Source organism: Candidatus Thiodiazotropha sp. AKIB8 (assembly GCF_058244675.1).
On sequence record NZ_JBSYOO010000015.1, the window covers coordinates 1 to 57,671 of the forward strand.

The window sequence follows — 57,671 nt, forward strand, 5'->3', positions numbered from 1 at the left end:
AAGCCGTTTTGGTGCACCCTACCGTTCAATTCAGGGCGTAGGGTGGGGCCCTGCCCCACCAAAATAGCTTGGTTACCTCAGAAAATTCTCGTTCTACGTAACAAATCCCCTTAAGTAAGTGCCATTCGGGTACGGCCTTGCCGCACCATTAAGGCTGAAAAGTGTAAGAATTTAGGTTGTTCTGTTCTCAAAATCTATTGCGAAAAACCACGGCTTGCTTTTACAACACCCTACTTAAGGAGGAGAGCAAGGGTGAGGTGGTACAAAACATAGCTCAGCTTTAGTAATTCGACCCTCCAGAGGACGTAGGCGTTTCTGGGATAGCATGAAAATTGATGTTAGGGTTAACACTAACATAATCACTAAGCTGCTTGTACTATATGAACATTTGATCAAGCTGGTTTAACCCTCTGCGTAAAGTTATGTTGTCGAATCTACCGATCTCAGGATTGCTGTGAAATTGCCTCAAACTGACAATCCCTCAATTTTGATTGTGCGGCTCAGTGCCATTGGAGATATCGTCTTCGCCTCTCCCTTGATTCACGCCCTGCGTCGACGCTATCCGAAAGCACGTATCAGTTGGCTGGTGCAACCGGAATCCAAAGCCCTGCTGGAACAGCATCCTGAACTGGATGAGGTTGTGGTCTGGCCGAGAGCCGAATGGGAGAAGCTGTGGAAAGCTCGAAGCTGGCTGGCACTTTGGTATGAGATAGCAGCCTTTAAAAAAGTCTTGAGAAGGCAACAATACGATCTGGCGCTGGATGTTCAGGGGTTGCTGAAGAGTGGCATACTCACCTGGCTTTCAGGTGCACAGCAACGGATCGGCCTGGGCTCACGAGAGGGCAGCCAATATTTAATGAATGATCGGGTGGAGAAGGGTGGAGAGCCTCGACGTATCGGATCTGAATATCTCTATCTCGCTGAGCAACTTGAACTACCGGTGGATGAGTTCGAGATGCAGGTTGGCCTCTCCAGGGAGGATCAGCGCTATGGGGATCAGACTATCGAAAATCATGAGCTGAGTCGGGGGTTCGTGGTAATCTCTCCCTTTACCACACGGCCGCAGAAACATTGGTTTAATGACTCCTGGTGCGAGTTGATTGCGGCAGCTGAGGGTGAATGGCAACTGCCGATTGTGATGCTCGGTGGCCCAGCTGACCAAAAAGCGGCCAAGACGATAACAGCCACAGCCCCGGCAAGATTGATCAACCTGGTCGGTAAGACCAGTTTACGTCAGGCTGCGGCGCTTATCGCCAAAGCAGAATTGGTGGTTGGTGTTGATACGGGATTGACCCATATCGGTATCGCCATGAACCGACCGGCCCTCTGTCTGTTTGGTTCAACCAGGCCCTATCTGGATACGACCCATGAGAATGCGCAAGTGATCTATCATCCTCGCAGCTGCTCCCCCTGTAAACGCAAGCCAACCTGTCATGGTGCTTTTGATTGCATGGCGGATATCAAGGTGGCAGAGATCATTGAGCGGGCCGCAAAGTTACCTGGCTTTATGGGGATATCGTGAAAGTCCTGCATGTCGAGACCGGTCAGCATCTCTATGGGGGAGCCAAACAGGTCAACTATCTACTCTCAGGTCTACAGCAGCATGGTGTAGAGTCGAGGCTGGTCTGCCCGATTGGCAGCGCCATAGGTCGTGCAGTCAGAGAGTCGGTTGCGGAAGTCTACGAGATTCCGATGCGTGGTGATCTCGATCTGGGTTTTATCCTCCGGCTGCGTAAAATAATCCGCCAGGTAGAACCTGACCTGATACATCTCCACAGTCGAAGAGGTGCGGATGTGCTTGGCGGCATAGCTGGCCGACTGTGCGGTATCAAGAGCGTACTCTCACGCAGGGTCGATAATCCCGAGTCACCCCTTGTGGTGAAGTGGAAGTATCGTCTCTACGATCGGGTTATCGCCATCTCACAAGGTATAGCCGATGTGTTGCTGGAAGAGGGCGTCCCCAAAGAGAAGCTGGCCTGCGTGCGCAGTGCTGTGGATGTTGAGGCCTACCAGAAAAGTTGTGACCGGGCCTGGTTCAGAGATCAGTTTAAGCTGCCGGATGATGCTTTAGTGATGGCAACGGTTGCCCAGTTGATTTCACGTAAAGGCCATCGCTATCTTCTGCAGTCGATGCCAAGACTGATCAATCGCTTCCCGAATATCCGCTGGCTGATTTTTGGTAAAGGTCCCCTGCAACAGGCGCTGGAAACAGAGATTGCCGAACTGGGGCTGCAATCCCACATACAGATGGCTGGCTTTCGTGACGACCTCTCCTCAATCTACCCTTGCCTGGATCTGCTTGTCCATCCCGCCTTGATGGAAGGACTGGGGATAGCGCTGCTGCAGTCTGCCAGTGCCGGTCTGCCTATCGTTGCGGTCGATGCCGGAGGCATGCCGGAAGTGGTTGAAGATGGTGTGAATGGGCGCCTGGTGCCCGGTGGTAGTGTCGAAGTGCTGGGCGATGCGGTGGAGCAACTCCTCGCCGACGAATCACTTCGACGTCAGATGGGCGAATCGGGCCGAGAGAAGATGCGCCGCAGTTTCTCCGTAGAACAGATGGTCGAAGGCAATCTGAATGTCTATCGGACATTGTTGAATACAGACTAGTAGTTGATGAACGAAATAAAAAGTTTACAGATCATCGGTAGTAAAACCTTTGGCGGTGCTGAGCGCTGGTTCCAGCGCTATGCACTGGCATTGGCAGAGATGGGGCACCCGACCGAGATCGGTGTGCGCAGCGGTAGCGAGCTGGATGGGGATCACTGGTCAAATCTATCAAGACACCCCTTGGGCATGCGAACAGTCTGGGATCCGATCTCAAAAAACGAAGTGAGTCGTCTGGTCAAACAACAACAACCACAGATCGTCCAGACCTATATGGGACGGGCGACCCGCCTCACCCATCTGCCCAAAAACAGCGCAGCAATGCACATTTCACGACTCGGGGGCTACTACAAAGTAGACGGCTACCGACACGCTGACGCCTGGATCGGTAACACCAAAGGCATCTGCGACTACCTGATTGAAGCAGGATTCCCCAGCAAGCAGGTTTATCACATCTACAACTTTGCCGAATTGCCGCAAGCAGGCCCAGCACCAGAGGGATTAAAAGCGCAACTGGGCATACCACAAGAGGCCTGGGTGCTGATGTCTCCTGGCCGATTTGTGCCATTCAAGGGGCACCGCTATCTGCTGGATGCCCTCTCAAAACTACCCACAGAGATAGCCGGTCGACCTGTCTGGCAAGTGATCCTGGGTGATGGGCCGTTGCAAGAGGATCTCCACCAACAGGCACAACAGCTCGGCATCGATCAGCGAATCATCTGGACAGGTTGGCAGCTCAACCCAGACCCCTATTATCGATTGGCCGATCTGATTGTCTTCCCCTCCACCAATGCTGAACCCTTCGGCAATGTCATCATCGAGGCCTGGGGTTACGCTAAGCCACTGGTCACCTCGGCATCGATGGGAGCTAGAGAGGTGGTACAGCACGGTGAGGATGGGCTGATGTTCGAGTGCGAAAACCCTCGATCCCTGGCGCAGAACATTGAGCGGGCACTGAAGGAGGATAGTTTAAGAACAGGGATGGCAAATAGAGGTCATCAGCGTGCCCAACAAGAGTTTGCCAGGGAGCCGATAATGCAGACATATTTGGAATTGTATCGGGAGCTTATTACCCAGCGATAGTGGGTGGTCTATTGATGCGCCAGCTGTGTAAAAGAGCGTGGCGGTATGATGAGAAACCTGTCCGTCTATCGGGGTGAAGAGTGCCCTATGGTGACTACACCCCGGTCACAACATTGAGACTTGGTTCACTATAACTAAGTATCATTCAGTCATTCGTTGATCCGAATTCTTATCCTTTAATTCTAAGTAAATCAATGGGTTGTATATCCCTGTGGTGGGTTTTGTATTAATGAATCATTAATATATATCACCTTGAATATTTCTAGATTGGTCATATACTTGATTTGTGGTTGGGAAATAATTCCCAAAATAAACATTATTAACCCAGGAAGACCACATACAACATCTCTATCGAGCTGTGTATGTGGCAGAGGATGAGGATATGACTCAATCTAAATTGGTTTTATTTGTTTCTACCCTGCTGATGGTTGTACTTGGTGCCTGTGGAGGCGGCGGTGGAGGTGGTGATAGCGCCACAACCAGTAGCGGGGATTCTGTCACCGTAGGTAGGGTAGATGGTTTTGGCAGTGTCTATGTCAATGGCATCAAATTCGAAACTTCAACTACCGAATATGAGATCGACGATGAGCAGGGCTTTGATGACTCATCATTGGCTGTGGGTATGATTGTCCGGATTGAAGGTTCAGTGAATGAAGATGGTATGACGGGTGTTGCCGACGTCATTACCTATGATGATGATGTTGAAGGCCCTATCGATAATGGATCTCTTGTAATGAGTGGTGAGGTCGCAACATTCACTATCTTGAGTATGGCAGTCTCGGCAGATGCAAATAGCACTGTGTTTGATGATGGTGCATCGTTTAATGGCCTGGCCGAAGGTCAGGAGTTAGAGGTCAGTGGCTTTTTCGATGGCACGCAGATTGTTGCCTCACGGATCGAATTGCAGAACGATAGTGAGAGTGATTACGAGATAAAGGGCACGGTTACCGCATATGACGGTAGTGAGATCACCCTGGAACTTAAAAATGGTGCTGTGGCTGGCCCCTACCTGCTCAGTTCCAGTGTCGAATTGGATATACCTTCAGATCCGATTGGATTGTTTGTCGAATTGAAGCTGGTAAGCGTCGGTGGTTCGATGGAGGTTGTCCGGATCGAAAGCGATGACAGTGATCTGATCGATGACGATGATGAAGAAGTCTCTCTGCACGGAATTTTAGCTGGTGATGGTAGTGGTGGTTACTCTGTGAATGGCGTTATGTTCGAGGTCACCTCCCAAACACGATATGAGCCCAATACCCTTGAAGGGAATCTGAGCGCAGGTATGGAACTGGAGGTCGAGGGCTATATGCAGGGCGATATCCTTATTGCAGAAAAGATAGAAGCAGAGGATAGCGAGATTGAGATTGAAGCAGCGGTCAGTGGTGTTGAAAGCAGCGATGCTAAGAACGGTGTAGTTACCCTTGATCTGGGTAGTGGCCAAAGTCTGGCTGTTGTGACTGATAACTCAACGCGTTTTGAAGATAGTTCCGATTTTGACCTGGATGAAGATGGTAGTTTCAATCTGGATGAATTGAGGGATGGAGATTTTGTCGAGATGGAACTTAAACGCATGGGTGAGCAGTATGTCGCCATCAGTATCGAGCGTGAGGACGAGTCTTCAGCAACCAAAATAGAGGCGCCTGTCGAAGCGTTTACCGATAGTGTTTCGGTTACCCTGGTAGGCGCAGTTTTTACCGTCTATGCAGCTACCGAATACAAGCTGGATGATGACCGGATCGATGCAGAAACATTTTTCAGTCAATTGAATGTTGGTGAAAGAGCCAAGATAGAAGATGAAGATGGAGATGCATCGATAGAAGAGATCGAGTTGGATAGATAAGGACTACTACGCCATAGTTTGCCAAAGTTTGGCGGCAGGTACTTCTTTACGAAGTATTCGCCGCCATTTTTTTTGTGAAAATTCAGTGCTTGTCTCTACTCGCACTGAGATCCGGTTCATGGGCTGCTTGCTTCAGTCACTGCAGTAAGATTATAAGATTGGCTTGAGGAGATACTAGTTAAAATGGTAGCTATAACTGCTGATTTATAGTGCAGTCACTCCTGATTAATGCTACTTTTGTTATCGTTATTTTATTCATTAGCAGCCCATATGGACCATTCGGTAAAACTTTGAGCTTACCTTCCTTAGGTAGTGGTGCTTATGTTTCGGCTGAGTGTTATTGGTGTGTTTGTTATAACCTGTTTACTCATTGTCGGTCTATGTGGTCTGGAAGGTAAAAATGATTTCATGGTTGGTCATTGTTGTGGGGTTATACCTATCCTGGAATTTCACTGAGCTGGAATCAGCTTCTTCTCTTCAAAACACGCTCTGTCCAATATTGGTGTTTCTGTTTTTAATCGCACTACTTGTGAAAATTGTTTTTCTCATGGGGCCATCAAGCGGTCGTGATGTGGGTTCTGGTGGTGGTGGGTTTTTTGGTGGAGATGGCGGAGGCGGTGACTACGGTGGGGGTGGTGAATAGGGGTGCTTTGAAAAAGTGATATGCGTGTTCTACTAGCTCAATTAATGTTTTGTGTTTTTGTTGCTGGCTGTGGTGGTGGCTCTTCCAATGGTGAGTCAGAAACTGCGGTAGACTCTGATCAACCTCCAGTAGTGTCAGGTAGTTGGTATCAGCCTGCTCTATTTGCAACCTGGCAATGGCAGTTATCAGGCCCCGTCAATAGTTCTTACGAAGTCGATCTCTATGATATTGACCTGTTTGATTCTTCAGAATCATTAATTCAACAACTTCAATTAAATTCGATAAAGGTTATCTGTTACTTTTCAGCGGGTTCCTATGAAGCCTGGCGCTCTGACGCGAGCAGTTTCTCTGAAGCAGAGTTGGGTAATACCCTTGATGGCTGGGCTGATGAGCGCTGGCTTGATATTCGTTCAGAGAATGTTCGTACCATTATGAAGCGCCGACTTGATCTGGCTGTGGAGAAAGGTTGTGATGGGGTTGAAGCTGATAACGTGGATGGTTACAGCAACAATAGTGGCTTTAATCTGAGTGCGAGCGATCAGCTTGATTTTAACCGTATGCTTGCAAATGAGGCCCATACTAGAGGGCTTTCAGTTGGTTTGAAAAACGACCTCGATCAAGTCGATGAACTTGTCGACTATTTCGATTTCGCGATAAATGAGCAATGCTTTGAATATTCAGAGTGTGATGTACTTTCAGCTTTTGTTGAGCGTGGAAAGGCAGTGCTTAATGCGGAATATCGACAAGAATATATCGATGACGAGATTGTAAGGAATACCCTGTGTAATGAATCATTGAATCTCCAATTCAGTACATTGATACTGCCTCTGGACTTAGATGATGAGTTTCGATTTGGTTGCTTGTGAGTCTTAACATACTCATCAGGTGGTTCTCGTTAAGTTGGAGATGGTGCGGCAGGGCCGCACCCTACGCTGGATTTCTTTATACAACTCATCTGCGGGCTTTAAGTGGCCACGTCCCGCTCTGTTAGAAGGAGGTTTCCCTACTCCTGTTCATTTCAAATACTACTTTCAAACGACCTGTTAAATCGCCAGGTCAATTGAATTGAGATAAGTAGGGTGCGGCCCTGCCGCACCATAACTGTGTTGGTTCAAGCGCACTTCCAGTAACTCTCTTTGTGCCTGTTGGTGTCTGTAACAGGAGCATTCTCTTAATATACACATCTGGTGGTTCTCGTTTGAGTTGGAGATGGTGCGGCAGGGCCGCACCCTACGCCGGATTTCTTTATACAACTCATCTGCGGTCTTTAAGTGGCCACGTCCCGCTCAGTTTGAAGGAGGTTTCTCTACTCCTGTTCATTTCAAATACTACTTTCAAACGACCTGTTAAATCGCCAGGTTAATTGTATTGAGATAAGTAGGGTGCGGCCCTGCCGCACCATAACTATGTTGGCTCAAGCGCACTTCCAGCAACTCTCTTTGTGCCTGTTGGTGTCTGTAACAGGAGCATTCTCTTAATATACACATCTGGTGGTTCTCGTTTAAGTTGGACATGGTGCGGCAGGGCCGCACCCTACGCTGGAGGTTGACTGATAATCAGGACAATAGTGTAACGATTGGATGGTCACTTCAAAGCTGCAGGCCAACGCTATGAATTTTGGGTCAACCCTGCCTATTATCTAAAAGCTCAGGTATTATAGGGCGCTTCAAACAGATAATTGTAATATTGAGGAATCCTGGCCGTGATCATAAAACCAAAAACTCGCGGATTTATTTGTACCACAGCACACCCTGCTGGATGCGCTGCCAATGTTGCTGAACAGATCGACAAGGTCAAAGCTGGCGGTGAAATTCCTGCTGGTCCTAAGAGAGTCCTGGTCATTGGCGCATCTACGGGATATGGCCTTGCCTCCCGAATCACCGCCGCTTTTGGTTCCGGCGCTGCCACGATCGGTGTGTTTCTGGAGAAACCGGCTACGGAGAAGAAGCCGGGATCCGCTGGTTGGTATAATTCTGCCGCTTTTGAGACTGCCGCTCACGAAGCAGGACTCTATGCCAAGAGTGTTAATGGCGACGCTTTCTCCAATGAGATGCGCGACAAGGTGATCGCTCTCATTAAGGAAGATCTGGGTGAAGTGGATCTGGTGGTCTACTCATTGGCCTCACCAGTACGTAAGTTACCCGAAACCGGTGAGACTATCCGCTCCGTGCTTAAACCAATCGGTGAGACCTACCGGGCTACCGCTGTCGATACCAGTAAAGATCAGTTAATCGAGGCTGCCATCGAGCCGGCTACCGAGGAAGAGGTCGCAAATACCATAACGGTCATGGGTGGTGAAGATTGGGAGCTGTGGATGGCTGCGCTGCAATCGGCTGGTGTACTGGCTGATGGTGCCAAGACAGTCACTTATGGCTACATCGGAACCGATATCACCTGGCCTATCTATTGGCATGGTGCCTTGGGTAAAGCCAAGGAGGACATGGATCGGGCTGCTACGGTAATCGACGATAAGTTGCAGAGCATCAATGGCAGTGCAAATGTGGCTGTTCTGAAAAGTGTGGTGACCCAGGCCTCTGCGGCTATTCCTGTGATGCCGCTCTATATCGCTATTGGATTCAAGGTGATGAAAGAGTTGGGGCTTCACGAGGGTTGCCTGGATCAGATCAATCGCATGTTCCGTACCCAGTTGTATAAAGATGGCGGCGCTGATCTGGACGAAGAGCGGCGGATACGCATGGATGATTGGGAGCTGCGCGATGAGGTTCAGTTGGCAGTCAAGGATATCTGGCCAAAGGTAACCAATGAGAATATTTTCGAGGTAACCGATTATCAGGGTTATAAGGATGAGTTTCTGAAGTTGTTCGGCTTTGGGGTAAGTGGTGTAGATTATGAGGTGGATGTCGATACCATTGTACCCTTCGAACCTGAGACAGTTTGATTTTCAGATCGCCTGTTAACGGCTATATATCACTGCGCATTTCCCCACTCTTTCCCGAGCTGTAGGGTGGGGCCATGCCCCACCATATAAGGTGGGAAATAGTGATAAGTTGCAGAGATATTCATTCAGGATCCAGAGTGATCATCGACTATTTGTCTACTTCTCAGCCCTTTTGGTGGGGCATGGCCCCACCCTACCGGGGAAATTACTTTCATCCGCTTTATACGAAATTGTATCAACCTGAATGGCCGGTTGGCCTTCTGGATTGTAGTATTTGGCATTTTATAAACACTCATACATCGAAATAGATCATCCGTCGGTTTTTTCCACTTCTTCCCAACCCGTAGGGTGGGGCCATGCCCCACCATATAAGGTGGGAAATAGTGATAAGTTGCAGAGATATTCGTTCAGGATCCAGAGTGATCATCGACTATTTGTCTACTTCTCAGCCCTTTTGGTGGGGCATGGCCCCACCCTGCTGGGGGAAGATAATTTCAATCCGCTTTATAAGAAACTGGCATCAACCTGAATGGTGAATGGCCCGGTTGGCCTTAAGTTGATCTGGCATCTGGGGATGCCAAGCACCACGCTCTCCACATCACATTGTCCTGCTCCCCATCCTCCGAAGCTATTACCGGCGCCCGGTGCCGCTTCAAGAAAGAGAGGTAGTGCCTCCAGATTATTCAATACGGTATCTGGTGCTGTATACGATCCTGAGCATAGACCTGAAGCGCATGCAATTGGACTACCAGCTATTGGTTCAGCAAATGTAGAGGTGACAACACCTGCAGCACCTGAGACGTTTACATTGATATTAAATGTGGTTAGAGCTGAATAGTTGGCGACACAGACTTTTCCGCCATCCATAAGAATAGAGGTCTGATTTGGATCAACAGCATCTGGTGTACCACAATCAGTGCCCCCTGCAGGCCATCCGGCAAAGTAGTCTCCACTGGCAGTATGATGTGTCAGTACTACAGTGGTACTGTCTGCAACATTAGCATTGCAGGTACCGGGACAGTTGATGATCTGATTCATTCCGGCATCGACACCAGTGACATAGCTGCCATTGATATTGTTGTTCATAATCACTGTGAGTGAATGGGGGCCTGCAATGTTAGGAATAAAGACAGCTCTGCAACTGATATCTGCTGAAGGAATGGTAACTTGACCATTGGTACATCCGTTACCTTCCCAAGTATAAAACTGATAGCCTGGGTCAGCATTTGGAGTGAGTGTGATGAGGCTGCCTGAGGTGTAGTCTTCGGTACAGTCTCCAGGGCAGGCGATGCCTGCTGGCGCGCTGTTTACCGTGCCGCCTACATCAGCTGTACGCACGCCATTCTCTTCTCTGACTACAGAGAGATTGAGGCGATAGGTGTTAGTATTTACCGGTGGAGGTGAGTAGCTGATGACACAGGTTTTTGGCCCATCCATGATCACTGTCGATTCATTCCGATTGTTCTGGGTCGGTATGCCGCACTCTCTCCCTCCACTAGCCCAACCACTGAAGTAGTCGCCAGCAGCGGTGTGATGTGTCAGTACCACTGAACTGTTATCTGCGATATCTGCGTTACAGGTTCCCGGGCAGTTGATAACCTCATTCATTGCTTCATCGACACCAGTGACATAACTGCCATTGTTGTTGGAGATGATGATCCTGAGTTGTTGGGTCTGTTGCGCATCGGGTATAAATATAGCGCGACAGGCGACATCAGCGGTGGGGATGGTAACCGCGCCATCAAAACAGGCGCTGCCTTCCCAAGCGTAGAATCGGTATCCCGGATCGGGGTTTGGTGTCAGTGTGACCAGGGCGCCAACTTCATAGGTTTGAGTGCAATCCCCTGGACATACGATACCTGCTGGACTACTGGTCACCGATCCACCTGTGTTCGGTGTGCGTACACCACTATCGTCGAGCTCTACATAGACCATCAGGTCTTGTGAATCTGTAGGCGGCGTTGGCGGGTCTTTGGTAAATTCTGCAATACAATATTCATCAACTGAGGATAGGATGACAATGCCATTTTCACAGTTGCCTATACCAACCTGAGAGTCGTTGAATCTAAACCAACCGGAGAAACTATACCCTTCGTCAGGTATTGCAGTCAGGCGAATCTCTGTCTCACCGTTGAGTTTGTCATGGGGTTCGCTAAAGCAGCTATCCGGACAATCGATACCTGCGGGTTGACTGGTGACACGTCCACCTACACCGGAGGTTCGCTCACCATCTTCGACACCGACAACTTCCACCTGTAGATAGTTGAGTTCATTTGAACCTGTCCGTTCAAATACCACTTTACAATGTTTTGTGTTGTCCATGTTGATCAGAGTGTCCGGGGTTTGCGCAGAGCAATCCCAGCGCCACTCCAATAGAGATGAGCCTGGTTTTGGCGTGGCAGTAAGGGTGACATTGGAGCCAACCGGCAGGCTTTGCCAGCAGATTTGTCCTGTGCATCGCAAGCCTGGCACGCTGCTTTCCACAACACCATTGCCAGTGCCCGATTTGTATATGATCAAGCGGTGACCTGCTGTCCCGGAACAGGTAGTGTCATCCCCCAGGTTGAGCACAGGGGTTGGCCAGGCCCAGTTAGCGCCGGTTCCATCGCCTCTGCTGCCACCCGTGTTATTTCCCCAGGCAAGCATACGACCAACTGATGGATAGTCAGCAACACCACAGCTATCGTCGGCCTCTACCGCCATGGCTGTGTTACCGCCAGCGCGAATGGCGATTACGTTATTGGTGGCGTTAACCGGGCGAGGGACTGCAGTTTGGCCTCCAGGCAGTCCGGTCATCTGGCCGAAACTGTTATCTCCCCAGACCCAGGCTGTCCCGTCGCCTTTGCGGGCAACGACGAAATGTTTCCCGGTTGCTACCTCAACCACACTATCGATCTGTTGATTCAGTACGACCGGACAATCTCTATAGATTGGGCAGGAGTATGGATTCAAATCCTGCTCAATATAACCAAGCTCACCATATTGGCTATTACCGAAACCATAGATTTGACCCTCTTCGCTCAGGGCAATCACAAAGTCACCACCTCTGTAGAGGCTGGCTATTGGCGGTAGCCCACCAATCTCTTCAAGTAGTCGATAACTCAGTACGTCCTGATCCAGAGTGTCGAAAGGCACTTCATTGAACCCACCAGTGATATGGGTCTGGGCTTTATAAAAGCCAACAGTGCCATCCTGGTGTAATCCAAACAGGTATTTTTCATCTTCCCAATGAGTAACCAATCCTCCAATCCTGACTCGCTCCATGCCGACGATTTGACGGTTATGGTGTACTTCCCACAGTTCGCCATTGGCCAACCATGCCCAGGGCCAGGTATAGGGGCTGTCGTTGAAACGGCAGAATAGCGAAACAATGTTGCTGAGTTGGTTTTTCTGTTCCAGTTGTCGAAAATCGAAAGCGTTATAGTTTTCTGTAACAATGGGAGAACTGAAAACCCAGACACTGCCATCCCGATCCAGGGCATATCCCAGTGTTCCCGAGCAGAGACCAAAATCTTCAATACTGTCCAGGCCAGGTAGTGGGCTGGGAAACATATGGGCAGGCCCTTTGTTGAGGTCTTTATTGCTGTTTTCAGCCAGTTCTGTTGGATCATAGTCAAAGTACTCTTCACCCCACGACCAGAGCTGGCCAGTGGTATCCAGAGCAAGCGACCAGGGGGTATCGGAATGTGGGGCAGGTGCTACCTCGAAATCAACGACTGGGGGTGCGTTAATTGGTGCGGCATCAAAAAGCGTTACAGGCAGGTGACCTTGCAGATGCCTTTCTAAAACCGGTTCGCTGCTACCCGCTTGATCCTCGTCGTCGATGAGCAGTGCAGCACGTACTCTTCCTGTCCTGCCTATTAGTTCATTAGTGGCTGTGGCTGGAGCAGTGACTGTTCTAAGTTCACACAGAGGATCATTGTCGACGCAGGGGAGTGCTCCGCTTAGGGTAAAGCCCGCTTCACTGAGTTGGGCGTAGCGCAATGCAAATGACTGATTACTCTCTTTACTCCAACGAAACTCGACCTGTTCACTCTCTCCTGGTCTGAGCACCAGTGATGCAGGCACCGTGCCCAATGTGGGTAGAGTCCACGGAGTTGAATCTTCACCACCACAACCTGTGAGTAGTATTGACAGACAGAAGAGTGTTGCCAAAAAGCGTTCTATATTCATAGGCCATAGTCCTTGAGAGCTGGTCGTATCCGGGCAGGATTGATCCGGCAGCTTAGGGAGCTGATTGGTGGCTGAACTCCCCATCAGGCTGAATCACAAGCCCTTCTCTGATATTGTTTCTTATGGCTGGCAGTGTACGAAGAGTGACCTCACAGGTAGCTCACATCCGGGGTCCGTTAACCCTGTGAATATTACCGTTGGTCGGTTGAGGTATCTGTGATATGGGGAGAGAGGAAGAGAGTTACACCAGAATGATTAAGCCGTCATCTCTTTAACCAGTGTCAGGATGGCATTACCAGGTGCAATACCCAGTTCCTGATCAAAGATACGACTGCAGCGCTGATAGATCCGCATGGCTTCGCCTGAACGTCCCTGGTCGAGGTGGTAACGAATGAGCTGTTCATATATTGGCTCGGACATAGGGTCGATTTGTAAAGTGTGCTCCCAGAGTTCGACTGCCAATTTGGTTTGTTCATGAGATAGCAGTGCATCAGAAATTTTTAGGGCGAGATGTAGAAAACTGCTATGCAAAGACTCTCTCGGTGCCAGGAGCCAGCCACTCTCATCACCAGCAAATAACCGACCTCTATACCAGCGCATCAGATGGTTCATGGCTGTGATGGGATCACTGTCGGTGAGTTTGACTGTTTTCAATGCTTGCGTGGCCCAGGTATCCAGCCAGACATATTGAGGATTGAGGGAGACTCGGCCAGCGTTGACTTCAATGGCTTCAGCCCCTAATAGTTTACGCAAGCGATGCAGCAGGTTATCCAGAGCGTGACTGGATTTGTCTGCATCCCTGTCGGGCCAGAGATGATCGATAAGCAGCCACTTTGCAACATCTCTACCCCCTTCGGCGATGAGGGCGCTGAGCAGTTCGACGGGTCTTTTGTGTTTACCAAGACTCAAATCCAGCACGGTACCATTTTGTATTACCTCAAAGTGGCCTAGGGCGCGAATGCGTAATGGCCAGGGCCAGTTGTCGTCCAGAGGGGAGAGTTTTTCAGGGTGTAATTGCCAGCGACTGACCAGTTTCTGTATATAGCTCGACCACATATCTTTTTTTGCCGCGAACAGAGCGAGATCAGCCACCACAAAGTGGATAAATCCCTGGTAGGCGTAAATGCCCTCTTGTTTTGCCAGGGTAAATGCGGTTTGCAGATATGTAGTGCAAGAATCAATGTCGCTCTCGGTTAAAGAGAGCCAGGCACGACTGATGTCATGCATGACCAATAGCATGTGACTTCCGCTTTCGTTACAAAGATGTTTCAGTTCCTGCAGCTCCTCTTGGGCGGCAGGGATATTACCAATTGCTGCGAATAGCTGTGCGCGTAGATTGGTATTCAGTGCCACACCAAAATCAAAAGCCAGATCTGCACTGAGCAGCTTAGACTCTTCACTCTGTGCCAATGCTTGTGCAGTATCTCCACTCAATGCTGCAAGCCAGGCGGACATGAAGTCGTGATGGGCAATATCCATTCGGTGACCAGGTCGAATCAGCTCATGAAACTCCTTCAGCCCTTGTTGGGCCTGCTGGTTGCGTCCCGCCATGATGTCACAATAGACACGATAGGCTCGGGGGTTACTGCGGAAGGCACCCCCGGCGGCACTTTGTGATAACAGAATTGCACCATCCAGGGTCTCTTCGGCTGTCTCCTGGCCAGCAATAAGTTGATGCAGACCAACCATCGAACAGGCTAACAGACGTAGTGGTGTTGGCAGTGCCGGGTTGTCGAGTGCGGGGAGCAGGTGTTTTGCCTGGGCATGAAGACGAGCAATCTGCCCGGTACTGGCGTAGTGGAAGGTGAGATAGGAGAACATTGCCAAACGTGGCGTCTTCAATGGCATCATACGGGCACAAAACTCACTGAAACGAATCAGGGTGCGTAAACGGGGATGCTTTGGTGCAATCAGTGTCATGATCACACCAGCAAAGGTGGCAGTTTTGGCCCGCATGGGGAAATCAGGACAGCGTGGGTGTCGACGCCGAAGCTCGTCATACTCCGCGAGCCACTGTTTAAGTGGATGGAGGTCATCGAAGACCAAGGCCATCGATTCGGAGATTGCCAGCCAGGATGAATATTGACCCAAAACATCTTCGCAATCACGAAACTGGTTGAATGCAGTCTCGAGTAGCGGCCAAGCCTGATGGGGTTGATCGAAACGTTGGCAACTGCCAAGCCAATAGCATAACCAGGGGTCACTACTACGAACATTCTCAGGCAGCATCTCTATCCAATGTTTAAGCACCTGGGTGCTGCCATCCAGTAGCATTGTTTCCGCACGTTGTTTAATCAGCTTGTGCAGTTCAGGCCACTCTTCAGCACTGATATAGCACTCGCCTGCATCATAAAAACGGTTCTCCTTTGTTAAGGTTTTAGCTATGGCAATGGTGCTGTCACTCCTGTTCAACTCAGGCATCTCATGCCATTTCCGGGTAAAGGTTTTCAGCAGCAATGGATGGAGTCGATAGATTCTGGTGCTATTTCCTGTCGTCTCTACAAGTGGTAGTTCTGCCAACAGTTGATGGCTGCGTTTAGCATCGGCACTGTTCATCGATGAGGTGATCAGGGCGGGTGTTATTTCCGGGAGTAAACTGAGTTGAAGTGCCAGCTTTTGATCTCTGGTATTGAGTGTTTGCCAGAGGAGGTGGCCAGGGTTTAGCTTGCTGCCACTACTCTCAGCAGGTGGATAGGCATGGATTGTGGCAGCAAGGGGACCAATCCACCCTTCGCTGAGCCGATGAAGGGATGCAGCAGATTTGCTGTTGCAGGGCTTTTTCCTGAGATGACCGGCTATCTCTCCACACTCTACCTGGGTCAAACGCAGATCCTCTGGATTTATACAGCAGATCTCATTGTTTGCTTGAAGATATTCCGGGAGGGTGGATTGGCTGATGTGAAACGTCAATCCAGAGGATTTGCGTTGAACTGAAAAATCATACAAGGCCTCGATATGTGTTTTGTTATCACTCAATAGCTCGATATTGTCCCAGACAAAGGAGGCGTTTTCGGCAAGCTGAGATGCTATTGAAGAGAGCAACTCCTTGAGTGAGAGCAGAGGATCATCGAATGGTGCTGGCTTGGGGTATTTGCCCAGTAGAGGGGAGAAAGCCGTGTGGAGCCGCTGAAAAAAAAGTGCAGCATCTCTATCTCTATGTTCAAGACGAAACCAATAAACCGGGATGTCAGGTTGGTTGTTCAGGTGTTGGGCTACAGAGGATGTTTTTCCTGAACCGCTTGGTCCATTCACCCAAAACATTTGATGCTTTTTCTGAAGGTTGATCCACTGTTGGCTTAAGCGAGGGATCGGGACAAGATGATCTGTTGTCGGCGGTGATGTGGATAGAATATGAATCGATTTCATAACCCGCTATTCCCAAGAAAGCCAGGTCTTCCATGATGATGTAGTCCCTTCTGGCCACGAAATGTGGTTTTGTTTGAGGAACTTTACTGATTGGGAAGAGTATAAGCAAATTCGCTGAGGCCTTCTGAAATCAGTTTACTGTTCGAACTGTGGCTCAATGTTTTAACCATGAATAAACACTTATGTCATAAGCTATGATACTCATTTGTCGGTTTCCTTTTGTAAGTGGATGGTGTTTGAATGATTGGAGTGATTCAATCTAAACTGGCGCTATAGCATAAGATGCAACTATTCGAATATTGTGAATTAGATGAAAGCTAAAATTAAACACCAGGATCTTGAGAACGAGTTTTATACTGATGAGCTGTGTCATATTATTGAGGTGTCTAACTCTGATGATGATCCCGGTCTATCGATCGCAAGAGCGAGAGTGGAAGCGGGTGTAACTACCCGTTGGCACCGGCTTAAGGAAACGATTGAGCGCTATCTCATTGTTTCAGGTCGTGGGCGTGTGGAGATAGATGATCAAAAGCCTGTCGAAGTGGGTGCCGGTGATGTGGTAATTATTCCGCCAATGTGCCGTCAGCGTATTACCAATTATGGAACAGATGATCTGGTTTTTTATGCTATCTGTTCACCTCGTTTCTTGAGTGTGAATTATCTGGATAGTGACTCTGCTTAGCGTTGGTTATAAAAATATGACGTACATGGTGACGCCATGCCTCACCAATAGGTAGTCGAGAAGTTGTAACTTTAAAACCGCGTCATAATGGAATAAGAGAAGGGGGCAGTGAAAACGTTGTAGTTAACTCTTGTAGGAAGGTAACTGATTGATATCGGTATATGGATAGAAGATACGGTTGACTATATTCCGCCTTCAATACCACCGGCAATGGATTATTTAAAGTGCAGAGGTCTTGAGTCCTGGTCGGAAGAGATTCGATTGATGATCGAAGAGCACCATAAAATTCGTGAATTTAAAGATGACGCATCTCCTCTGGTGGAGCTTTTCAGGAGAGGGGATCTGGTCGATTTTTCATTGGGTTTGTTTAAGTTTGGTCTTCAAAAAGCATACATCGATCAGGTGAAAGCTGCGTTTCCAAACGAGGGGTTTCACAGGAGTCTGTTGAAGAGGGCTGGTAAGTGGTTGCTGAAGCATCCATTGCGACCGCTTCCGATGATGAAGTGGTAATTTAATCTGCTGGTGTAATCAACTACTCTCCGCGGTGCGGGCATCTGGATCAAAGGTGTGATTGAAGCTTATCTATTTACAGCCCAGATGGTGGGGCATGGCCCCACCCTACAATAATCGATTGGTAGGGTGGGGTCATGCCTGTTCGGGATTGGTAGGGTGGGGCCATGCCCCACCATAAGCCAGAATGGCGCGTAGGGTGCCGGCCCTGCCGCACCATTGAGATAGAGATGATATCTGGAGAAAGAATCTCTTAGTAAGGATCAGGTATTACCTTACGCTTCTTAAACCGTCGGTGAATCCAAAGATACTGTTCCGGGGCATAGGCAACTGCTTTTTCAATCAGCCCATTTATGCGTGTTGCGTCATACTGAATATCCTCGGAGGGAAAATCCTCAAGGGGAGAGTGGATCACCAGTTTATAACCGCTGCCATCTGCTTTGCGGTAGCCTGAGAAGAGTATCGTCTGAGCACCACTGATCTTTGCCAGGCGAGAGGTTGCGGTGTTGGTGCCGGCAGGTTCGCCGAAGAAGGGGGCTAGGGTGCTGTTCTGTCCCTTGAAGCTCTGGTCCGGTGCGTACCAGACAGGCAGGTTCTTTTTCAGCGTGCGTATTACCTGGCGGATTTCGTTTCTCGGGATGGCCGCTTCGAAACGCTCACGCCGGTTGCGATTGAAGGCCCATTCGATGACCGGATTTTCATGGGGGCGGTACATCACAGCGAAGGGTTGAAACAGACTCAGCAGACGACCGGTAACCTCAAGGTCGGTGAAGTGGGCGCTGAGCAGGATGATTCCTTTGCCCCGTGCAAGGCTCTGTTGCAGATGTTCTAATCCTTCGATCTCGACCAGGGGTTTCAACTTGCTCTCTTTGGCCCACCAGGCAAAGCCGATCATCAACATGCCGATGCCGAGAGATTCGAAGTGTTGGCGGAGAATGGTCTGCCTCTCCTGCTCAGTCTTGTCTGAAAAGCAGATCCCCAGATTGACCGCGGCAATGTGTTTGCGTTTAGGCGAGAGGTGGTAGATCAACCGTCCTATGGCGCGGCCAATGGAGAGTGTCATGGAGTAGGAGAGGAGTTGGCTGGTGAGCCAAAGCAGGCCTAAACCGAGCCATGCAGGCCAGTTATAGGGTGAATAGAGTGAGTGTTTACGCTTTTTTGCCATGCTCTGTTCTGGAATTCAGCTTGTTACTACCTGTCGCCCCCCCTAAACTAGGGCGTTTGTCGCAATATATGTTAACGGTTTGATGCAATTTCAGCTTCCTGACTTCAGTAAGGCGCGTGTTCTGGTAGTGGGCGATCTGATGCTTGATCGCTACTGGCAGGGTGCTGCCGCCAAAATCTCCCCCGAAGCCCCGGTTCCCGTGGTTCATGTGCATGATACCGAAGAACGCCCGGGGGGTGGGGCAAATGTTGCCTTGAATATGACCAGTCTCGGTGTGGAGGTTGGTTTATGCGGGCTGATTGGTGAAGACGAAGCGGGTAGCCGCTTGATCACTGAGCTGACCAATGCGGGGGTTCAGTGTCTGCTGCAGAGAGAGGTTGGGGTACCGACCATAACCAAGCTGCGGGTCATCAGTCAGCATCAGCAGTTGTTGCGTTTGGATTTTGAGCAGCCCATGTGGCAAGTAGACCTGACCGAGCTGGAAGGGCTGTACGAACAGCAGCTGGGCGACTGCGACCTTGTGATTCTGTCTGATTATGCCAAGGGTACCTTGCAGCAGCCACAGCGTCTGATTGCCGCAGCGAGGGCGCAGGGTGTGCCGGTATTGGTAGATCCGAAAGGGAGTGATTTCGAAAAATATCGTGATGCGACACTACTGACCCCGAACCTGAAGGAGTTCGAGGCGGTGGTTGGCCATTGCGAAACCGATCAGGTTCTTAATGAGCGGGGCATGGCGTTACGGGAGAAACTGAACCTGCAATCGCTGATGATCACCCTGAGTGAGCGGGGATTGTTGTTGATTCAGAAAGATGTGCCGCCACTGCATCTGCCCACAAGGGCAAGGGAAGTGTTTGACGTCACAGGTGCCGGGGATACTGTGATCGGTGTATTGGGTGCCGGAATGGCTGCAGGTATGCCGATTCAGGATGCGGCTGGGTTGGCCAATGTTGCTGCCGGTCTGATGGTCGGAAAGCTGGGTGCCGGCAGTGTCAGCCTGGAAGAGCTCAAAGGGGCACTGATCAGTCAGGGTGATTTCGATTTTCATACCATTCTGAGCCGGGAAACCCTGGCTGAGGCGACCAGGGTGGCGCGCCAGCAGGGTGAGCGGATCGTGATGACTAACGGTTGTTTCGATATTCTGCATGAGGGGCATGTGCGTTATCTTCAACAGGCCAAACAGTTGGGCGATCGTCTGGTTGTGGCTGTCAATGAGGATGATTCTGTGCGTCGTCTGAAAGGAGCTGGGCGGCCGATCAATACGGTCGAGCAGCGAATGGCGGTACTGGCTGGTCTGGCTTCGGTGGACTGGGTGGTGCCATTCGGTGAGGATACCCCCGAGTCATTGATCTGTGAGATCAAACCAGACCTGCTGGTGAAGGGAGGTGACTATAAACCGGAAGAGATCGCTGGTTACGACTGTGTAGTGAAAAACGGTGGTGCGGTTCAAGTGCTCGATTTTCTGCCCGGTGTGTCGACCAGCCGTATCGTGGAGGCGATGCGCGATGTCGAATGATAAAGGTGGGGTGGATGGGCCCGGTATGTCAGGTCGTGAGCTCTATCTGCGTCTGTTGCAACGGGTAAAACCCTACTGGAGACAGTTTGGTGGGGCGCTTGGGGCGATGGTACTGCTGGCATTGACTGAGCCGGCGATTCCAATCCTGATGAAACCGATGTTGGATGGTAGCTTTGTTGCGAAAGATCCTGACTATGTTTTCTGGTCTCCGATACTATTGATCCTGCTGTTTACTGTGCGTGGGTTGATGAACTTCGTCACCAATGTGGCTTTTGAGTGGGTCGCAGGAAAAGTGGTTCTCGATCTTCGCCGGATGATGATCGAGCGCATACTCACCATGGGAACGACCTATTTCGATGCCAACGCCACCGGAACCCTGATCTCCAAGGTGACCTATAACGTCAACCAGGTGACGATGGCGGCGACCAAAGTGTTAACCACGCTGGTCAAAGATACCATCGTGGTGATTGGTCTGATGGCCTACATGCTCTATCTGAACTGGATGCTGACGATGGTGATCTTTCTGGCCTTGCCGCTGATCGTGGTCACTGTTCGTCTATTGGCGGTGCGCTTGCGTCGGGTTAATCGTTCTCTGCAGACGACCATGGGGGTAATGACCCAGGTGCTCGAGGAGTCGGTGCGCGGCCATAAGGTCATTAAGATCTTCGAAGGGCGTCCCTACGAACAGAAGCGTTTTCTGGAACGGGCCAATTGGGTTCGTCGTTACAACATGAAGAGCAAGGTTGCAGGCTCCGCCCATATGCCGCTGGTGGAGATTGTAGGCGCAACCATGATTGCATCACTGGTCTATGTGAGTACCCATGATACCTTTCTGGGTGAATTGACTATTGGCGGATTTGTCTCATTGATGGCTGCTATCGGCCTGCTGTTCTCACCACTCAAGCGGCTTACCGGTATCAACCAGCCACTGCAAAAGGGGCTTGCGGCAGCTGAGTCAGTATTTGGTCTGATCGATGAACCTGCAGAGGTCGACACCGGTAGCAAGCCATTGCAGCGTGCAGAGGGACGGGTAACTTTCGAGTCGGTTTCGTTTCGTTATCCCAATATGGAAAAGGATGCGCTGAAGCCGATCAGTTTTGATATCGAACCGGGTACTACAGTGGCCTTGGTGGGGCACTCCGGTGGCGGTAAGACCACGATTGCGAACCTGATTCCCCGATTCTATAACCCAACAGGCGGACGTATTCTGATTGATGGGATAGATGCCCAGGAGCTTAGCCTGCTCGGCCTGCGTCGACAGCTCTCCTATGTTGGGCAGGAGTCGGTTCTTTTTGACGATACCGTAGCGGCAAATATCGCCTATGGCGCAACGGGCGAGCCGACCAGGGAAGAGATTATCGAAGCGGCAAAAAGTGCTCATGCTCTAGAGTTTATCGAGCGGCTTCCTGACGGTTTCGAGACCCGTATCGGAGAGGATGGGGTCAGACTTTCCGGTGGTCAGCGTCAACGTCTGGCGATTGCCAGGGCTTTGATCAAAGATGCACCGATTCTGCTACTGGATGAGGCCACATCGGCGTTGGATACCGAGTCGGAACGCCATGTACAAGCCGCACTTCAGGCACTGACCCATGAACGCACTACCCTGGTGATCGCCCACCGGCTCTCCACTATTCAGCATGCGGACAGGATTCTTGTGGTGCACGACGGTGAGCTTATAGAGCAGGGAAAACATCAACAGTTGATCGATCAGAAGGGCGCCTACTATCAGCTCTGTCGCCATCAATTCAGTGAGCAGTTTGAGGATAAGGATTAGGCCAATCAACTGCCATGCGATATATCTATACCCTACTGTTGCTGCTGCTAGCGCCACTCTATCCATTGCGTCTCTTCTGGCGGGCCCGCAAAGCCCCAGCCTATCGGGAGCGATGGCTGGAGCGTTTCGGACTCTTTGACCTGCCAGAGCGGCAGGAGGGTATCTGGATACATGCCGTTTCAGTAGGTGAGGTGCAGGCGATCGCACCCCTGGTTGGTCGATTGCTGGATCAGTATCCATCGCATCCGTTGCTGATCACCACAACCACGCCGACAGGGGCTGATCGTGTCAAGGCGCTGTTTGGTGCAGAGGTGGAGCATCGTTATGCGCCTGTTGATCTGCCCTGGGTTGTGCTGCGTTATCTTCAAGCCTTTCGGCCACAGCTGTTGATTCTGGTTGAGACAGAGATCTGGCCTAATCTGATCTACTACGCCAAGCGGGAAGGTGTGCCGACCCTGTTGGCCAATGCCCGCATGTCAGTACGCTCTGCTCGGGGCTATCACAAGCTGGCGGGTCTGACGCGTCAGGCATTGCGTAACCTGACCATGATTGCACCTCATGCAGAAGCTGACGCAGAACGGTTTCATACCCTGGGTGCAAGACCCGAGCAGCTGGAAGTTATCGGCAGTATCAAGTTTGATATCCATCTTCCCGGCAGTCTGCTGGAACGGGCCGATGTCTTGCGTCGTCAGTGGGGCGCTGGGCGACCGGTATGGATCGCTGCAAGTACACACGAGGGTGAAGATGAGTTGCTGATTCAGGCCCATATTGAGGTTCAGCGAACCATTGCTGATGCCTTGCTGGTGTTGGTGCCCCGTCATCCAGAACGTTTCGAACGGGTCGCTCAGCTTGTTGAGGAGTCGGGCTTTCAACTGGTCAAACGGAGTGAGCAACGACCCTGCGACCCAGAGGTCGGGGTGTTCCTGGGGGATACCATGGGTGAGCTGACCCTGTTCATAGGTGCCTCTGATGCAGCCTTTATCGGTGGCAGCCTGGTGCCTCATGGCGGACACAATATCCTCGAGGCTGCTGCACAGGGTGTTGCTGTGGTGTTTGGGCCGCATATGTTCAACTTCAGCGAAATCAGCGAACTTTTCCTCAGCCAGCAGGCAGCGGTTCAAGTGGAGTCACAGCAAGTGTTGGCTCAGCAGATTACCCAATGGCTGAGCGATGCCAGTGAACGAAGTCGTTTTGGTGAGGCCGGTAGAGAGTTGGTGGATCAGAATCGTGGCGCACTGGATAGATTGACCAGACTGGTAGAGCAGTTGCTCGATAACTATTGACCCTATAGTTTATTTTCAACTGCATTGATACTCGCTCGAGTATTACCGCTCACGTTTAACCTGTTTCAGAATCTAATGCTATTTGTTAGAAGGGTGTGCCCAACCTCACCCTAGGGCCTATTCAATTAGTGTTAACAGGTCCGAGGCAACTATCTATAGGAAATATGGTGCGGCAGGGCCACACCCTACGTAAAGTAGGAAATAGGCCCTGAATAATTGGGGAATTCACTTAATAAGGGATATTCGCAACCTATACTCGATGGATATATGGAATATTGACGCTCGTTAGCTGCATAGGGGCGTAATGGAGGGGGCGTGATGAAGAACCGAACCAAGTCATCAAGTTCCAAGCAAGCTAAGTCCAAAGCAGTTAACAGGAAAAAAATTAAACAGCCTGAGACCACTACGTTTGCTGATCTTGTGGCGCGGGAAAACCTTGCTGAGCTGCAACGCACAGTAAGGCGTTTGGCAAATCGTGACGGGCCAAAGGTCAGCGCTATGATGCGTCGACTCAGTAAGCCTCTCTACACTTTGCAGCAGTTGCATCGTCTCGCCAGCTCTGTTCTGAAGCATGAGCCTGATGCTGATATAGCGCTACGCAGTGCAATCAAACAGATCCTGGAATCCCATTCTCACCTCTCCGGCGGTCGAAAACGGCTAGCGGATCGAGCGCGCTCGGCACCAAAGCAACATGCCGACATCGATCAGGCCCGGATAGTCCAGCTGGGTGGCCTGGCGGGTCTCTACATGGGGGCTACCATGGCCTATCGTGGTGGTGCAGGAATGTCCCAGGCCTTCGATGTCATTGCCGGGTTGAGTGAGTGTGTTGGGTATCTAGAAGTGGCGCGAGGGGCTCAGTGGCGTGGAGGGGATGCGGGATTAAGCAGTTTTCTGCAGCAGAACCAAGCCCTCAACTGGGGAGAACCTGGCTCGGGTGATCCCTCTTACCCTAATGGGGATCCCACTGGAGATCCTTGGGGGCCAGGTGATCCCATCGATCCTGAAGGCGACCCTTGGGGGCCAGGTATCGACCCTGGCTTTGGCCCAGGTTCACCCTGTCCACCACCACCTGAAATTCCAGATGAACTGGTGCGTGCAGGCTGTGAAGATCAGCTGCTTCAGGTACTTGAAGAGGGGGCGCCGTCGGTAGCCTGGTATGGACGGATAACCGCCTTTGCCGATGGTATCGAGAGCATCGTCATGGAAGGGACCTGTGCTGGTCAACTGTTGATCATCCACGGCTCTGGGTTTGGTTTCACCCAGCCGGATAACCGTCTGTTGGTACTCCGTGTCAGTGGCCGATGTCGTACTGTTGAGGCAGACTCCTGGAGTGATACAGAGATTGTCATTACTCTGCCTGATGGTGTGCAGCCAGGCCCAGTCGGTTTCTATGATCCTCACGGTGTCAACGCCTGGAACCAGTTTGCCGGTCAGGCCAACGCCGATGCCCGGTCGATCCTCTCCGCAAGCCGATGTCTTGGGTCGCCACTGCTGTTTCCGCAGTGGCCGACAATCAGGGGCATCCCCTGTCCTCCCGATATCGGGGTCAACTACCTGGATGTTGGTGAACCTCTAATCAATCTCTTTGAGGCTGATTCACGGGACGATGAGGGGTTGGGAGAGGTTGGTGATTCAGTGTTGGCATCACCAGGTGATTCGGTGGTGCTGCGTTGGTTTGTTGAACGTGCAGAGACTCTGACTCTGCGGCGAATCAGCAACGACGGCCCAGATTTTGGGGGTAATCCTGAGGTGGTTATCACTACCGGTAGCGCCTGGACCCTTCAACCCCTGACCCACACTGAACCAGCGCTATTCAGCTATGAGCTTGAGGCGAGTAACGAGTGTGGGGTGATGCGAAAGCAGGTTCGCATCCTGGCGAGTAAGCGGCCCCAACTTGAGATTACTCATGCAGAGATTACCCAGGGTGTGCAAACTGAAGAGAATGAGGTGGTGCTGGTGGCGGAGAAGAGAACCGGTGTACGTCTCTTCGCAACCCATCAGCTTGCAGGCTTCGGCGCTCTTGATCGGCTGCCAGGGGTGAAGGGGCGACTGCGGGTGCGTGAACATGGAAACAACCCCTGGTGGCCCTGGATGGATGCGGTCAATGGCTCTGCAGATGCTACGCCAAATCCGGGTGTAACCATCGATCTGCCCGTTGAACCTGAGCGGCGTGAAATTGAGGATACGCTCAACTTCCTTATCCCTTTTACTCTCTGTTTTGGTGAGATCGATATTCAGCTTCAGGTCAGGGTTGATGATGCCGCAGCACCACCAGGTGAGCGGGGTTATCAGGACTCATTTTCGATGACCATCGAAGCGGTAGAGTTTGCAGCTCGGGCGAAGCCCTTTGTCCGCTATATTCCGGCAACCATTGTGATTACCGATGCCACCCCTGCAGTATCTTTTGTGGCAACGAATCCTCCCACCAACAGTGAGTGCACAGAGGTGATCAACAGCGCTTACCAGCGTTATCTGCCAGCGGTGCCTGAGGTCGTTGAGCGCCATCCGACCCTATCCGTTACCATTGGAGCAGATGCCTGGGTGATAAGCACCCCGGTAGGTAATATCGATGTCCCACCCGGCTGGTCGCCTTCGAACCAGTTCGATATTCTCGGGAACGCCAATCTACAGTGGCTGCAACTGATTCGTGCTTGCCAGTTTCTTGATTTTACGGGGTTTCTCTGCTCCGATGAGGATGATGCGATATGGACTTTACTCACCCCGATCAACTCCTGGGGACGAGCACTTCCTGAATCCAATATCCTGCTCTCGCCGGTGAATCAAGAGACCCTTGCCCATGAACTTGGCCATATCTATGGCCAATCACATCTTGCGATCACCTGCCCGGACGACGATTCACCTCCTGCTGCCAATTCACTGGATGAGACCACCCACCCGGATTACTGGGAGGATGGTGGAGAGGTTACCGATGTGGTCTGGGATATCGACAACAATGAACTGATCTTTGCAACTGACGATGAGGCAGGACGGGTATTCGACCTGATGACCTACTGTACACGACGCTGGACCCATCCCCAGCGTTGGCAGATGATGTTTGACATCATCGGAGAGTGAATCATGAAGCGATCACAGATCCGTCACGCGGCAACCTTTCCCACTAAGGGCGAGCGTGGTATTGAATATATCGAACTGGCTGGTGTGATCGATGTTAAAGGTCGATTTCATACCTTGCCGATACGGTCTAAAGCGGTAGTCCGGTCTCAATCCAGATCGTTTCAAATGCAGGAAGAGCCGTCACCTGAGCTTGAACTGCTGGATAAATCGGGCAAGGTATTGAGTCGAGAAAAAGTGATGCAACACCATCCAGTGGTTTGTGCCCGTCAGGATCCCGGCTGGTGTCTGGTGCGAGGGCGTATTGCATTGGTTAGTGGAGCCTACAGCTTAAGACTCAACCGTGCAGATCGAGTCATCATAGAGCGGTTAATAACGGATGCACCAAGGCTTACTCTTGATTGGCCACATAAGCGGGTTTCACGCAAAAAAAGCTTCACCCTGGAGTTGGATTATTCGACACCGGAAGAGGGTGCGTTGATCGAGGTTCATTTGATCTGTGATGGCAGCCGTTCCCGCTTTATTGGTGCCGGTAGACCAAACAAAAAACTGACACTACGATTTGATGATCTGCCCGGAGGCAAAGCCTGTCAGTTGTCAGTGACCTACTCCAACGGAGTTCGCAGCACTACTGTGTTGAGTGAGTCGTTTGAGCTTGCGCCAAGGCGGGGGCGTGTTGAGCTGGTTCATCCGGAGGAGGATGTAAAAGTACCCTCATGGCAGCCGATCCCACTCTATGCCAGATACTCTTCTGCTGAGATGGATAGTCCGAAAGAGACGCGAAAGGTGGTTGCGGAGTTGGTATGGAAACTTGATGGACAAGAGGTAGGGCGAGGACCGAGAGGATTACTTGCGGCACAGGATGAAGGTAAACATCGTCTGACTTTACATGCGAATGGCAAAGAGATTGAATCCCGGAAAATCCATATAGAGAAGTCAAAGAAGAGTGCGGGGTTGGCAGCGTTTGAATGGTACAAAATCTATGACGCACCACACTAGGTGATTTCCAAAAGCCGTTTTGCGGTGATGCGAAATTCTGAAGGGTAACCAAAGGCATTGTTGATATATTCGATGTTGTCTATTGTTGTTCTGCAGTTGACATGGCTATGACCATAGATATGGATGTTTGCGTTCAGGTTGCGTATCTGCTGATCAAGTAGCGGGCTGCCTAAAACCGGGTATATGTCACGGAATCTTTTAGGGATATAGCTCGGCATTAAATCGATACGCGGCAGGAAATGTGAAAAGGTGATAACGGTTTGAGAGTCAGGCAGCTTACTGACCTCATTCTTCTGCAGGAAAAAACCATTTTGAGCAGATGGGGTGTCTAATGCTTCAGGCCATTTGCAATGGCTAAAGTCCATCCATCTAGCCAGCAACGCCTCACTCATCTCACCAAAACTCAGATCGTACCAGGAAAAGAGAGGTATGATGGATATCCCCTGTATCGTCATTTGTTCCGTTATCACGCCATGCTGCTGAGCCAATGACAGAAGTTCGGAAAACTTATTGATAGAGTCTGTCTGTGACTCACCTCTAACCCATATATCGTGATTGCCAGGCACATAAAAAACGAATTTAAACTTACTGCTCAATTGTTCGAAACATTTAGCAGTACGGGGTGTTGAATCTGAAATGTCACCCGCCAGGATCAGAGCATCATCGACATAGTCAGAGTGGGAAAGTGATTCAAGCCAGCGATCATTCTCTTTGTAGTCGATGTGGATGTCAGAGATCGTGAAAATTCTCATAGAGTGGATGGGGTGCTCTGGTTATTAATGGACATTCGACGCCTTAGGGTGTTTTGGTGGGGCATGGCTCCACCCTACCCGAGAATAAAATTTGTCATTCAGCAAGACTGCTCTAACGAATAATGACAGGCGGTGGTTTTACACCGATTCCAGTAGTCTCTGCAACAATCTTCTGTGCAAGGGATTGACCCAGTTCCTGTGCCTCGGTCTGTTGCATCTCAGCGTTTGCTCCCGCTTCCTCACCCTCCTGTTTCATATAGAGTGTCTGCGTGGGGAAGGCGAACTCGACTCCGAGCCCTTGAGCCAGACGAAGAATATCCAACATAAAGCGGTGACGCTCTCGTAATTCAGTGCTCCACTCCGGAGTCTCCCAGAAGACATAGAGCAGTACATCCAGAGAGGAAGCGGCAAACTCATTCAGGTAGACGTGATAGTAGTCTTTACGCATATAGGGGTGTTGCCGTACCAACTCTCTAACGCCTTCACAAAAGGCTTCGATACGATCTGGTGGCGTGTCATAAGTGAGCGAAAGCTTGCAGGATAGACGGCGATAGCGACGTTCGCCCATATTGTCCACTGTGGCGGTAATGAATTTTGAGTTGGGTACAGTGACCACCGAATTGTAGAAGGTTCTGATCCGGGTGCTGCGAAAACCGATCCGTTCAACGCTGCCTTCAGCGCCATCGACAATGACCCAGTCTCCAACCGAGAATGTGCGATCCATCAAAACTGTTACCGAACCAAACAGGTTCTGAACCATATCCTTGGCAGCCAAAGCAAAGGCCAGACCACCAAGACCAAGGCCGGCGAGCAGACTTGAAATGTCGACGTTGAGATTATCGGCGATGAAAACAAAGCCGATCACAGTAACGAATATCTTCAGTGTTCTGGGTATCAGTGGGACCAGCGCATCGTCCAGTTTATTGTCGGTAAGCTGAGCGCGCTTGTGTAAAAATGCTGAGACCAGATCAACCAGGCGATAAGCTGCCCAGACGCCAGAGATACTGGCGAGAAACTTAACCGCCACCAGCAGTATCAGCATTATATTTTCAGTCAGCCCTATCAGATTGATACCACTCCACCAGATGAGTGCCATCGCCATCAGGCCCAGGGGGCGAAGAATATCCTCAGAGATCTCCTTGAACTCATTATGGATGGTTTTATTACGCCAGCTGCGAACGCCGGAGCGTAGAAAAGAGGAGAGCAGTTTGTCGGCTATAACACCCAGAAGAATGGTTCCGAAAAGAGCTAGCCATTGCCAGTTAGGTAGTAAAAAGGTAGAAGATTTCAGCGAGTCAGGGATCTTCTGACGAAAACGGATGTGCCAGGGAATCTTGCTGGACTCTTCATCTTTGCCACTGACCCGATCGGTATCGGCAACCTCATCCAGGATGGCTGCTAATTGGCTGACGGTGTTTTGATCAAACAGCCAGGCACCGGACTCTGTGCGAGCAATTCTAATATCTCCATTTTCATAGCTGTGAAAGAGATAGGTTTGTCCATCGGGATTGTTAGGGATCTCTTCTAGTTCAATTACCCGAGTTCGATCCAGAACCTCGATCAACATCCAGGAGAGATCGCTACCCTGTTCCTTCCTTACCAGAGAGTTGATGCCGGAGAGATCCAGGGTAGAGATTGCAGCCTCAATACGTTCTGGTGATCCCCGTTTGATGTCGTTCATGGCATGGAGAAAGGTCTCCATGGTGGCACGAGGGGATTTCAGGGTTTGCGGGATGGTTACAGATTCAGTTTTACTCTCTTCAGGGTTGGTTTCAGAGGTCTCTTCCGCCCAGCTGCTGTTAATCAGACAGGTGAGAAGGAGAATGAAGAGGAGTGTGTTGAGGTGGTTTATCCGGTACATGTGTCTATTTCTTGAGTGTTATTTAATCTGGAGGTTAGTGTACCTCGTCATAGATTCTGTACCATTCAGAGCTGGCGTATTGGGGCGGCTCCCTCCGAGCGAGCCTGGAAGGGGTTATCCGCGGCGTTATGCCTCTTGGCAAGGGAGGGGCCATTCCCTGCGAGGCATGCCTTGCACCCCAAGGGCACTTCCTTCGGGGCGCGGCTAACCCCTTCCAGACTCGCTGAATGGTACAGAATCTATGACGAGGTGCACTAGTTTAACCTAAAAAAGATCAGTTGGACGGCACGAAGTGTGCGTTTGTGGTGGTGCAGGGCAAGGGTCGCTCCTGCACATCCCTGTGCCCGCTACACTTGTGGCGTCTCTGCACAGCGCGCAACGACGCGGAATAGTTCGCTATTCCAAGGAGTTGCAAAGCAGCCACGCGTCGTCACAAATGTGTAATTCACAGTGTAGCGTTTTTTTTAGCCACCAAGTGACCATGTGCATCGAAGCTATTTTCACCCTAATCCGCTCAAAAGTTGCAGTGGGGGCGATCTGGATCGTCTCCCGGGGTCTCCGGTACTAGTCTTCCCGTTTTTTGAGGTCTATTTTTAGATACATAGGCTGTGTATGGAGTTGCAGGAGCAGCTCCGATGCCATTAATTGATGCAGTGGGACTATCCCTTATAGAGAACCTCTACACTCTTGTCGACAGGCTTAAAACCCTGAAGGCGACATACTTAGTCGTCGAATTACTAGTAATAGTTGGTTAACTTTATTTTGCGGATATCGTGAGGGCCATCGACTACCTCAACTCTTTGTGCAAAATCTTCCGATTTTTCATAGCTCCAGCAGATAGGATCTTTCGATGGCAAAACTATCAAGTCTACTGGCGCATGCTCTCTTTCATGAAAATCATCAGCCATTAAAAAACTGATCTGTTTCTTGATGGCTGTGAATGGAATCAGAGAATAATCGCCCCAAACAGGTAGTGTTTTAATTTGTGACATGCCTTCATTGATTTTTAACTGATTTAAATCATCTATCTTCATATCTTTTAATGGAGAAAAAACAGCTTCTTCCGGCGGTGAGATGGTTGTGGTCGTTATCTTGGTGTTGGCTCTTTCGAATGTTGTGGAATGAACAAGCCTGTGTAGTATCGAAGCACCTGTACTGTAGCCTATTATTTTTATAGTAGTTACATTATCAGGTAAACTATGTAAATGATTTTTCCAGAGCGTGGCGAGTTGATTGATGGATTCTGTATGCTCGTATCGAACAGCAAAGACGCTATTGCCAACGGCTGGTGGATATATGCTGATCGGCTCAAACGGATCGGCAAATAAACCGGTGATGAAATAGATGACACTGTTCTGTATATCACCTGTATCGAAGCGATCGAAAACAGGGAACTCCCTGTCAGCTATGAAGTTATAAGTAATTTGGTTGGGTATATTTGAATTACTGTTCTCATCGAATAGTGTTTTGAGTTGGGCGAAGCTTAAATCCTTTACTTTTGCCAAAGGTACTTGAATATGGTATTCGCGTTCAAGTTTCTGCACAATTTCAACACCCATTAACGAATCAATACCGTAGTCCAGAAATAGTTTCTTCTCATCGAGCTTGGTATCGTGGTTTAAACCGAGAATGCTTTTGATGCTTTTAGTTAATGTATCAAAATCTCCAACTTCAATACTGCTTATGGGGGCGATGCCTTGAGTTGATAAATCTTTATTAAGCGGCACGTAGCTAGCTACGACAGGTGGGCTGCCAGATAGGATCTTATCTAATGATGAGAGGCAGGATTTAAGGCTCTGCTCCTGGGTTGCCAGTGCTTCAATGTGGACCTTCTCTCTGTTCTCAGATACGAATCCAACATCCCCAATGGCTCCCCACTGTATCGAGGTTGCTGGTAGCCCATCGTTTCTACGCTTGTTTGAAATATGATCTAATGCACTATTTGCATAACCGTATGCGGATTGACCAGGATTACCAAGGCTGGCAACCAGTGAAGAGAACATTACAAAGTGTTGCAGATGCTTGCAGTGGAGCCGCGTCAGTATGTCGATATTTGATGCGGCATCGACTTTTGTAGTTACAACCTTCTTATAATCTTCATGGGATTGGTTTATAAAGAAGGCATCTTGCAAAACCATGGCGAGGTGGAATATGCCAGCTATTGGCGAAACATCATTGAGTTCCTGGAGTAGTTCCTGTGCCTGTTCCCTAAGTGCGACATTCTTGGTTGAAATAATGACATTGATACCCAGGGATCTGAAATAGTCGACTCGCAGGCGCTGATATCCGTTTGTTATTCCCCGCCGAGAGGTCAGGCAAATTGTTTTCGCGCCTCTTTGAATTAACCAGTCAGCCAGCTCCAATCCAAATCCACCCAGTCCACCGGTAATTAAATAGGCTCGTCTGGGATCGCACCAGAATTTTTGCTGGCAGAGTAGGAGCTGCTGTTTTGTGGCAAGTGCTTGCTCGTCCTTCACTTTTATGATGACTTTGCCGATGTGCTTACCATTTGCCATAAAACGGAAGGCATTTTCAAGATCACTATGGTGAAATTGATGGTTGGTGAGTGGTTTTACCATGCCATTTGAAATGCCTTCAGCCAGCAGGCTATTGACTAGTGCAAGTTCATCGCCATCCTCAAGAATAATGTTGTTGACGCCAACGCCTTTGACAGAGCAATCACGAAGTAGAATCTCCATGCCGATCTGGGTGTTGTTGTTTGCATCATATTTGCCGATCTCCAGGAATTTGCCAAAACTGTCCAGAAGCCTCAATCCAGTTTTTAATTTATCGTCAGATAAGGAGTTGAGTATTAGATTGACCCCCTTACCTTTGGTCAGGTTCATGATCTCTTTTTCGAACTTGGTATCTCTTGAACTGAATATGTGGCTATCAGGAATCTCAGGAAACATCGAATTGATGAATTTGCGCTTCTCATCATTACCTACAGTAATAAATATCTCGCACCCATGGTGAAGCGCTACACGGATTGCTGCCTGACCGACACCACCTGATCCAGAGTGGATCAGCACTCTATGACCAGTTTTAATTTGGCCCCGAATAACCAGGGCTAATATGGCGGTCATGTAGACAACCGGGACTGTAGCGGCTTCTGCCAGAGACCACTCTTCGGGTATCTCCCAGATGTGATGTCTGCTGCAGCTCTTAAGTTTGATTTTTGTCTTCTGGTTGAGGCCAAGGTAGCCCATTACACGTTGACCACTGGCACTGATTCCTGAAAACTCACCACCGATCGGAATTTCGAGTCGTTCATCAAATGCAGATGATGGCAGTTTGCCACTGGCAAGCATGACGTCTTTAAAATTCAGGCCGCAGTAATAGACGTCGTAATCATGATCTGATTCAAGGTGCTGTGGGCTGGTTGTCCACTTGAGACTGGATAAATCACCCAGTTGTGAAACTACCATGGTTGCATTCCCAGACAAAACTTCGTCAGAAGGTTTGAAATTATGATAACGATAAGAGCCCCGTTCTCCCTCCTTGAAAACATTCATGAACAGATCTTTCTCATAAGCTTGCGTTAACATAGACGGTGATGGCGTGTTGTTATCTTCGAAAAAGAGACATCTGAGGCTTTTGGTTTCCTCTTTTCGAAGGCAGTTCATCATTCCTGGAAGTCCAGGTGTGGTTATTCCATCACCAGAGACCCAAATGCGCTGGTTGTTAGCCTCTTCTTGTGCGGTTAATGAATGCTGTATCTGTTTTCGAAATTCTGCCGTGTAGTCGTTGTATTGAATAGATTTATGTGCGTTTGATCTCTTTTTTCTACACAAATAGAGGGTCAGAAGTATGCCGTCATCTTTGATGGATACAATCTCAAACCCTGCCTGCTTGAGTAGTTGTTGCCATGTCTCGTGGGTAACCAGAGCGCCATAGCTACGGACGTCAGGATCGTTGTAATCCCAAAGTTCGTCGATGAAGCCCCACATGCAGGCATTTTGTGCGCCGCCATGTGTTGTTTCGTGAAGGAGAAAAAATCCATCATCATTCAAAGCATGATAAATATGCTGTAATGAATTCAGAATATTGTCAGCAGCATGGATAGCATTACTTGCGACAATCAGGTCTAAATCTTCTCCTACATTGGCGGGCGCCTGGTGGTCAATGTCCCAGATTTCAAAGCGAGTTATTGCTGAATATTGCTTGAATTCATCTTCTAGTGGTTTAAAAAAACCGCTAGATATGTCAGTGATAAAGTAGGTATCTTCAGTGGACTGCATCAATGGTAGCAAGTGGCTTGTTATGCCGCCGGTGCCTGTGCCAATCTCACATACCTTTAGGGGCTTTTTATGGGGTATGTTTTCCAAAAAAACAAAATGGAGTTCTTCCAGGTAACCCTCAGAAAACAGATACGAACCTGCCAAGTCATTATTGTAAAGTGAGCGATACTCGTTAAAAGAGAGTATTGCAGAAAGTGGCTCATCGCGAAGTATTTCCGGATTGCTATATAGATGCTGCGCCAGCCTTAACGATATCCCTCGAGGATGGTTTAAATAGTATTCGAGTTTGCTCTTATCTATTTCAGTGTATTGTAATTCCTTGATCTGTTGTTCGAGTTGAAGAATGTGAGGAGGGAGTGGCTTGGAGTCAAGTTTTAATTCTTTGATAACACGCTGCGCGTTGTTGAATATATACTGTGTTGTCAGCTTAATGTATTTCCTGATCTCATCATTTGCTTTTTCATTGAATATATTAGACTCAAAATAGGGTGTAAACTCATAGCTTTTCAGTGCACTGATTGTGCGATCTTTGTGTGGTGGTATTACGGTAAATTTTGCGCCTTCAACTAATATTGAATGGGTATAGAATTGATTTAAGTAGGGCTCGGAATAGGCGGGCAATATCGAGTAATCAGGTTGCCGCGTAGGATCTATATTGATCTTTCTGACAAAAACAGGAATCTTGGTTTGCCTCTTTGTATCCCGGACAATGGTTGTATGAACAAGACAATCCAGGAATGTTGCCCAATTTCCATCCCAGTGAATTTTGATTACACTGCCATCCTGGCTGATGCTTTCAACTTTCTTGAATTCAGGGCCGTAGTCATAACCACGAAGTCTCAGTTCTTTATACAAGTCGTGGCTTGTTAAGAATGACTCCCCTTCATACTCTGCGATGGATTGCTCTACCTGGTCCCCAATGCTCCAGGCGTCCTGGTCAGTGACTGTTACATGACCGTGTACAACCAGATTACTACCCTCGGTTACTTCAAATGATTCAGATACCGGGAGATAGCGTACTGTCAGAGTGATTTTGCCACTCTTACTTAGTGTGGTTGCTCGTTTTAGTGTTACATCTCTGAACTCGACAGGCGTCTCATCCAATTTGCGCATTTCTATTTCTGCTAAGGTTTGCCAGACAAGATAGAGATACCCCACACCTGGAAATATTATTTTACCATTTAATATATGGTCAGCGATGAAGGCATATTGCTCGTCTTTTAGGTCTATCTCGAAGTTGCGCTCATATTTTCCTGAGGAGTTGGGGTTATAGTGAAAAAAGTCAGCAACCTCCCAGTCGGCATCATGGTTCCAGTCTACTCTATGAAGCGAAGGTAGAGATCTTGAGTAGCACTCTTCATCCTCTGGGTACAAGGCAGGCCAGGCTATGTCCTGGCCTAAACAGAATAGTTTACCCACGGCTTGATGAAAGCTATCGGTATTGTCAGAGTTTCTGCGCATTAAACCCATATAGTTCATGGTAGGTTTTTGCGCGGTAATTAGAGAACTCAATAGCATATGAGGCCCGACTTCAATAACTGTTGCATTGTCTGGGATATTCTCAATGCCCTGTTTGAAGTGAACCTGGCAAAGCAGGTTGTCGACAAAGTAATCAGTTGAAGCATATTCAGCCTTATGCCAATCATCTTTCGGATGGCATGTGCATATCCATTTTTTCGATCTTGCTTTGGGCTGGATAATAATCTTTTCAAGTCTAGAGCGAAATGCTGCTTCGGCTGGTGCAATCATTGGGCTATGAAAGGCTATACCGGCAGACTTTACATGCCTAACCTCAATGCCTCTTCTTTTCAGACCCTCTGACCACTCAGCTATTTTATCTGTTGGGCCTGAAAATGTTACGCTCTGGTCATTATTATGGCAGGCAGGGAAAATATCTTCGTTACTCAATTCTTGAGCCGATAACCAATCAATGGCAACACTAGCCATACTGCCTTTTGCTGAAGGCGTCTCCTCAACTACCCGGCCTCTCCAGTAGGCAATTTCCATGGCTTGTTCTTTTGTTATTGCACCATCAGCATAGGCTGCTGCAATTTCACCAATGCTATGCCCAACAAAACCATCAGCCAGAATATTAAGTTCTTGAAAAGCATCAATAAATGCTATCTGAATAGCTGCTATGCCAAGGAATGAGTTTAACGCAGTATCAAATGAATCAGATCTGGAGCTGGTTAATAGCCCTGCCAGATTGAAGTCAAACTGTGTTAGATGATCATGGCAGGCCAAGAGTGACTTATTCAGAATAGGGACATTGAGCAGTGCCTTACCCATCCCTTGCCACTGAGAGCCCATACCATTAAATACATACCATATCTCGTTTTGGGTGCTGTCTTTTTCTCCACTGATAGTTTGAGCATTACCGTTAGAGTTTATAAGCAAGCAGTGTCGATAGGGGAATTTTGCAGTTGGTCGATTGGCGATATTCCGTTGATGACTTGCTATGTCAAGAGAAGTTGATGAAATTCTCTTCAATGACTCAATGATTGTTAGATGTCCATCTTCGGTGCGACAGGCTACAGGGATAATTTGAATCGGCTGATAATCTTCAGTGGTTACTTTGGATGCCTTATATTTTGCTACAACTGCATGCACATTCGTACCACCGAAACCAAAGCTGTTGACTCCAAGAATTCCGCCACAATATTTTTGATTACTGGTAACTACATTAATCCGCCCATTATGCAGTGCGGGTATTTTTTCGTTAGGTTGATTAAAGTGGAGGTTGGCAGGTATTGTTTTGTGCTCCATGGCGAGGAGTAGTTTGATCAGGCCAGCCATTGCTGCAGCACCCTCAGAGTGACCCATATTGGATTTGACCGATCCTATGTTGAGGGGTTTGTTCCGCTCTTCAGTAAAACGGGCCAGAGCATTCACCTCTTGTGGATCACCTGCTGGTGTGCCTGTTCCATGTGCTTCTATGTATTCGATCTCCTGGAGGTCTATGTCTGCCCTTTTATAGGTTTCTTCCAATAGTGCCTGGTGTGCAGAGCCGTTAGGGAATGTGATCCCTTCAGTAGTATGTCCATCGCTGTTTACACCTGAAGCTAATAGTACTGCACGCCTCCTCGCTTTGATCCCTTCTCTTGTTAGAAAGAGTACACCGATTCCCTCTGAACGGACGTAGCCTTTACCGTTATTGTCAAATGAGCGACAAACACCGTCACTTCCAACCATTTGCAATTTATGAAAGCCTAAACTTATAGCTGGATTTAAAATAATGTTTGTTCCACCAACAAGAGCGTAATCACAGCGGCCTTCCCGTATTGAGTTTAATGCGGCATCTAATGCGACAAGGGACGATGAACAGGCAGTGTCTATCGTCATAGACGGGCCTGTAAAGTTGTAGTAGAAGGAGAGGCGGTTGGCAAACATCGACAGAGTAGTGCCAGTATTTTCGTATCCGCTAAATTTATGAAGCTGATTACTGAAATTGGATTGAGAGTCGCTGGAGTGAGCGCCGATGAAAACACCGACTTTTTTTGTTTTCAGGGATTCGGGTTGCAGGCCTGAATCAAGAATTGCTTCATAGCTTACTTCAAGCAGCTTTCGAAGCTGGGGATCCATTTTATGGGCCTGTTTTGGGTGCACTTCAAAAAAATCGGCATCAAATTTTTCGATGTCTTGAAGTGTGCCTAGTCTCTTCGGTATACCAAAGGCCCCACTGGGCCAACGCTTTGGCTCATTCGAAACCATATCCACGTGATTGGTGAGATTGTTCCAGAACATTTCTGGTGAGTCGGATTTTGGAAAACGGCATGAGAAGCCGCTTATATAGACTTTACGAGCCACTGTAAGCACTCCATTGCATCAATTATCATTGTGTTTTTTTATTTAGTGCATATTAAATTTTTGAAATCAATCCGGCTTTTAGCATCCCTTATAAAAGTTTCGAGATTAATCTCACATATCATAACATCAACGGTTATCATTAATTTAGGCGGTTAACTGCCCGGTCTGGGCTGAAGGAGTGTTAAGCTCGTGACATGAATTTTCCTGTACTGGTGTTGATCTTGATGGTTTCACCTGGTTCCAGGTATTCAGGTACTTGAATTTCGAGTCCTGTAGCCAGGGTTGCCGGTTTGTTACGTCCTGTAGCGGTAGCACCCTTGATGCCGGGTGCAGTATCAACGATATCCATGTTGACCGTGGGTGGCAATTCGATGGCCATTAATGCACCGTCCACCAAAAGAGCGGTTATTCCTTCCAGGCCATCGGTTATATAGGGGATCTCATCCTCCAGCTCATTTTCATTCAGACTGTATTGGCTGTAGTCATCCAGGTTCATGAAGACATAATCCTCCCCGTCCTTGTATGAGTATTGAACTGCCGTGCGCAAACAGTCAGCCTCTTTCAGCATGTCGTCGCCTTTATAGGATTCATCCAGTTTCTGGCCAGTTTTCAGGTTGGTAAAGCGAATCTTGTAGAGGGTTGAGGCGCCACGGGAGGATGGGCTTTTAGCATCGACATTTTTAACGGCATGGGGTATGCCATTGATCTCTATAACGACGCCTTTTTTTAAGTCACAGGCTTTTGGCACAGGTGATATCCTTTGAAAGTATCAGGGTTGGGTATAACTGGGGATAAGTATATCCGTTAGAGTTAGCGAGGCGAAATGTTAAGCATGAGTTTTGTTACGCTATTGGTTATATCAAGCTGAAATCTGGAGTTAGTTTGTTGGGTAATCATAAGTGAGATGACATAGGGTGCGCCCCTGCCGTACCCTAAGGTTGTGGCGTCATTAGGTGGTTCTGCAGGAGCGCAACTATATTAATTAGATTTATTCCTGGCAGCTCTGGCTATGTGATGGATTGATGGGATCAACGAGATCTACATGCAGACTGCACTGGATCATGGTCATGTCGACTAGAAGGCGTCACCCGGTATACGTACCCAACCCTCCATCAGGATGCGGGCGCTACGGCTCATCACCACTTTCTCTACGATCCAGTTGCCCTCTTGCTGAGATGCTGCCGCCCCGACTTTTAAAGTGCCGGAGGGGTGCCCGAAGGTAACCGATTCCCGCTCTCCGCCACCTGCAGCGAGATTGACCAGAGTGCCTGGGATTGCTGCTGCCGTACCAATGGCAACGGCGGCTGTTCCCATCATTGCGTGATGAAGTTTGCCCATTGAGAGGGCACGCACGTTGAGGTCGATGGCGCTTGCTTTGATCTCTTTACCGCTTGAGGCGGCATAGCCGCCAGGTGGTGCGACAAAAGCCACTTTGGGAGTGTGTTGTCGCTTGGCTGCCTCTTCCAATTTTTCAATCAGCCCCATCTTGATTGCTCCATAGGCTCGAATGGTTTCGAAGCGCTCCAGCGCAGCTGGATCACCGTTGATAACTTCCTGAAGCTCTGTGCCGCTGTAGCCAATCTCACCTGCATTGAGAAAGATGGTTGGTATGCCAGCATTGATCATGGTGGCTTTGAATGTGCCGATTCCGGGGACTTCCAGATCCTCCACCAGGTTGCCGGTGGGGAACATGGCTTCGGAGGGATCGACCGGACTCATGAATTCTATCTTTACTTCTGCAGCTGGAAAGGTAACACCATCGAGTTCGAAATCACCGGTCTCCTGTACCTGACCATCAGTAATGGGTACATGGGCGACTATGGTTTTTTTAATGTTCTTTTGCCAGATACGCACAACCGCGATGCCGTTGTCGGGGATACGATCCTTCTCAACCAGTCCACTGGCGATGGCAAAAGAGCCTACCGCTGCAGTGAGATTGCCGCAGTTGCCGCTCCAGTCGACGAAGGCTTTTTCGATGGCAACCTGGCCGAAGAGGTAGTCCACGTCGTGATCCGGCTTTTCACTTTTTGACAGGATGACTGTTTTGCTGGTACTGGAGGTAGCCCCTCCCATACCGTCGGTCTGTTTGCCATAAGGATCCGGGCTGCCAATGACTCTTAACAGTAGTTTGTCTCGGGCTTCGCCGGGTACCTGGGCTGCCTCAGGCAGCTCTTGCAGATTGAAGAAGACGCCCTTGCTGGTGCCGCCTCGCATATAGGTGGCAGGGATTTTAATTTGTGGTGCGTGAGCCATTGCTAAACCTTATGTCGATAGAGTTACTGTTGATCTCTTCGTTTTCATCTTCTGTGTGGGAATCTATATCCACCATAAGCCTCCTGCCTGGTTTTCCCTCTCTCCCGCATGGGGAGAGGGGGGGTATGGCGGAGAAAATTGTGGTAAGGACGGATTCGGTTTGATTCATGATTTCATGGTTCCAGAAGCGTAGCAGTTGAAAACCCTGCTGGCGTAGCCAGGTGTCGCGCCGGTGATCTTTAGTGCTTTCATTGTGCTGGCCCCCATCGCATTCGATAATCAAACGGGCACCAAAATGGACGAAATCCACCACGTAAGGCCCAATGGGTTGTTGGCGACGGAATTTCTGACCGGAGAGTCGATGGGCTCGTAGCTGTTTCCATATGAGCCGCTCGGCGTCGGTCATGTTTTTGCGTAGTCCTTTTGCGAAGTTTCGTTGATCCATGTTGTTCTTCCTTGATCTGGTTTTTCCTTTGGTTGGAAGGGAGGTTTTCTCCCCCTCTCCCCCAGCCCCTCTCCCGCAAGGGGAGAGGGGAGTTGGTATGGAGAAATGGTGTATATCCCTGCACATTATCCATGAGGTGTCCCTTTTTCTCATTGTAGGATAAGAGTATTGATGGGAAAGAATGCTGCATCTCCTTGCACGCTATGCATGAGGTATTCCCCTCTCCCCTTGCGGGAGAGGGGTTAGGGGAGAGGGGGAGAAAACGGCCACACAGGGTGTGATCAACATCAAACTGTTCCCGACTGCAGAAAGTCCTGAGCAAATCGCTGCAGCACACCACCTGCACCGTAGACCGATACTTCTTCTGCGGTATCGAGGCGGCAGGTGACTGGAATCTCGAGGCGCTCGCCATTGCGCCGCTGCATCACTACAGTCAGGTCGGCCCTTGGGGTCGGTTCACCGATAACATCAAATGTCTCCGTACCGTCAATCGAGTAGGTCAGGCGGTCATCTCCCGCCTTGAACTCCAACGGCAACACGCCCATGCCCACCAGGTTGGTGCGGTGGATACGTTCGAAGCCTTCGGCCAGAATCGCTTCCACGCCAGCCAGACGAACTCCTTTCGCAGCCCAGTCTCTGGAGGAGCCTTGACCGTAGTCGGCGCCGGCTACGATGATCAGCGGCTGTTTGCGGGACATATAGGTTTCGATGGCTTCCCACATGCGCATTGGCTCACCCTCGGGTTCAAGACGGGCCAGTGAACCCTGGATGACCTCGTTTTGATCATCTCTGCACATCTCATTGAGCAGTTTGGGATTGGCAAAAGTGGCCCGTTGCGCTGTCAAGTGGTCTCCGCGATGGGTGGCGTAGGAGTTGAAGTCCTCTTCCGGTAGCCCCATTTTTTCCAGATACTCCCCCGCTGCACTACTGGAAAGGATGGCGTTGGATGGGGATAGGTGGTCGGTGGTGATGTTGTCACCCAGAACTGCCAGTGGACGCATACCACTGAGACTACGCTCTCCTGCCAGTGCCCCTTCCCAGTAAGGAGGGCGGCGTATGTAGGTGCTTTGAGGTCGCCAATCATAGAGGGGGCTCTCAGCCTGCTCCCGCTCACCCAGGTCGAACATGGGTTGGTAGATCTGTATGAACTGCTCCGGTTTTACCGACTGACTGACAATGGTGTCGATCTCTTCATCGCTGGGCCAGATATCGTTAAGGGTGATCGGGTTACCCTGTTTGTCGTGGCCAAGTGCATCCTTCTCTATATTGAAGCGCATGGTACCGGCAATAGCGTAGGCCACAACCAGGGGAGGGGAGGCGAGGAACGCCTGTTTTGCATAGGGGTGAATCCGACCATCAAAGTTTCGGTTGCCGGAGAGCACCGCTGTTGCGTAGAGATCACGGTCGATTATCTCTTGCTGGATTTTTGGGTCGAGGGCGCCACTCATGCCATTACAGGTGGTGCAGGCATAAGCGACAATACCAAAGCCGAGTTGCTCCAGTTCCGTCAGCAGTCCTGAGGCTTCCAGGTAGAGTTTTGCCACTTTTGAGCCGGGGGCGAAAGAGGATTTGACCCAGGGCTTGCGAACCAGGCCCAGTTCGTTGGCCTTACGCGCCAGCAGTCCTGCCGCAACGACATTGCGGGGGTTGGAGGTGTTGGTACAGCTGGTGATCGCAGCGATGATTACGGCGCCGTCCGGCATCACTCCAGCTCTCTCCTCCCAGGTGCCGGCAATACCTCGCTCAGCCAGGGCTGAGGTTGGCAGACGGCGATGGGGGTTGGATGGCCCGGCCATGTTGCGTTCTACTGTGGAGAGATCGAATTCAATTACCCGTTCATACTCCACTTCCTGTAGTGCATCGCTCCAGAGGCCTGTTGTCTTGGCATAGTTTTCAACCAGCGCCACCTGTTCTGCCTCACGGCCAGTCAGCTTCAGATAGGAGAGGGTCTGCTGGTCGATGTAGAAGAGGCCTGCAGAAGCACCGAACTCAGGGGTCATGTTTGAGATGGTGGCCCGATCACCAATGGTGAGGCTCTCGGTACCCTCACCAAAGAATTCAAGATAAGCAGAGACTACCCGTTGCTGACGCAGAAACTCGGTTAGCGCCAAAACAATATCTGTTGCAGTAATACCCGGCTGCCGTTGTCCGCTCAGTTTAACACCGACGATCTCAGGCAGGCGCATCATTGAAGCCCTGCCCAGCATGACATTCTCAGCCTCTAATCCGCCAACGCCGATGGCAATCACACCGAGTGCATCAACATGAGGCGTATGGCTGTCAGTGCCAACGCAGGTGTCGGGGAAGGCTACACCGTCCCGTGTCTGGATGACAGGTGACATCTTCTCAAGATTGATCTGATGCATGATGCCGTTACCGGCGGGAATCACATCGACATTGTCGAAAGCGGTTTTACACCATTCGATAAAGTGAAATCGATCCTCGTTACGGCGATCTTCGATGGCGCGGTTTTTTTCGAAGGCCTCCGGGTCTGACCCCGCATGTTCAACTGCCAGTGAGTGGTCGACAATAAGTTGTGTCGGCACCACTGGATTGACCTTGGCTGGATCACCACCCTTGTCGGCAATCGCATCCCGCAGGCCGGCCAGGTCGACCAGTGCTGTCTGGCCGAGGATATCGTGGCAGACTACCCGTGCCGGGTACCAGGGAAAATCCAGATCACGCTTGCGTTGTATGAGTTGCTTCAGGGCATCTGTCAGCAGGTCATGATCACATCGACGTACCAGCTGTTCCGCAAGCACCCTTGAAGTGTAGGGGAGCAGTTCGTATGCGCCGGGTTGGATTGCATTTACTGCCTCGCGGGTATCGAAATAGTCAAGTTCGCTGCCTGGTAGGGGTTTGCGGTAATCGGTGTTCATAATGATATTTTCTCTTAAACCAAGCGGTAGTTTGGTGGGGTACGGCCCCACCCTACATTATGGATTACGCGGTGGAGGAGCAGAGTCTCACCCTACACTCCGGTCTCACGGTAGGGTGGGGCCATGCCCCACCACGGCGGGTTAGTGGTCAGTCAGAGTCATTCGACTCGAATAGCCTCTAGCTGTGCTATCCGCGCTCTTCAATAGATACGAACTTACGATTCTCCGGGCCGGTATAGTTAGCGGAAGGTCGGATAATCTTGCCGTCTTCGCGTTGCTCGATCACATGCGCACCCCAGCCACTGACACGAGAGATGACAAACAGGGGCGTGAACATATCGGTGGGTACACCCATCTGGTTATAGGAGACTGCAGAGAACCAATCCAGATTGGGGAACATCTTCTTGATCTCCCACATCACGGCTTCCAATCTGTCAGCAACACTGAACATGGTCATGTTGCCTGCCTCTTCAGAGAGACTTTTTGCTACACCCTTGATTACCTCGTTGCGAGGGTCTCCTACTGTGTAGACCGGATGACCGAAACCGATCACGATCTCTTTACGCCCAACACGCTCGCGAATATCCGCTTCTGCCTCATCAGCAGTGTGGTAACGACTCTGGATGCGGAAGGCCTCCTCGTTGGCGCCGCCGTGCTTTGGGCCGCGCAGAGCGCCGATGGCGCCGGTGATGGCGGAGTACATATCGGAGTTGGTGCCGGCGATGACACGAGCGGCGAAGGTGGAGGCATTGAACTCATGCTCTGCATAGAGCACCAGCGAAGTGTGCATTGCACGAACCCAGCTCTGCTTAGGCTTCTCCCCGTGCAGAAGATGGAGAAAATGGCCACCGATGGAGTCATCATCGGTTTCTACCTCAATGCGTTTACCGTTGAACGCATAGTGATACCAGTAGAGCAGGGCAGACCCAAAGCTGGCCATCAGTTTGTCGATGATCTGGCGTGCCTCAGCGGCTGGATGACTCTCCTTCTCAGGTATGCAGCTACCCATTATCGAGCAGGCAGTACGCATCACATCCATCGGATGTGCAGAAGCGGGAATTGCCTCCAGTGCCTGCTTCAATGCCTGGGGCAGGCCTCGCATCGACTTTAGTTTGGCCTTGTAGGCAGCTAGTTCTGATGGGGTTGGCAGGGTACCGTGAATCAATAGATAGGCGATCTCTTCGAACTCTGCCTTTTCGGCGAAGTCGAGAATGTCGTAACCACGATAGTGCAGGTCATTTCCGGTACGTCCAACAGTACAGATGGCGGTGTTGCCTGCTGCAGTGCCGGAGAGTGCGACAGACTTCTTGGCCTTGGGGAGTATTTGATTGGGCTCGCTCATTAGGCGTTCTCCTCTGATACGAAAAGTTGATCTAACTTCTGTTCGAAATCGTGATAACCGAGATAATCGTAGAGATCAGCCCGACTCTGCATGGTGTCTACAACGTTCTTCTGAGTACCCTCTTTACGAAGGGTCTGATAGACATTAAGCGCAGCGGCGTTAGCCGCCCGAAAAGCACTCAAGGGATAGAGCGCGATACTGACACCTGCTCCAGCAAGCTCCTCAACTGTGAAGAGTGGTGTGGAGCCAAATTCAGTGATGTTAGCCAATACCGGTACCTTCACCGCATCGACAAATTCCCGATATTGGGAGAGTTCAGTCATAGCCTCGGGGAAGATCATATCGGCCCCGGCTTCGACACAGGCGCAGGCCCGGTCGATAGCGGACTGCATGCCCTCAACAGCAAGCGCATCGGTGCGCGCCATGACTACGAAGTCGTCGTCCAGTTTGGCATCCACTGCAGCCTTGATACGGTCGACCATTTCAGTCTGGGAAACAATGGCCTTGTTGGGACGATGCCCACAACGCTTCTGCTGCACCTGGTCCTCCAGATGGACTGCGGCAGCACCAAACTTGTTCATGTCTCGGATGGTCCGGGCGATATTGAACGCTCCTCCCCAGCCGGTATCAATGTCGACTAAAACCGGCAACTCAGTGACTTCGGTTATACGACGCAGATCGGTGAGGACATCTTCCAAAGTGGTAATGCCGAGATCAGGAATGCCGCAGGAACCGGCGGCGACACCACCACCTGAGATGTAGAGAGAGCGATACCCTGAGGCCTCAGCGAGGCGGGCGTGGTAGGCATTGATCGCACCCACGCACTGCAGAGGTTTCTCCTGTTCAATGGCGGCCCTGAATTGGGCGCCAGGGTTCTGGTGTTGGGTCATTTCATATCCTCAAATTGATAAAAATGGTTTTGAGCGTTTTTAGTGTTCGCTATGCTCACTGTTCATTCGATCCCCTCACCCCGGCCCTCTCCCTGTGGGAAAGGGGATCTACTTAATAAAATTGGGCGCAAGTGGCCTTATTTGCTATTTCCCTAATCTCAAATGTGGCGATTCAGCCGATTCAAGATTTCCCGCTCCCCTAGGAGAGGGCAGGGTGAGGGGATAAAAAGCAAAAAAATTCATACTCTCTTCTGGCACGGTGCGGCATGCCGCACCCGACATTTGGTATTTGTTCGTAGGGTGCGGCCCTGCCGCACCATTACCCACTCATTACTCATAACTGTTCCAGAAAGACTGCCTCCACATTCCTGCGGGAAGAGCGGATATGCTGTCGCATCAACAGCTCAGCCATCTCAGCATCCCGGGCGGTGATGGCATTGATCAGGTAGTGATGCTCCTCATAGGCCTGTTGGGAGCGTTTGCTGCGCATGCCGAACTGATATCGGTACATGCGTAGCAGGTGGTAGAGGTCGTTGCATAACAGGGCGATCAGCTGATTGTTTTTACTGCCTTGAACAATGCGGTAGTGGAAGTCGAGATCCCCCTGTTTCTGGAAGTAGGCCTGGCCACGCTGTTCGGCTATCTGTTCACCATGCTGCTGCAGCAGGGTTTGCAACTCCTCGATCTCCATCTCTGTCATATTTTGTGCTGCCAGGCGGGCTGCCATGCCCTCCAATGCCTCTCGAAGTTGGAATATTTCGATCAGCTGCTCATACGAGAGGGTGACAACCCGTGCGCCCAGGTTAGGCTTGCGCTCGACCAGCTTTCGGGCCTCCAGTCTGGCGATGGCCTCTCTCAGGGAGCCTCGACTGACGCCATGCTGGCGGGCCAGTTCAGGCTCACTGATCTTGCTGCCCTGGGGTATCTCCCCCTCGACGATAGCTCTCTGCAGGGCATCGAAAAGGCGATCTGTGAGGGTGATATTGATCGTATCAGCACCGTTTGTAGTCGATTGGTTTTGCATATGATTGCTCAAAGTGTCGACATAATAAGCTTATATATCTAAATAATGCCTAATATATAGACTATTATTTTAAATGTGTCGACACATTTTGTTTAAAAAAGTCTATGGAGTGATAATTGAGCATGAGAATTTTCAGGCCCTCACGCCCAAATAAGGCTATTTGCCATAACCCATCTGCTGAAGAGATGAGGAGATTTCATCGAGGATTGCCGGGTCATCAATGGTCGCTGGCATTTTCCACTCATTCCCATCCGCAATCTTGACCATAGTGCCGCGCAGGATCTTTCCGGATCGGGTTTTTGGAAGACGATTGACGATTGAGATATGTTTGAAGGCTGCTACAGGCCCAATCTGATTGCGTACCAGTTTCACCAGTTCGCTGCACAGCTCATCCACAGGGCGATCCACACCGGTTTTCAAAACCACAAGACCGAGGGGTAGCTGACCCTTTAGCTGGTCGGCAACACCGATTACAGCACACTCCGCCACATCACTATGGCTGGCCAATACCTCCTCCATCTGACCGGTGGAGAGACGATGACCGGCAACATTGATGACATCGTCGGTTCGGCTCATGATCCAGAGATAGCCATCTTCATCTTTATAACCAGCATCGCCAGTCAGATAGTAGCCGGAGTGTGCCCGCAGATAGGCATCCACGAAACGCTGTTCGTTGTTCCACAGCGTTGGCAGGCAAGCGGGGGGAAGGGGCTGCTTGATAACAATGTCGCCCATCTCGCCATCAGGCTTCTCTTGACCCTGTTCGTCAAGAATTCGCACATCATAACCAACCATTGCGACGGTCGGTGAGCCCGCTTTTACAGGTAGTGGCTCAATCCCCATGGGATTGGCTGCAATGGCCCAGCCGGTTTCGGTCTGCCACCAGTGATCGATGACCGGTTTTTCCAGCATCGTCTCAGCCCAGTGCAGGGTATCCGGATCACAACGTTCACCTGCAAGATAGAGTGTATCCATACAGCTGAGATCGTACTTGGACATGTAGGCGCCCTGAGGGTCTTCCTTTTTTATGGCGCGAAAAGCGGTGGGTGCAGTAAACAGGACTTTCACCTTGTATTCACTGATCACCCGCCAGAATGCCCCTGGATCGGGGGTTCCGACCGGTTTTCCCTCATAGATTACAGTGGTGCAACCCGCTAGCAGAGGCGCATAGACAATATAGCTGTGGCCAACCACCCATCCGACATCAGAAGCAGCCCAATAGACATCCCCTGGGTCGACGTTGTAGATGTTTTTCATAGACCAGAGCAGCGCAGCGGCATGTCCTCCGTTGTCTCTGACCACCCCTTTGGGTTGGCCCGTGGTACCGGAGGTGTAGAGGATATAGAGTGGATCGGTTGCCGCAACCGGGACGCAATTCGCCGGCTCTGCCTGGGCTAATGCTTGATCCCAATCAGAATCCCGCCCATCTTGCAGTTCTGCGGTCAGTTGAGGTCTCTGCTTGATGATGCAGGCATCCGGTTTATGCTGTGAAAGCTCGATCGCTTCATCCAGTAGAGGCTTGTAGGCCACCACGCGACTGGGTTCGATGCCGCAGGAGGCAGAAAGCACCATTTTTGGTTTCGAGTCGTCGATTCTTGTGGCCAGCTCTTTGGCTGCAAATCCACCAAACACCACTGAGTGTATTGCACCGATCCGGGCGCAGGCGAGCATTGCGATGGCGGCTTCAGGAATCATCGGCATATAGACGATAACCCGGTCACCTTTTTCTACGCCCCGGGCGGTTAGTGCCCCAGCCAGTCTGGCTACACGCTCGCGTAGTTCGTAGTAGGTGAAGGTTTGCTTCTGATCGGTAACAGGGCTGTCGTAGATCAATGCCAGCCGATCGCCATTGCCCGCATCGATATGTCGATCCAGGGCATTGAAGCAGGTATTGAGCTGACCGCCGACAAACCAGCGGGGTGAGGGTTGGGCGCTCTCATCCAGAACCTTGTCCCAAGGCTTATCCCAATGCAGTCCCTGGGCAACATCACCCCAGAAGGCTTGTGGGTCATCCAAGGAGTGTTTATAGATCTCAGCATATTTGGACATGTGACGGGTTCCTCTGGTGTCTGTTTGTCGATTATATGTCGACATAATTTGGTAATAACTGCCTCAAGGTCTCTAATATATAGCCAATGAATTGAAATATGTCGACACTTTGTGCCTAATACCGCTAAATTTATATGGATAAATCTGCTTTTTGAGTGGTAGAAGATCAGAGGTAAGGATCAACAGGGCTGTTGATGGCATGAACAGTTATGGGGATCTGCTGTGAGGCGGGCATAAGCAGGGCGACATGGTAGCGCCTGCCCGAGACACTGATGAGGGGATGCTCTGATCGAATGGATTCGATCAGAGCATCGGTTCAGTCTATACCTTGAAACGGTCGACCAGAGTCTTGAGTTGATCTGCCAACCTGGCCAGTTCATCGCTGGCCAGAGCGGTCTGTTGAGCACCTGATGCAGATTGTTCAGTCACAGAGTTGATACTGAGAATGCTGCGGTTAATCTCCTCGGTAACCGAACTCTGCTCTTCAGCAGCACTGGCTATCTGGGTATTCATTTCAGAGATGCGAGTCACTGCAGTGTTGATTTTCTGCAAAGCCTCTCCAGCTGATGCCGCCTGTTCAACACCGGTTTGAGTCATCTCCTTGCCATTTGACATAACCTTTACTGCATTGTCAGCGCCATGCTGGAGTTTACTGATCATCTCCTCGATCTCTTGAGTCGAGTCCTGGGTGCGTCCGGCCAGGGTTCTAACCTCATCAGCCACAACAGCAAATCCACGACCCTGCTCTCCGGCTCGTGCAGCCTCTATTGCAGCGTTGAGAGCCAGCAGGTTGGTCTGCTCGGCAATGCTTTTGATGACATCCAGGACACTTCCGATATTGCGGCTTTCATGCTCAAGTTCCTGAATTACTGTTGCCGCTTGTTCCACCTCTTTCGCCAGGTCGCCAATGCCTTCGATGACTTGATCGATGACCTCTCTGCCCTCGACAAAGGTGCTGTCTGCCTCTTTTGCTGCAGTTGCTGCATCGACCGCATTATGCGCCACTTCGTGTACGGTGGCACTCATCTGATTGATCGCCGTTGCAACCTGACTGGTTTCGGTCAGCTGCTTGTTGATGCCTTCAGTGGTCTGATTTGTGACTGAGGAGGTCTCTTCTGCCGCCGAGGCCAGTTGCACCACTGAGTCCTTGACCTGGTTCATGGCATCATGGAATTTCTCTGCCATTTGGTTGAATGAGACAGCGATGTGTCCGATCTCGTCTTTGCTGCTGTAGTCTATCCGGGCGTTCAACTCTCCATCCGCGAGCTGTTTCGCGGTCTTCTCAACCACACTGACGCCTCTGGAGATGCCGCTGATGGTGATGTAGGCCAGTGTCATACTGATCAATGCACCCAATACCAGGCTGGTAGTGATTAGGGTTATCATGCTGTGGTAAGACTGATCCGTCTCAGTGAAAGCGAGTTCAGCTTGATGCTCAACCGAGTCCAGTAGTTTTTTGGTTGTCACATTGATTTTATGCAGGGATGGATTGATGACCTTCAATAACACTTCATTGGCTTTATGGTATTCCCCCCCTTCAAGTAACTTAGTGGTGGCTTTCAGTCCTTCACTCTCATAGCGCTTTAGTTCTCTATTGAACTCATCGGCCAGTTGTTTTTCCTCACTTGTCAGGTGAGAAGCCATGAATTCCGCCCAGTGCTCGTCGACGGATTCTATACTGTCATGAACTTGCTGGATGTGCTTGGATGGTGGGTGGTCATGCATGGCCGCGAAGGGTGAGCTGGGGTCATGCTGCAGTGACAGCAGAAGTTGTGCTCGACTGTCTTCGAGTTTTTCAAGAATTGTTGACAACACATGCATATGTTCCATATCGGTGTGATATAGCTCATCGATTGCATGGTCAGCCTGCTGCATACCCCTGAGTCCCAATAGTCCTACAAATAGCGAAACGAAGAGCAAAATGCCCACAAGAATATAGAGTCGTAGTTTGATGGGTAGGTTATTTAGAAATGACATCGAGATCACCAGAAATTGAGTGTTAAACTGAACAGCCATTCGGAAAGTGCTCTCCAAATGGCTAATCGTTAGTCTTTTTCCTCAATATCCCTGAGTAGGAGAGGTTAATTCGAAGTCAGAAATCGCTGTGTATGATGAATATAGCGATGTTTAATTGGATAACTTGAGTCTCTTTTTCATAATAAATATGAATAATTGTTAACTTTAGCGGTGGTGCAGAAATGCAGAGTTGTGAGGGATAATTCAGAGTGAATTACCCTGATTTACCAAACATACTGGTTATGCATCGAGGGGTGGCTGGATTGTGGGCGTCGAAAGTTGTTAGCAGTTAACGACTGATTCAGGGATCGGTGTACACTAGCCATACCCGATCCCGAATCAATCATTTGCGCCTCATCTGATTAACTGAGAAATCTCTTTGAATTTGGGGTGGGTTGCATCGCCCATCCATTCAAATATGACAGATTCCATATTGGTGATGTTGATACCGCCGCGACGCATGCGCATGAGGGCATTTTCACGGTGGACGGCCTTACGGGATGCGATGCCATCTTCCGCGACGAAGACCTGGTATCCCCACTGTTGTAGACCGGCCGCTGTTTGTAAGATACAGATGTGGGCCTCCAGGCCCACCATCACAATCTGTTTCCGCGCACCGTTTTCAGCCAGCTCCTCTTCGAATCCGGGGGCGGTACAGCAGGAGAAGGTCAGCTTATCTTTAGCCTTGGTGTGTGGGGGAAGGTGCTCGGTGATTTCAGAAAGTGTATTTCCCAATCCCTGCCCATAGTGTTCCGAGAGGATGATGGGAATGTCCAGCATACTGGCGGCTTTGCTCAGCTGGACGATGCTGGGGATCATCAGTGCCAGATCCTGATCAGGCATCGCCTTGGTCAGTCTCTCCTGGGTGTTGACAATCAATAGTTGACTGGTTGCTGCATGTGTCAGTGGTAATGTGCTCTTATTTATGCTCATGATATCCCTCTACTCGTCATAATAATTATATTTCCCACCCTGCTGCTTGGTTCCAATCAAAGGCAGCTAGGGCCTATTTGATTAGTGTTAACAGACCCTAGAGGAGGGGTTAGAACTCAAACTCCACCGGAGCGGGAGCATTCTCTAAAGCTGCTACTTCGGTTTCAAAAATGCTCTCTTCCTGGAATATCTTCTCTTCATGTCTTGTGATTAGGATGCACTGCATCACGGGTGGGACACCGATAACAACAAACATCCGTCCCCCGATAGCCAGCTGTTGACGAAATATTTCAACCTGCTTGCTGGTAGGCAGTGAGCCGGTAACAGCTATCGCGTCAAAGGGGCCTCCCTCCACGGGCTCTGCCAGGGCGTCACCTGTCAGCAGTGTTACATTTTGCAGGCCTTGCGCTTCGAGCTTGCCTGCCGCCGCATCGGTAAACTGCTGATGGATATCTATAGAGACAACCTCTTTGGCAAGGTTTGCCAGACAGGCGGTGAGATAGCCACTACCTGTCCCTATCTCCAGCACTCTGTTGTCAGGCTGTAGATCAAGAGCCTGCATCAGTCGACCTTCGATACGTGGGAACATCATCTTCTGTCCGTGACCGATCGGAACTTCTATATCTGCATAGGCAAGATCGTTGTAGGCCTCAGGTACAAATGCCTCTCTGGGCATGGTTTCCATTAGCGACAAGACGCTTGGGTCGATAACTTCCCATGGGCGGATCTGTTGTTCCACCATGTTGAAACGGGCTTTTTCGAAGAGGTTTGCCATCATTATAAATATCCTGAAATTTCTTATGGTTTAGTCTGGCAGACGCATTAGACTACGTTTTTTGACCCTTGCGGGCAAGATTCCAGAAGGAATAGCTCTCTACCGGGATAGGTAGTGGGTTCGGATTTAAATCCTTGTTTTTTATGGGATTTAGAGTTTTAAATGGTTGATGGTTTTAGTATTTATTTCAAGCTATCCTTCTAATATTTAAGGATAATTTTAAGCTTTAACCTATATTTTACTGGCTCGCTGATAATGGCTTTTCAACCTCTATGTAATGAATAGAGGATCCCCTCTCTGGCCGCACTTTTTCAGCCACGCTATAAAAAAGCCCGATTCAGGTTATACTCTTCCCAATCAAAGGCTAGGGGTGTCCGGTGTTTATATCCTGGACTGAGAAAGACCCTTAATCACCTGATCCGGATCATACCGGCGGAGGGAAGCTGAAACCTACTGAGGTCTACGCACTCTCTGCCTTAGCGAGGTTTCCTACATGAGTGCCATTCCAGAAGATTTCATCAAAAAGACCGCCAGTCTGTCGGAGGAGGTAACTCGCCCCTTCTACAACTCACGCAAGATTTATGTTGAGGGTTCCCGACCCGATATCAGAGTGCCGATGCGTGAGATCAGCCAGGAAGAGACTTCTGCCAGTTTTGGTGCCGAGGAGAATCCGCCGATTCCGGTCTATGATACTTCAGGTCCATTTACCGACCCTGAGCAGCATATTGATCTGCTGCTTGGTATGCCGGATCTGCGCAGTGGCTGGATCGAAGAGCGCAATGACACTGAGTTGCTGAGCGGGCCAAGTTCTGAATTTGGTCAAGCTCGCCAGAACGATCCACAACTCTCCCATCTGCGATTCGAGCACATTCGAGCGCCTCGCCGTGCGAAAGCGGGCGGTAACGTAACTCAGATGCACTATGCTCGTCAGGGCGTTATCACTCCAGAGATGGAGTTCGTGGCGATACGCGAGAATTGCCGACTCCAGGAACTGCGTAATGATCCCCAATATGCAAAGCTGCTGCGACAGCACGCCGGGGAGAGTTTTGGGGCACAAATTCCAGATCAAGTGACCCCTGAGTTTGTACGTTCTGAATTGGCGGCTGGTCGAGCAATTATCCCTGCGAATATCAACCACCCTGAGCTTGAGCCGATGATCATCGGTCGTAACTTCAGGGTAAAGGTCAATACCAATATCGGTAACAGCGCCATCACCTCGTCGATTGGTGAAGAGGTAGAGAAGATGGCATGGTCGGCACGTTGGGGTGGGGACACTCTGATGGACCTCTCAACCGGTAATAACATCCATGAGACCCGTGAGTGGATACTGCGGAATGCACCAATGCCGATAGGCACTGTGCCCATCTATCAAGCCCTGGAAAAGGTTGATGGCAAGGCTGAAGAGTTAAGTTGGGAGATAATGCGCGACACCCTGATCGAGCAGGCTGAACAGGGGGTCGATTATTTCACCATCCATGCAGGGGTGCTGTTGCGATATGTACCTCTCACAGCCGAGCGGGTGACCGGTATTGTCTCCCGTGGCGGCTCGATCCTGGCCAAGTGGTGCTTGGCCCACCATCAGGAGAACTTCCTCTACACCCACTTTGTGGAGATCTGCGAGATCATGAAGGCCTATGATGTGGCGTTTTCCCTGGGTGATGGTTTACGTCCAGGTTGTCTGGCCGATGCCAATGATGCGGCGCAGTTCAGTGAGCTGGAGACACTGGGTGAGCTTACCAAAGTGGCTTGGGAACATGATGTCCAGGTCATGATCGAAGGGCCGGGCCATGTGCCGATGCAGATGATAAAGGAGAATATGGAGAAGGAGTTGCAGGACTGCTTTGAAGCGCCTTTCTATACCCTTGGTCCTCTGGTGACTGATATCTCTCCCGGCTATGACCACTTCAGTTCCGGTATCGGGGCGGCACAGATTGGCTGGTACGGTACTGCCATGCTCTGCTATGTCACACCGAAAGAGCATCTGGGTCTACCCAACAAGGAGGATGTAAGGGAGGGTATCATTACCTATAAAGTTGCTGCTCATGCTGCTGATTTGGCAAAGGGTTTTCCCGGTGCTCAGTTGCAAGATAATGCCATGTCCAAAGCCCGCTTCGAGTTTCGTTGGGAGGATCAGTTTGCTTTGAGTCTGGATCCTGAGAAGGCGATTGCTTTTCACGACGAAACCCTGCCTCATCAGGCGCATAAGGTGGCGCATTTCTGTTCCATGTGTGGACCCCACTTCTGTTCCATGAAGATTACTCAGGATGTGCGGGAGTATGCCAAGACCCTTGGTGTCACTGATGGAGAAGCACTTGAGCAAGGGATGCAGGAGAAGGCTGTCGAATTCAAAACCCAGGGAGGCAAGCTCTATAAAGAGCTATGAGGCTTGATCGATATATCAGTCAGGTCACTGAACTCAGTCGCTCCGAAGTACGTAGTGCTATCCGGGCTGGACGGGTCTCGGTCGATGGCTCAGCTATAGTACAACCTGCCCATCAGGTGGCTATAAGTGCCTCGGTATTGTTTGATGAGCAGATACTGGCTGCGCCGCTGCCTCGCTACTATATGCTGAACAAGCCGGCTGGCGTGGTGTGCGCCACCCAGGATCCCAGTCATCGTACTGTTCTTGATCTTTTGCATCAGGTCAGATCTGACAAACTGCATATCGCTGGGCGTCTTGATATCGATTCCACGGGCCTCGTTTTAATTACTGACGATGGTCAGTGGTCCCATCGTGTCACATCTCCGCTCAAGGCCTGTGGTAAAACCTACCGGGTTGAACTCAAATCTGCACTCAGCGATGCTGATGCGTTGCAGATTGAGCAGGGAGTGACCCTTCATCACGAGAAGAAGCCGACTCGTCCGGCAGTGCTACAGAAGCTGGGTGAGACTCATCTGCGCCTGACCATCACCGAGGGTAAGTACCACCAGGTTAAACGGATGTTTGCGGCAGTCGGCAACCGGGTAGTTGCCTTGCACCGGGAATCGATCGGTGCTTTGACTCTTGACGAACACCTTGATCCTGGAGCACATCGTCCACTGACCCCGGAAGAGGTTGATCTCTTTTAACCTAAAAAGATCAGTTGGGCAGCGTGATTCACCCAACAGGTGACCATGTGCATCGAAGCTATTTTCTACAAAATCAGGAACCTGCTATTAGAATGGAGCGGTCAACTGATTTTTTTAGGTTTAACCAGTCTGAAGGCAAAAAGCCTTATTTGCTTATCTGCTTAATTTCGCCTGGCAGTTAAAGTTATTCCTATGATCGGCCGACGATATTGTCGTAGTGTGCAAATAGCTAGGGCCTGTTAACACTATTCGACTCGGTTCTACTGTGACTAATTACTACATAAAACAGACCTAATGTTATCCAAGGTGGATGAATACCTGAAGCTGGTATCCTCATGGAAGAAGTGATTGGGGGGATGAGAATTAACTCATTAAATCTGGGTTTTTAACCTACTACACTTTTTCTATATCTTGGTGATTTTTTTTGGGTATCTATCGTGCGAGGTAAGGTTTCAGTAGCGACTGGTCATTGGTTGCAGCTCTCTGAAGATTCTATTTTGAATTTGCAGGAGGTAATCGATGCCTGTGATGTTGGTATCTGTTTGGTGGATGCCGGTAATCATGCTCTGATCTGGAACAACTGGTTGAACAGTCACTTTGGATTGTCTGATCGTAAAAGAGAAGCCCAGCCAATAGAAGATCTTTTTCCCTCCCTTGCCGGACCAAGATTTAATGACATGGTGAAGGCAGCAGTAGATCAATCGAAAGCGCATCAAAACAGTTCTCTCGAAAAGCAGTTTCAAACACCCCGTCATTTCTTCAAATTGGATATGACACGTTTTATCCGGGTCAGCGTTCGTCCACTGGTAATGCATCCAGGATATTGTCTGGTGCAGATCAATGAAGTGAATGCTGAGCAGAAGGAACTGGATCCACTGAATAGCAACAGACTCTCTAAATACAGTACCCGTGCCATTCTCTCCTCCGTGGAAGATGCGGTTATTTTGTTGGCTGCGAATGGCAGGGTTGAATTCGTCAATCTGGCTGCGGAGAGTATGACGGGCTTTCAAAGCAATCAGATCACAGGGCGCTCTTTGACAGATGTTTACCAGGTTTACGATGAGTCAGCTCACTCCAGCGAAATGCTTGGTCTGAAGCAGATTCTGGCCGATCAGTGCCGTCAATTGGTATTGACCCATCGTGAAGGGTTGAGTATCCCCATTCAACAGACGATTACCCGCCTGAAGGCTGATGATGGCACTCTAGATGGTATCGTTGTGGTGTTCAAGGATACCAGTCAGTCGCGGAAACTGGCGGCCCAGTTGAGCTGGCAGGCAAGTCATGATCCGGTAACCCGGCTCTATAATCGCGCCGAATTTGATCGGCGACTATCACACCTTCTTGAAGAGACTGTGTTTGATGAGGAGAGACACTGTCTGCTCTACCTGGATATTGATCGCTTTATTGTGGTTAACGACAATTGTGGCTATGCAGCTGGTGATGAGCTTCTGCGTCAACTGGCAGCACTGATAAAGCGCTCTATACGTAACAGCGATCTACTTGCCCGTTTGGGCGGAGATGAGTTTGCAATCCTGCTTAGCCAATGTACCGTTGAAGCAGCTGAAACCATTGCTGAGAAAATACGCAGGGCTGTGCATGGTTTCCGTTTCGCGTGGGCTGGCAAGACCTATGCCCAGAGCATAAGTATCGGCATGATTCCCATTGATAATCACAGTCAGAGTGTTGAACAGATACTCGGATTTGCAGATATTGCCTGTCAGACTGCGAA

Annotated in this window: 34 protein-coding genes and 1 riboswitch (1 of these 35 running past the window's edge); of the genes, 17 read left to right on the forward strand and 17 right to left on the reverse strand. The window is 50.0% G+C overall.

From position 1 onward, the window contains the following. Positions 1-454 precede the first annotated feature (454 nt). From waaF to fabV, 7 genes are all read left to right on the forward strand, one after another. Complete coding sequence (gene waaF / locus AC4IFB_RS02485; protein WP_490779292.1) at positions 455-1,522, forward strand: lipopolysaccharide heptosyltransferase II; 1,068 nt, start codon at positions 455-457, stop codon at positions 1,520-1,522. Next, positions 1,519-2,607, forward strand: coding sequence for a glycosyltransferase (locus tag AC4IFB_RS02490; RefSeq protein WP_490779293.1), 1,089 nt, complete (start codon positions 1,519-1,521; stop codon positions 2,605-2,607). Before waaF ends, AC4IFB_RS02490 begins: the two co-directional genes overlap by 4 nt. A 6-nt stretch (positions 2,608-2,613) precedes the next feature. Then, positions 2,614-3,687 (forward strand): glycosyltransferase, encoded by a 1,074-nt coding sequence (locus AC4IFB_RS02495; RefSeq protein ID WP_490779294.1) that lies wholly within the window; start codon positions 2,614-2,616, stop codon positions 3,685-3,687. A gap of 382 nt (positions 3,688-4,069) precedes the next feature. After that, the gene (locus AC4IFB_RS02500) at positions 4,070-5,527 is read left to right on the forward strand and encodes a DUF5666 domain-containing protein (RefSeq protein ID WP_490779295.1); all 1,458 of its coding nucleotides are present in this window, start codon (positions 4,070-4,072) and stop codon (positions 5,525-5,527) included. Between the two features lie 400 nt (positions 5,528-5,927). Continuing rightward, positions 5,928-6,170 carry a hypothetical protein gene (locus tag AC4IFB_RS02505; protein ID WP_490779296.1) on the forward strand — a complete coding sequence of 81 codons (243 nt, stop codon included), beginning with the start codon at positions 5,928-5,930 and terminating at the stop codon, positions 6,168-6,170. 20 nt (positions 6,171-6,190) lie between these two features. Next, positions 6,191-7,036, forward strand: a complete 846-nt coding sequence (locus tag AC4IFB_RS02510; protein WP_490779297.1) for an endo alpha-1,4 polygalactosaminidase — start codon at positions 6,191-6,193, stop codon at positions 7,034-7,036. An 836-nt stretch (positions 7,037-7,872) separates the two neighbouring features. Then, positions 7,873-9,069: an enoyl-ACP reductase FabV gene (fabV, locus tag AC4IFB_RS02515; protein WP_490779298.1), complete on the forward strand. Its 1,197-nt coding sequence runs from the start codon at positions 7,873-7,875 to the stop codon at positions 9,067-9,069. A 504-nt stretch (positions 9,070-9,573) separates the two neighbouring features. Here fabV and AC4IFB_RS02520 read toward each other — a convergent pair. Continuing rightward, positions 9,574-13,242 (reverse strand): InlB B-repeat-containing protein, encoded by a 3,669-nt coding sequence (locus AC4IFB_RS02520; protein ID WP_490779299.1) that lies wholly within the window; start codon positions 13,240-13,242, stop codon positions 9,574-9,576. A 255-nt stretch (positions 13,243-13,497) separates the two neighbouring features. Continuing rightward, on the reverse strand, positions 13,498-16,608 hold the full coding sequence (locus AC4IFB_RS02525) for an AfsR/SARP family transcriptional regulator (protein ID WP_490779300.1): 3,111 nt from the start codon (positions 16,606-16,608) through the stop codon (positions 13,498-13,500). Positions 16,609-16,918: 310 nt separating this feature from the next. Here AC4IFB_RS02525 and AC4IFB_RS02530 point away from each other — a divergent pair, with 310 nt between their 5' ends. Together AC4IFB_RS02530 and AC4IFB_RS02535 are read left to right on the forward strand one after the other, a co-directional pair. Next, positions 16,919-17,290 (forward strand): cupin domain-containing protein, encoded by a 372-nt coding sequence (locus tag AC4IFB_RS02530; protein ID WP_490779301.1) that lies wholly within the window; start codon positions 16,919-16,921, stop codon positions 17,288-17,290. 264 nt (positions 17,291-17,554) lie between these two features. Continuing rightward, a complete protein-coding gene (locus AC4IFB_RS02535) occupies positions 17,555-17,800 on the forward strand; it encodes a hypothetical protein (RefSeq protein ID WP_490779302.1) in 246 nt (81 codons plus the stop codon). A 253-nt stretch (positions 17,801-18,053) separates the two neighbouring features. Here AC4IFB_RS02535 and lpxL read toward each other — a convergent pair whose 3' ends face one another. Next, complete coding sequence (lpxL, locus tag AC4IFB_RS02540; protein WP_490775213.1) at positions 18,054-18,965, reverse strand: LpxL/LpxP family Kdo(2)-lipid IV(A) lauroyl/palmitoleoyl acyltransferase; 912 nt, start codon at positions 18,963-18,965, stop codon at positions 18,054-18,056. An 82-nt stretch (positions 18,966-19,047) separates the two neighbouring features. Between lpxL and hldE the strand changes: the two genes are divergently transcribed. From hldE to AC4IFB_RS02565, 5 genes are all read left to right on the forward strand, one after another. Then, positions 19,048-20,478 (forward strand): bifunctional D-glycero-beta-D-manno-heptose-7-phosphate kinase/D-glycero-beta-D-manno-heptose 1-phosphate adenylyltransferase HldE, encoded by a 1,431-nt coding sequence (gene hldE / locus AC4IFB_RS02545; RefSeq protein ID WP_490779303.1) that lies wholly within the window; start codon positions 19,048-19,050, stop codon positions 20,476-20,478. Beyond that, positions 20,468-22,252 (forward strand): lipid A export permease/ATP-binding protein MsbA, encoded by a 1,785-nt coding sequence (gene msbA, locus AC4IFB_RS02550; RefSeq protein WP_490775211.1) that lies wholly within the window; start codon positions 20,468-20,470, stop codon positions 22,250-22,252. The genes hldE and msbA overlap by 11 nt, the downstream gene beginning before the upstream one ends. A 14-nt stretch (positions 22,253-22,266) precedes the next feature. Then, entirely contained in the window at positions 22,267-23,535 is a 1,269-nt protein-coding gene (gene waaA, locus AC4IFB_RS02555; protein ID WP_490775210.1) for a lipid IV(A) 3-deoxy-D-manno-octulosonic acid transferase, read from the forward strand. 318 nt (positions 23,536-23,853) lie between these two features. Continuing rightward, complete coding sequence (locus tag AC4IFB_RS02560) at positions 23,854-26,610, forward strand: hypothetical protein (protein WP_490779304.1); 2,757 nt, start codon at positions 23,854-23,856, stop codon at positions 26,608-26,610. A gap of 3 nt (positions 26,611-26,613) precedes the next feature. Next, entirely contained in the window at positions 26,614-27,606 is a 993-nt protein-coding gene (locus tag AC4IFB_RS02565; protein ID WP_490779305.1) for a hypothetical protein, read from the forward strand. Here the strand turns inward: AC4IFB_RS02565 and AC4IFB_RS02570 are convergent. The 14 genes from AC4IFB_RS02570 to AC4IFB_RS02635 form a co-directional block, all read right to left on the reverse strand. Beyond that, the gene (locus tag AC4IFB_RS02570) at positions 27,603-28,358 is read right to left on the reverse strand and encodes a metallophosphoesterase family protein (RefSeq protein ID WP_490779306.1); all 756 of its coding nucleotides are present in this window, start codon (positions 28,356-28,358) and stop codon (positions 27,603-27,605) included. The two genes, AC4IFB_RS02565 and AC4IFB_RS02570, sit on opposite strands and share 4 nt — an antisense overlap. 112 nt (positions 28,359-28,470) lie before the next feature. Continuing rightward, positions 28,471-30,219 (reverse strand): mechanosensitive ion channel family protein, encoded by a 1,749-nt coding sequence (locus AC4IFB_RS02575; protein ID WP_490779307.1) that lies wholly within the window; start codon positions 30,217-30,219, stop codon positions 28,471-28,473. A 737-nt stretch (positions 30,220-30,956) separates the two neighbouring features. After that, positions 30,957-38,267, reverse strand: coding sequence for an SDR family NAD(P)-dependent oxidoreductase (locus AC4IFB_RS02580; protein ID WP_490779308.1), 7,311 nt, complete (start codon positions 38,265-38,267; stop codon positions 30,957-30,959). Between the two features lie 181 nt (positions 38,268-38,448). Next, positions 38,449-39,015: an elongation factor P-like protein EfpL gene (efpL, locus tag AC4IFB_RS02585; protein WP_490775204.1), complete on the reverse strand. Its 567-nt coding sequence runs from the start codon at positions 39,013-39,015 to the stop codon at positions 38,449-38,451. 326 nt (positions 39,016-39,341) lie between these two features. Beyond that, complete coding sequence (gene prpF, locus AC4IFB_RS02590; RefSeq protein WP_490779309.1) at positions 39,342-40,520, reverse strand: 2-methylaconitate cis-trans isomerase PrpF; 1,179 nt, start codon at positions 40,518-40,520, stop codon at positions 39,342-39,344. Beyond that, a complete protein-coding gene (locus AC4IFB_RS02595; RefSeq protein ID WP_490779310.1) occupies positions 40,498-40,965 on the reverse strand; it encodes an endonuclease domain-containing protein in 468 nt (155 codons plus the stop codon). The genes prpF and AC4IFB_RS02595 overlap by 23 nt, the downstream gene beginning before the upstream one ends. 287 nt (positions 40,966-41,252) lie before the next feature. Further along, entirely contained in the window at positions 41,253-43,844 is a 2,592-nt protein-coding gene (gene acnD, locus AC4IFB_RS02600; protein WP_490779311.1) for a Fe/S-dependent 2-methylisocitrate dehydratase AcnD, read from the reverse strand. A 187-nt stretch (positions 43,845-44,031) separates the two neighbouring features. Then, positions 44,032-45,186, reverse strand: coding sequence for a bifunctional 2-methylcitrate synthase/citrate synthase (gene prpC, locus AC4IFB_RS02605; protein ID WP_490775195.1), 1,155 nt, complete (start codon positions 45,184-45,186; stop codon positions 44,032-44,034). Beyond that, the gene (gene prpB, locus AC4IFB_RS02610) at positions 45,186-46,076 is read right to left on the reverse strand and encodes a methylisocitrate lyase (RefSeq protein ID WP_490775194.1); all 891 of its coding nucleotides are present in this window, start codon (positions 46,074-46,076) and stop codon (positions 45,186-45,188) included. Before prpB ends, prpC begins: the two co-directional genes overlap by 1 nt. 334 nt (positions 46,077-46,410) lie before the next feature. Next, the gene (locus AC4IFB_RS02615; RefSeq protein ID WP_490775193.1) at positions 46,411-47,100 is read right to left on the reverse strand and encodes a GntR family transcriptional regulator; all 690 of its coding nucleotides are present in this window, start codon (positions 47,098-47,100) and stop codon (positions 46,411-46,413) included. Positions 47,101-47,256: 156 nt separating this feature from the next. Then, entirely contained in the window at positions 47,257-49,194 is a 1,938-nt protein-coding gene (locus AC4IFB_RS02620) for a propionyl-CoA synthetase (RefSeq protein WP_490779312.1), read from the reverse strand. Positions 49,195-49,470: 276 nt separating this feature from the next. Next, positions 49,471-51,126 carry a HAMP domain-containing methyl-accepting chemotaxis protein gene (locus AC4IFB_RS02625; protein WP_490779313.1) on the reverse strand — a complete coding sequence of 552 codons (1,656 nt, stop codon included), beginning with the start codon at positions 51,124-51,126 and terminating at the stop codon, positions 49,471-49,473. A gap of 393 nt (positions 51,127-51,519) precedes the next feature. Beyond that, positions 51,520-52,098, reverse strand: a complete 579-nt coding sequence (locus tag AC4IFB_RS02630; RefSeq protein WP_490779314.1) for an isochorismatase family protein — start codon at positions 52,096-52,098, stop codon at positions 51,520-51,522. 109 nt (positions 52,099-52,207) lie between these two features. Further along, positions 52,208-52,876: a protein-L-isoaspartate O-methyltransferase family protein gene (locus tag AC4IFB_RS02635; protein WP_490775189.1), complete on the reverse strand. Its 669-nt coding sequence runs from the start codon at positions 52,874-52,876 to the stop codon at positions 52,208-52,210. Positions 52,877-53,229: 353 nt separating this feature from the next. Continuing rightward, a riboswitch (TPP riboswitch) is annotated at positions 53,230-53,331 on the forward strand. A gap of 35 nt (positions 53,332-53,366) precedes the next feature. Between AC4IFB_RS02635 and thiC the strand changes: the two genes are divergently transcribed. From thiC to AC4IFB_RS02650, 3 genes are all read left to right on the forward strand, one after another. Further along, a complete protein-coding gene (thiC, locus tag AC4IFB_RS02640) occupies positions 53,367-55,256 on the forward strand; it encodes a phosphomethylpyrimidine synthase ThiC (RefSeq protein WP_490775188.1) in 1,890 nt (629 codons plus the stop codon). Further along, a complete protein-coding gene (rsuA, locus tag AC4IFB_RS02645) occupies positions 55,253-55,942 on the forward strand; it encodes a 16S rRNA pseudouridine(516) synthase RsuA (protein WP_490779315.1) in 690 nt (229 codons plus the stop codon). The genes thiC and rsuA overlap by 4 nt, the downstream gene beginning before the upstream one ends. A gap of 437 nt (positions 55,943-56,379) precedes the next feature. Beyond that, positions 56,380-57,671 carry the 5' portion of an EAL domain-containing protein gene (locus AC4IFB_RS02650; RefSeq protein WP_490779316.1) on the forward strand. Its footprint extends 832 nt past the window's final position, so 1,292 of the gene's 2,124 nt are visible here — the first part of the coding sequence; the start codon lies at positions 56,380-56,382; the stop codon falls past the right edge of the window.

Bases quoted from the DNA above. Each gene is read 5' to 3' on its own strand.
- AC4IFB_RS02495 (WP_490779294.1), top strand. From the start codon at position 2,614: ATGAACGAAATAAAAAGTTTACAGATCATCGGTAGTAAAACCTTTGGC.
- AC4IFB_RS02500 (WP_490779295.1), top strand. From the start codon at position 4,070: ATGACTCAATCTAAATTGGTTTTATTTGTTTCTACCCTGCTGATGGTT.
- AC4IFB_RS02505 (WP_490779296.1), top strand. From the start codon at position 5,928: ATGATTTCATGGTTGGTCATTGTTGTGGGGTTATACCTATCCTGGAAT.
- AC4IFB_RS02510 (WP_490779297.1), top strand. From the start codon at position 6,191: ATGCGTGTTCTACTAGCTCAATTAATGTTTTGTGTTTTTGTTGCTGGC.
- AC4IFB_RS02520 (WP_490779299.1), bottom strand. From the start codon at position 13,242: ATGAATATAGAACGCTTTTTGGCAACACTCTTCTGTCTGTCAATACTA.
- AC4IFB_RS02525 (WP_490779300.1), bottom strand. From the start codon at position 16,608: ATGAAATCGATTCATATTCTATCCACATCACCGCCGACAACAGATCAT.
- AC4IFB_RS02530 (WP_490779301.1), top strand. From the start codon at position 16,919: ATGAAAGCTAAAATTAAACACCAGGATCTTGAGAACGAGTTTTATACT.
- AC4IFB_RS02535 (WP_490779302.1), top strand. From the start codon at position 17,555: ATGATCGAAGAGCACCATAAAATTCGTGAATTTAAAGATGACGCATCT.
- lpxL (WP_490775213.1), bottom strand. From the start codon at position 18,965: ATGGCAAAAAAGCGTAAACACTCACTCTATTCACCCTATAACTGGCCT.
- hldE (WP_490779303.1), top strand. From the start codon at position 19,048: ATGCAATTTCAGCTTCCTGACTTCAGTAAGGCGCGTGTTCTGGTAGTG.
- msbA (WP_490775211.1), top strand. From the start codon at position 20,468: ATGTCGAATGATAAAGGTGGGGTGGATGGGCCCGGTATGTCAGGTCGT.
- waaA (WP_490775210.1), top strand. From the start codon at position 22,267: ATGCGATATATCTATACCCTACTGTTGCTGCTGCTAGCGCCACTCTAT.
- AC4IFB_RS02560 (WP_490779304.1), top strand. From the start codon at position 23,854: ATGAAGAACCGAACCAAGTCATCAAGTTCCAAGCAAGCTAAGTCCAAA.
- AC4IFB_RS02565 (WP_490779305.1), top strand. From the start codon at position 26,614: ATGAAGCGATCACAGATCCGTCACGCGGCAACCTTTCCCACTAAGGGC.
- AC4IFB_RS02570 (WP_490779306.1), bottom strand. From the start codon at position 28,358: ATGAGAATTTTCACGATCTCTGACATCCACATCGACTACAAAGAGAAT.
- AC4IFB_RS02575 (WP_490779307.1), bottom strand. From the start codon at position 30,219: ATGTACCGGATAAACCACCTCAACACACTCCTCTTCATTCTCCTTCTC.
- prpF (WP_490779309.1), bottom strand. From the start codon at position 40,520: ATGGCTCACGCACCACAAATTAAAATCCCTGCCACCTATATGCGAGGC.
- AC4IFB_RS02595 (WP_490779310.1), bottom strand. From the start codon at position 40,965: ATGGATCAACGAAACTTCGCAAAAGGACTACGCAAAAACATGACCGAC.
- acnD (WP_490779311.1), bottom strand. From the start codon at position 43,844: ATGAACACCGATTACCGCAAACCCCTACCAGGCAGCGAACTTGACTAT.
- prpC (WP_490775195.1), bottom strand. From the start codon at position 45,186: ATGAGCGAGCCCAATCAAATACTCCCCAAGGCCAAGAAGTCTGTCGCA.
- prpB (WP_490775194.1), bottom strand. From the start codon at position 46,076: ATGACCCAACACCAGAACCCTGGCGCCCAATTCAGGGCCGCCATTGAA.
- AC4IFB_RS02615 (WP_490775193.1), bottom strand. From the start codon at position 47,100: ATGCAAAACCAATCGACTACAAACGGTGCTGATACGATCAATATCACC.
- AC4IFB_RS02620 (WP_490779312.1), bottom strand. From the start codon at position 49,194: ATGTCGACATATAATCGACAAACAGACACCAGAGGAACCCGTCACATG.
- AC4IFB_RS02625 (WP_490779313.1), bottom strand. From the start codon at position 51,126: ATGTCATTTCTAAATAACCTACCCATCAAACTACGACTCTATATTCTT.
- AC4IFB_RS02630 (WP_490779314.1), bottom strand. From the start codon at position 52,098: ATGAGCATAAATAAGAGCACATTACCACTGACACATGCAGCAACCAGT.
- AC4IFB_RS02635 (WP_490775189.1), bottom strand. From the start codon at position 52,876: ATGATGGCAAACCTCTTCGAAAAAGCCCGTTTCAACATGGTGGAACAA.
- thiC (WP_490775188.1), top strand. From the start codon at position 53,367: ATGAGTGCCATTCCAGAAGATTTCATCAAAAAGACCGCCAGTCTGTCG.
- rsuA (WP_490779315.1), top strand. From the start codon at position 55,253: ATGAGGCTTGATCGATATATCAGTCAGGTCACTGAACTCAGTCGCTCC.